The organism is Halomonas sp. 11-S5 (assembly GCF_029889825.1).
Taxonomy (GTDB): Bacteria; Pseudomonadota; Gammaproteobacteria; order Pseudomonadales; family Halomonadaceae; genus Halomonas.
The window spans coordinates 1-56,665 of record NZ_JARANW010000018.1; the positions used below are offsets into that span (position 1 = coordinate 1).

Annotated in this window: 50 protein-coding genes, 2 tRNA genes and 1 other RNA gene (1 of these 53 cut by a window edge); 33 read left to right on the forward strand and 20 right to left on the reverse strand. The window is 63.9% G+C overall.

The features are described from left to right. Positions 1–160 precede the first annotated feature (160 nt). Together OP497_RS12340 and pyk are read right to left on the reverse strand one after the other, a co-directional pair. A complete protein-coding gene (locus tag OP497_RS12340) occupies positions 161–637 on the reverse strand; it encodes a methylglyoxal synthase (protein ID WP_280548813.1) in 477 nt (158 codons plus the stop codon). Then, positions 630–2,102 (reverse strand): pyruvate kinase, encoded by a 1,473-nt coding sequence (pyk, locus tag OP497_RS12345; RefSeq protein ID WP_280548815.1) that lies wholly within the window; start codon positions 2,100–2,102, stop codon positions 630–632. The genes OP497_RS12340 and pyk overlap by 8 nt, the downstream gene beginning before the upstream one ends. Positions 2,103–2,380: 278 nt before the next feature. Here pyk and gap point away from each other — a divergent pair, with 278 nt between their 5' ends. Continuing rightward, the gene (gene gap / locus OP497_RS12350; RefSeq protein ID WP_280548817.1) at positions 2,381–3,403 is read left to right on the forward strand and encodes a type I glyceraldehyde-3-phosphate dehydrogenase; all 1,023 of its coding nucleotides are present in this window, start codon (positions 2,381–2,383) and stop codon (positions 3,401–3,403) included. Between the two features lie 113 nt (positions 3,404–3,516). After that, positions 3,517–4,263, forward strand: coding sequence for a sulfite exporter TauE/SafE family protein (locus OP497_RS12355; RefSeq protein ID WP_280548819.1), 747 nt, complete (start codon positions 3,517–3,519; stop codon positions 4,261–4,263). Between the two features lie 3 nt (positions 4,264–4,266). On the opposite strand, the gene OP497_RS12360 is transcribed toward OP497_RS12355, so the two are convergent. From OP497_RS12360 to smpB, 5 genes are all read right to left on the reverse strand, one after another. Next, positions 4,267–5,562 (reverse strand): aspartate kinase, encoded by a 1,296-nt coding sequence (locus tag OP497_RS12360; protein WP_280548821.1) that lies wholly within the window; start codon positions 5,560–5,562, stop codon positions 4,267–4,269. 13 nt (positions 5,563–5,575) lie between these two features. Further along, positions 5,576–6,733, reverse strand: coding sequence for a carboxynorspermidine decarboxylase (gene nspC / locus OP497_RS12365; RefSeq protein ID WP_280548823.1), 1,158 nt, complete (start codon positions 6,731–6,733; stop codon positions 5,576–5,578). A 6-nt stretch (positions 6,734–6,739) separates the two neighbouring features. Then, entirely contained in the window at positions 6,740–7,939 is a 1,200-nt protein-coding gene (locus OP497_RS12370) for a saccharopine dehydrogenase family protein (protein WP_280548825.1), read from the reverse strand. A gap of 314 nt (positions 7,940–8,253) precedes the next feature. Beyond that, positions 8,254–8,633, reverse strand: a transfer-messenger RNA (tmRNA) gene (gene ssrA / locus OP497_RS12375). A 40-nt stretch (positions 8,634–8,673) separates the two neighbouring features. Continuing rightward, positions 8,674–9,165, reverse strand: a complete 492-nt coding sequence (gene smpB, locus OP497_RS12380; protein WP_280548827.1) for an SsrA-binding protein SmpB — start codon at positions 9,163–9,165, stop codon at positions 8,674–8,676. 128 nt (positions 9,166–9,293) lie between these two features. Between smpB and OP497_RS12385 the strand changes: the two genes are divergently transcribed. Together OP497_RS12385 and OP497_RS12390 are read left to right on the forward strand one after the other, a co-directional pair. Further along, entirely contained in the window at positions 9,294–9,728 is a 435-nt protein-coding gene (locus OP497_RS12385; RefSeq protein WP_280548829.1) for a type II toxin-antitoxin system RatA family toxin, read from the forward strand. Then, on the forward strand, positions 9,718–10,032 hold the full coding sequence (locus OP497_RS12390; protein WP_280548831.1) for an RnfH family protein: 315 nt from the start codon (positions 9,718–9,720) through the stop codon (positions 10,030–10,032). The genes OP497_RS12385 and OP497_RS12390 overlap by 11 nt, the downstream gene beginning before the upstream one ends. A 57-nt stretch (positions 10,033–10,089) precedes the next feature. Here the strand turns inward: OP497_RS12390 and OP497_RS12395 are convergent, their stop codons facing one another. Further along, positions 10,090–10,518, reverse strand: coding sequence for an outer membrane protein assembly factor BamE (locus tag OP497_RS12395; RefSeq protein WP_280548832.1), 429 nt, complete (start codon positions 10,516–10,518; stop codon positions 10,090–10,092). Between the two features lie 72 nt (positions 10,519–10,590). On the opposite strand from OP497_RS12395, the gene fur reads away from it, so the two are divergent. Beyond that, on the forward strand, positions 10,591–11,037 hold the full coding sequence (gene fur, locus OP497_RS12400) for a ferric iron uptake transcriptional regulator (RefSeq protein WP_280548834.1): 447 nt from the start codon (positions 10,591–10,593) through the stop codon (positions 11,035–11,037). Between the two features lie 109 nt (positions 11,038–11,146). On the opposite strand, the gene recN is transcribed toward fur, so the two are convergent. Then, on the reverse strand, positions 11,147–12,820 hold the full coding sequence (recN, locus tag OP497_RS12405; RefSeq protein ID WP_280548836.1) for a DNA repair protein RecN: 1,674 nt from the start codon (positions 12,818–12,820) through the stop codon (positions 11,147–11,149). Between the two features lie 283 nt (positions 12,821–13,103). Here recN and grpE point away from each other — a divergent pair, with 283 nt between their 5' ends. The 6 genes from grpE to OP497_RS12435 all read left to right on the forward strand — a co-directional run bounded on the left by grpE (position 13,104) and on the right by OP497_RS12435 (position 21,018). After that, the gene (grpE, locus tag OP497_RS12410; RefSeq protein WP_280548838.1) at positions 13,104–13,745 is read left to right on the forward strand and encodes a nucleotide exchange factor GrpE; all 642 of its coding nucleotides are present in this window, start codon (positions 13,104–13,106) and stop codon (positions 13,743–13,745) included. A gap of 121 nt (positions 13,746–13,866) precedes the next feature. Further along, the gene (gene dnaK, locus OP497_RS12415; RefSeq protein WP_280548840.1) at positions 13,867–15,798 is read left to right on the forward strand and encodes a molecular chaperone DnaK; all 1,932 of its coding nucleotides are present in this window, start codon (positions 13,867–13,869) and stop codon (positions 15,796–15,798) included. 92 nt (positions 15,799–15,890) lie between these two features. Continuing rightward, positions 15,891–17,042, forward strand: a complete 1,152-nt coding sequence (gene dnaJ, locus OP497_RS12420) for a molecular chaperone DnaJ (RefSeq protein ID WP_280548843.1) — start codon at positions 15,891–15,893, stop codon at positions 17,040–17,042. 86 nt (positions 17,043–17,128) lie between these two features. Then, the gene (locus OP497_RS12425) at positions 17,129–17,734 is read left to right on the forward strand and encodes a hypothetical protein (protein WP_280548845.1); all 606 of its coding nucleotides are present in this window, start codon (positions 17,129–17,131) and stop codon (positions 17,732–17,734) included. A gap of 6 nt (positions 17,735–17,740) precedes the next feature. Then, positions 17,741–19,786: a DNA sulfur modification protein DndB gene (locus tag OP497_RS12430; protein WP_280548847.1), complete on the forward strand. Its 2,046-nt coding sequence runs from the start codon at positions 17,741–17,743 to the stop codon at positions 19,784–19,786. After that, positions 19,783–21,018, forward strand: a complete 1,236-nt coding sequence (locus OP497_RS12435; RefSeq protein ID WP_280548849.1) for a hypothetical protein — start codon at positions 19,783–19,785, stop codon at positions 21,016–21,018. Before OP497_RS12430 ends, OP497_RS12435 begins: the two co-directional genes overlap by 4 nt. Before the next feature lie 300 nt (positions 21,019–21,318). Here OP497_RS12435 and dndD read toward each other — a convergent pair whose 3' ends face one another. The 4 genes from dndD to corA all read right to left on the reverse strand — a co-directional run bounded on the left by dndD (position 21,319) and on the right by corA (position 27,349). Further along, complete coding sequence (dndD, locus tag OP497_RS12440; RefSeq protein ID WP_280548850.1) at positions 21,319–23,298, reverse strand: DNA sulfur modification protein DndD; 1,980 nt, start codon at positions 23,296–23,298, stop codon at positions 21,319–21,321. Then, on the reverse strand, positions 23,295–24,902 hold the full coding sequence (dndC, locus tag OP497_RS12445; protein ID WP_280548851.1) for a DNA phosphorothioation system sulfurtransferase DndC: 1,608 nt from the start codon (positions 24,900–24,902) through the stop codon (positions 23,295–23,297). Before dndC ends, dndD begins: the two co-directional genes overlap by 4 nt. Continuing rightward, entirely contained in the window at positions 24,899–26,008 is a 1,110-nt protein-coding gene (gene dndB / locus OP497_RS12450; protein WP_280548852.1) for a DNA sulfur modification protein DndB, read from the reverse strand. The genes dndC and dndB overlap by 4 nt, the downstream gene beginning before the upstream one ends. 375 nt (positions 26,009–26,383) lie before the next feature. Next, complete coding sequence (gene corA / locus OP497_RS12455; RefSeq protein ID WP_280548854.1) at positions 26,384–27,349, reverse strand: magnesium/cobalt transporter CorA; 966 nt, start codon at positions 27,347–27,349, stop codon at positions 26,384–26,386. A gap of 182 nt (positions 27,350–27,531) precedes the next feature. On the opposite strand from corA, the gene OP497_RS12460 reads away from it, so the two are divergent. From OP497_RS12460 to greA, 7 genes are all read left to right on the forward strand, one after another. Further along, entirely contained in the window at positions 27,532–27,810 is a 279-nt protein-coding gene (locus tag OP497_RS12460) for a DUF2218 domain-containing protein (protein WP_280548856.1), read from the forward strand. After that, positions 27,807–28,712: an EamA family transporter gene (locus OP497_RS12465; RefSeq protein ID WP_280548857.1), complete on the forward strand. Its 906-nt coding sequence runs from the start codon at positions 27,807–27,809 to the stop codon at positions 28,710–28,712. The genes OP497_RS12460 and OP497_RS12465 overlap by 4 nt, the downstream gene beginning before the upstream one ends. A 135-nt stretch (positions 28,713–28,847) precedes the next feature. Continuing rightward, positions 28,848–29,150 carry a HigA family addiction module antitoxin gene (locus tag OP497_RS12470; protein ID WP_280548859.1) on the forward strand — a complete coding sequence of 101 codons (303 nt, stop codon included), beginning with the start codon at positions 28,848–28,850 and terminating at the stop codon, positions 29,148–29,150. Between the two features lie 56 nt (positions 29,151–29,206). Further along, a complete protein-coding gene (gene dapB / locus OP497_RS12475) occupies positions 29,207–30,010 on the forward strand; it encodes a 4-hydroxy-tetrahydrodipicolinate reductase (protein WP_280548861.1) in 804 nt (267 codons plus the stop codon). A gap of 447 nt (positions 30,011–30,457) precedes the next feature. After that, on the forward strand, positions 30,458–31,615 hold the full coding sequence (carA, locus tag OP497_RS12480) for a glutamine-hydrolyzing carbamoyl-phosphate synthase small subunit (protein ID WP_280548863.1): 1,158 nt from the start codon (positions 30,458–30,460) through the stop codon (positions 31,613–31,615). A gap of 52 nt (positions 31,616–31,667) precedes the next feature. Continuing rightward, positions 31,668–34,898, forward strand: a complete 3,231-nt coding sequence (gene carB / locus OP497_RS12485; protein ID WP_280548865.1) for a carbamoyl-phosphate synthase large subunit — start codon at positions 31,668–31,670, stop codon at positions 34,896–34,898. Further along, a complete protein-coding gene (gene greA, locus OP497_RS12490) occupies positions 34,895–35,371 on the forward strand; it encodes a transcription elongation factor GreA (RefSeq protein ID WP_280548867.1) in 477 nt (158 codons plus the stop codon). Before carB ends, greA begins: the two co-directional genes overlap by 4 nt. Before the next feature lie 129 nt (positions 35,372–35,500). Here greA and yhbY read toward each other — a convergent pair whose 3' ends face one another. Then, on the reverse strand, positions 35,501–35,827 hold the full coding sequence (yhbY, locus tag OP497_RS12495) for a ribosome assembly RNA-binding protein YhbY (protein WP_280548869.1): 327 nt from the start codon (positions 35,825–35,827) through the stop codon (positions 35,501–35,503). Positions 35,828–36,020: 193 nt separating this feature from the next. Between yhbY and rlmE the strand changes: the two genes are divergently transcribed. The 15 genes from rlmE (at position 36,021) to pnp (ending at position 51,377) form a co-directional block, all read left to right on the forward strand. Then, on the forward strand, positions 36,021–36,686 hold the full coding sequence (rlmE, locus tag OP497_RS12500) for a 23S rRNA (uridine(2552)-2'-O)-methyltransferase RlmE (RefSeq protein ID WP_280548871.1): 666 nt from the start codon (positions 36,021–36,023) through the stop codon (positions 36,684–36,686). Between the two features lie 199 nt (positions 36,687–36,885). Then, complete coding sequence (gene ftsH, locus OP497_RS12505) at positions 36,886–38,850, forward strand: ATP-dependent zinc metalloprotease FtsH (RefSeq protein ID WP_280548873.1); 1,965 nt, start codon at positions 36,886–36,888, stop codon at positions 38,848–38,850. A 134-nt stretch (positions 38,851–38,984) separates the two neighbouring features. Then, on the forward strand, positions 38,985–39,779 hold the full coding sequence (folP, locus tag OP497_RS12510; RefSeq protein ID WP_280548942.1) for a dihydropteroate synthase: 795 nt from the start codon (positions 38,985–38,987) through the stop codon (positions 39,777–39,779). Then, on the forward strand, positions 39,772–41,121 hold the full coding sequence (gene glmM / locus OP497_RS12515; RefSeq protein ID WP_280548876.1) for a phosphoglucosamine mutase: 1,350 nt from the start codon (positions 39,772–39,774) through the stop codon (positions 41,119–41,121). Before folP ends, glmM begins: the two co-directional genes overlap by 8 nt. 81 nt (positions 41,122–41,202) lie before the next feature. After that, complete coding sequence (gene tpiA, locus OP497_RS12520; protein WP_280548878.1) at positions 41,203–41,952, forward strand: triose-phosphate isomerase; 750 nt, start codon at positions 41,203–41,205, stop codon at positions 41,950–41,952. A 4-nt stretch (positions 41,953–41,956) separates the two neighbouring features. Further along, positions 41,957–42,316, forward strand: a complete 360-nt coding sequence (secG, locus tag OP497_RS12525) for a preprotein translocase subunit SecG (RefSeq protein ID WP_280548880.1) — start codon at positions 41,957–41,959, stop codon at positions 42,314–42,316. A 23-nt stretch (positions 42,317–42,339) separates the two neighbouring features. Beyond that, positions 42,340–42,426: transfer RNA gene (locus tag OP497_RS12530), tRNA-Leu, on the forward strand. 111 nt (positions 42,427–42,537) lie between these two features. Then, positions 42,538–42,614, forward strand: a tRNA-Met gene (locus tag OP497_RS12535). A 216-nt stretch (positions 42,615–42,830) separates the two neighbouring features. Continuing rightward, positions 42,831–43,289, forward strand: a complete 459-nt coding sequence (gene rimP, locus OP497_RS12540) for a ribosome maturation factor RimP (protein ID WP_280548882.1) — start codon at positions 42,831–42,833, stop codon at positions 43,287–43,289. A 43-nt stretch (positions 43,290–43,332) separates the two neighbouring features. After that, complete coding sequence (gene nusA, locus OP497_RS12545) at positions 43,333–44,826, forward strand: transcription termination factor NusA (RefSeq protein WP_280548884.1); 1,494 nt, start codon at positions 43,333–43,335, stop codon at positions 44,824–44,826. 27 nt (positions 44,827–44,853) lie between these two features. Further along, positions 44,854–47,382: a translation initiation factor IF-2 gene (gene infB / locus OP497_RS12550; RefSeq protein WP_280548886.1), complete on the forward strand. Its 2,529-nt coding sequence runs from the start codon at positions 44,854–44,856 to the stop codon at positions 47,380–47,382. Positions 47,383–47,400: 18 nt separating this feature from the next. Next, complete coding sequence (gene rbfA / locus OP497_RS12555) at positions 47,401–47,817, forward strand: 30S ribosome-binding factor RbfA (protein ID WP_280548888.1); 417 nt, start codon at positions 47,401–47,403, stop codon at positions 47,815–47,817. Beyond that, positions 47,817–48,734 carry a tRNA pseudouridine(55) synthase TruB gene (gene truB / locus OP497_RS12560; RefSeq protein ID WP_280548890.1) on the forward strand — a complete coding sequence of 306 codons (918 nt, stop codon included), beginning with the start codon at positions 47,817–47,819 and terminating at the stop codon, positions 48,732–48,734. Before rbfA ends, truB begins: the two co-directional genes overlap by 1 nt. A 79-nt stretch (positions 48,735–48,813) precedes the next feature. Beyond that, entirely contained in the window at positions 48,814–49,083 is a 270-nt protein-coding gene (gene rpsO / locus OP497_RS12565; protein ID WP_280548892.1) for a 30S ribosomal protein S15, read from the forward strand. A 161-nt stretch (positions 49,084–49,244) separates the two neighbouring features. Then, complete coding sequence (pnp, locus tag OP497_RS12570; protein ID WP_280548894.1) at positions 49,245–51,377, forward strand: polyribonucleotide nucleotidyltransferase; 2,133 nt, start codon at positions 49,245–49,247, stop codon at positions 51,375–51,377. Positions 51,378–51,552: 175 nt separating this feature from the next. Here the strand turns inward: pnp and OP497_RS12575 are convergent, their stop codons facing one another. The 6 genes from OP497_RS12575 to pcnB form a co-directional block, all read right to left on the reverse strand. Next, positions 51,553–52,734, reverse strand: a complete 1,182-nt coding sequence (locus OP497_RS12575) for an acetyl-CoA C-acetyltransferase (protein WP_280548896.1) — start codon at positions 52,732–52,734, stop codon at positions 51,553–51,555. Positions 52,735–52,943: 209 nt separating this feature from the next. Beyond that, the gene (gene panD / locus OP497_RS12580; RefSeq protein ID WP_280548898.1) at positions 52,944–53,324 is read right to left on the reverse strand and encodes an aspartate 1-decarboxylase; all 381 of its coding nucleotides are present in this window, start codon (positions 53,322–53,324) and stop codon (positions 52,944–52,946) included. 36 nt (positions 53,325–53,360) lie between these two features. Continuing rightward, positions 53,361–54,209, reverse strand: coding sequence for a pantoate--beta-alanine ligase (gene panC, locus OP497_RS12585; RefSeq protein WP_280548901.1), 849 nt, complete (start codon positions 54,207–54,209; stop codon positions 53,361–53,363). A gap of 25 nt (positions 54,210–54,234) precedes the next feature. Then, a complete protein-coding gene (panB, locus tag OP497_RS12590; RefSeq protein WP_280548903.1) occupies positions 54,235–55,026 on the reverse strand; it encodes a 3-methyl-2-oxobutanoate hydroxymethyltransferase in 792 nt (263 codons plus the stop codon). 115 nt (positions 55,027–55,141) lie between these two features. Then, positions 55,142–55,639 carry a 2-amino-4-hydroxy-6-hydroxymethyldihydropteridine diphosphokinase gene (gene folK, locus OP497_RS12595; protein ID WP_280548905.1) on the reverse strand — a complete coding sequence of 166 codons (498 nt, stop codon included), beginning with the start codon at positions 55,637–55,639 and terminating at the stop codon, positions 55,142–55,144. Beyond that, positions 55,636–56,665, reverse strand: partial view of a polynucleotide adenylyltransferase PcnB gene (gene pcnB, locus OP497_RS12600; protein WP_280548907.1) — the 3' portion only. It continues 368 nt past the right edge of the window; only the last 1,030 of its 1,398 coding nucleotides appear in the window; the start codon falls outside the window, past its right edge; the stop codon is at positions 55,636–55,638. Before pcnB ends, folK begins: the two co-directional genes overlap by 4 nt.

Below are 56,665 nucleotides of genomic sequence, written 5' to 3' on the forward strand. Positions count from 1 at the left end.
GAAGCGCTTAGGGTCGGCGGCGAAGTAATCGCGGATGCGGTCGTTGGCGGTGGTCTCCTGCAGGCCCTTGAGGGCCTGCCAGGTGACGCTGCGGGTGAGCTGGAACATGGTCGACCTCTTGTGGGTTGGTATGGTTGTCGACGTCTTGGCAGGGGCGCGATCAGCCGGTACGCGAGGACATCCAGGCGCCGGCATCGGGGATAGTCATCTCGTACGCCTGGCCGAGCCAGGGGGAGCTGATCAGGAAGTCGGCGCTGGCGGGGTTGCAGGCCACCGGGATGTTCCACAGCGCCGCCAGGCGCAGCAGGGCCTTGACGTCGGGGTCGTGGGGCTGTGGCGCGAAGGGGTCCCAGAAGAAGATCAGCAGGTCGAGCCGCTGCTCGGCGATGCGCGCGCCGATCTGTTGGTCGCCCCCCAGCGGGCCGCTCATCAGGCCCTCCACCTCGAGGCCCAGCTGCTTGCCGATCCGGGTTGCGGTGGTGCCGGTGCCGACCAGCTGGTGCTGGGCCAGGGTGGTCTGCCAGCGCCCGGCCCATTCGAGCATCTCGTCCTTCTTGCCGTCGTGGGCGACCAGGGCGATGCATTTGCGGGCCGGCAGGGTTCGCTGCACGTTGCGTGGTGGGCGGATGTCACTCATGGCCGGCTTCCACGGCGAGGATCTTCAGGGTATTGGTGCCGCCGTGGGCGTTCATCTCGTCGCCCCGGGTGAGGATCACGTGGTCGCCGGACTCGGCGATGCCCTGCTTGACGAGCAGCGCCAGGGCCTGGCCGTTGAGTTCCTCGACTCCCATCTCGCTGGTGTCGAAGGGCAGCGAGACCACCCCGCGATAGAGCGCCATGCGCCGCTGGGCCACCGGGCTGTGGGCCAGGCCGATGATGGGCAGCCCCGAGCTGATCCTTGAGGCGATCAGCGGCGTGTAGCCGGAGGCGGTCATGCAGGCGATGGCGGCCACCCCGGAGAGGTGGTTGGCGGCGTACATGGCGGAAAGCGCGATGGTCTCGTCGACCTGGCTGAAGCCCTCGTGGATGCGGTGGCCGGACTCCTGGATGCGCCGTTCGCGCTCGGCGCCCAAACAGACCCGATCCATGGCCTCGACGGTCTCCACCGGGAAGTCGCCGGCGGCGGTCTCGGCGGAGAGCATCACCGCATCGGTGCCGTCGAGCACCGCGTTGGCCACGTCGAACACCTCGGCGCGGGTGGGCAAGGGCGAGTCGATCATCGACTCCATCATCTGGGTGGCGGTGATCACCGCGCGGTTCAGCGTGCGGGCGTGCTTGATGATGCGCTTCTGGGTGCCGATCAGCGCCGCGTCGCCGATCTCCACGCCCAGGTCGCCGCGCGCCACCATCACCGCCTCGCTGGCGCGGATGATGGCGTCCAACGTGGCGTCGTCGGCCACCGCCTCGGCGCGCTCGAGTTTGGCCACCAGGCCGATCTCCTTGCCGGCCTCGCCGAGCCGCTCACGGGCCTCCTGCATGTCGGCGGCGCTGCGCGGGAAGGAGATCGCCAGGTAGTCGACGCCGATCGCCACGGCGGTCTCCAGGTCGGCCTTGTCCTTGTCGGTAAGGGCCGGGGCCGAGAGACCGCCGCCCTGCTTGTTGATGCCCTTGTTGTTGGAGAGCGTGCCGCCCACCACCACGCTGGTGTGGATCAGGTGGTCGGCGACCCGGTTGACGTCGAGCACCAGCCGGCCGTCGTCGAGCAGCAGGCGGTCGCCGGGGCCGACGTCGTCGGCCAGGGTCTTGTAGTCGCAGCCGACGCGGCTGGCGTCGCCCTGGTCGCTGGCCAGGCCCATGTCGAGGATGAAGGACTGCCCCTCCTCGAGTTCCACGGCGCCCTCCTTGAAGCGGGCGATGCGGATCTTGGGACCCTGGAGGTCGCCCAGGGCGGCGACGCTGCGACCCAGGCGGTCGGCGATCTCGCGGACCCGTTCGAGGCGGCGACGATGGTCATCGGGGCTGCCGTGGGAGAAGTTGAGGCGCACCACGTCGACGCCGGCCTTGAGCATCGCCTCCAGGACGCCCTCCTGGTCGCTGGCCGGACCCAGGGTGGCGACGATCTTGGTGCGACGGATGGGGGTGTGCAGTGGGGTGGTCGACATGTCGGGCTCCTCCGATGGACACTGGTTATTATTGAATCACGATACCGTCTTTGAGGTAAGTTTACTACATTGTGGTCGGTGTGCGGGCTCTCCCTTCGATCTCGACACGAGGCCACTCTACGGGTGCATCCTATTGGATGCGTGTGACGAAGTGGTGTCGTCGGATGGCCAGGTGAAGAACCATATGTTGTAAAGTTACTAAAAAGTGCTTGAGCCCCGGACACGACTGGTCCACATTATGGGGGAGATGACGCTACTGGACCGAGGAGAACAACGCCATGACGCTCAAGATCGCCATCAACGGTTTCGGCCGCATCGGCCGCAACGTGCTGCGTGCCCTTTACGAGAACGGCTATCGCAATCGCGTGCAGGTGGTCGCCATCAACGACCTCGGCGACCCGTCCCTGAACGCGCACCTGCTGCGCCACGACACCGTGCACGGTCACTTCCCCTTCTCCGTCGAGCACGACGAGGAGAGCATGACCGTGGATGGCCAGCGCATCGCCATCCTCTCCGAACGGGACCCGGCGGCGCTGCCCTGGACGTCCCTGGGCGTGGACCTGGTGATGGAGTGCACCGGCCTGTTCACCAAGCGCGAGGCCGCCGCCAAGCACCTCGCGGCCGGCGCCGAGCGCGTGCTGATCTCGGCGCCGAGCCCCGACGCCGACGCCACCGTGGTGTATGGCGTCAACGAGGACGTGCTCACGCCCGAGCACAAGGTGGTCTCCAACGCCTCCTGCACCACCAACTGCCTGGCCCCGGTGGCCCAGGCGCTGCACGAGGCGGTGGGCATCGAGAACGGCCTGATGACCACGGTCCACGCCTACACCAATGACCAGAACCTCTCCGACGTCTACCACAAGGATCCCTACCGGGCGCGCAGCGCAACGCACTCGATGATCCCCACCAAGACCGGCGCCGCCGCGGCGGTGGGCCTGGTGCTGCCGGCGCTTGCGGGCAAGTTCGACGGCCTGGCCGTGCGCGTGCCGGTGATCAACGTCTCGCTGGTCGACCTGGTGTTCACCGCCGGTCGCGATACCACCAAGGAGGAGATCAACGAGATCGTGGCCAGCGCCGCCGAGGCCTCCCCGGTGCTGGCGGTCAACGCTCAGCCGCTGGTCTCCATCGACTTCAACCACGATGCCCACTCCTCGACCTTCGATGCCAACCACACCCGGGTGAACGGCCGCCTGGTCAAGGTGATGGCCTGGTACGACAACGAGTGGGGCTTCTCCAACCGCATGCTGGATACCGCCCTGGCCATGCATGCGGCCGGCGGGCGCAAGCGCGACGCCGCCTGATGCCCGGCCGTCGCTGACGGCCACTCCCGCCCCGTGCGGTATCATGACGCCGGGCCACCACCGTGGCCCGGCGTCGTCTCGTGCCGAGGATGGATCAAACCCAAGGAAGGCCCATGTCGCTCCCCGACTACTCCTGGCTGGCCTGGACCCTCATCGTGGTATCCACCTACCTCACCGGTGTCTCCAAGGGCGGGTTCGCCGGCGGCTTCGGCACCCTCTCGGTGCCGTTGATGGCGCTCGCCATCGGCCCCATCGAGGCGGCCGGCCTGCTGCTGCCGTTGCTGCTGGTGATGGATGCCTTCACGGTGAAGGCCTGGTGGGGACACCACGACCGCGCCGAGGTGCGTCGCGTGCTCCCGGGGCTGGCCATCGGGGTGGTCATCGGCACCCTGCTGATCGGTCGCCTGGACGAGGACGGCGTGCGCCTGCTGCTGGGCGTGATCTCCCTGCTGTTCGCCGCCTACATGCTGTTCAAGCCTGCCGCGGGGCGTCCCATCGCACCCCGCTGGGCGCTGCCGGCCGGTGCCGGCTGCGGCTTCACCAGCTTCCTGGCCCATGCCGGGGCGCCGCCGCTCAACCTCTACCTGGTTCCCCGGCGGCTGAGCAAGGAAGCCTTCATCGCCACCAGCGCGATCCTCTTCGCCGCGGTCAACCTGATGAAGCTGCCGCCCTACCTGTGGCTCGGCGAGATCAACCTGACCAGCGCCTGGGCCTCGCTGGTGCTGGTGCCGGTGGCCTGGGCCGGGGTGCGCAGCGGCCTGTGGCTGCAGCACCGGGTCAGCGAGCGCCTCTTCTACCGCCTGGTAATCCTGGCCATGGCCATCGTCGGCGTGCAGCTGCTGGTCCGGGCGCTGGGCTGAGCCTCAGCTCGGGATATGCCAGGTCCCCTGGCACTGGCTGCCGGGAAAGAGCCGCTGGGCGGTATCGGCGTTGCGCCGTTCGGCGAGGCTGTCGCGCCCGGCGCCCAGCGCCGCCAGCAGCGCGTCGTCGGCATGGCGCACGGTGAGCAGGGTCAGGTCGTCGCGACGCGCCACCGCATAGTCGTCGCACAGCGACGCGACCAGCGGCTCGAGGCGCTCGGGGTGGCCGTCCAGGCACAGCGAGAGGCGCATGGCGCCACTGTCGACCAGGCTGGCATGCAGCCCGGCCGCCACCAGTCGGCCGAGGATGTCGTGCTGGCGGGCCTCGTCCATGAAGGCGAAGTCCCGCGGGCGGATCTCCAGCAGCGTCTGCGCCTCGCGCAGGATCAGCGAGGGCGTCTGGGTGTCGAACCGGGTGTCGCGGCCGATGGTGCTGGGCGGTGCCTCGAGGTCCTCGAAGGAGCGCACCGTCAGCGGGATCGATTTCTGCTGCAGCGGCCCCAGGGTCTTGGGGTGGATCACCTTGGCGCCGTGCCAGGCCAGCTCAATGGCCTCGCCGTAGGAGATCTGCTCGAGCTGTACCGCGTTGTCGACGCGCCGCGGGTCGGCATTGAAGAGCCCCGGCACGTCCTTCCAGATGGTGACCTCCTCCGCCTCCAGGCAGTGGGCGAGGATCGCCGCGCTGAAGTCGGAGCCTTCGCGGCCCAGGGTGGTCGAGGCGCCCTCGGCGGTGCTGCCGATGAAGCCCTGGGTGACCCGGATCCTGCCGTCGTCTGCCACCAGGCCGCGCACCCGCTCGGCGGTGGCCTGCCAATCGACATTGGCTGCCTGGTGGCAATCGTCGGTGATCACCAGCTCGCGGGCATCGCACCACTCGGTGGCCATGCCGGCCGCGTCGAGCCAGGCACTGACGATGGTGGTGGAGAGCAGCTCGCCGAAGCCGACGGTCTGGTCATAGTGGAAGGGGCGCTCACGGCCCGCATGACGGCGATGGCGCTGGTCGAGCTCGGTGATCAGCGCCTCGACCCGTTCCGCCACGGGGCCGGCATTCGCGCCGAACAGGGCCTCGACCGTGGCCAGGTGGTCCCGGCGCAGGGACTCGAGGCGGTCGCGATAGTCGGCCGCCTTGCCATCCCGCGCCACGGCCAGCAGCGCCTCCAGGGCATTGGTGGTCTTGCCCATGGCCGAGACCACCACGACCAGCGGGCGCGCCCGGAAGCGGGCCAGTAGCTCGCCCAGTCGACGGATGGCAGCGGCGTCTTGGATCGAGGCACCGCCGAACTTGAAGACCTGGGACATTGCTGGTTCTCCTTCAACTGAGTCGTTGCCGGTAATCCTCGTAACCGAAGGTCTTCACCGTGCGCACCTCGCGGCTGGCCTCGTCGATCCGGCAGATCGACGGCAGGCGCATGCCGTTGAAGGTGGTGGTCTTCACCATGGTGTAGTGGGCCATGTCGGTGAACACCAGACGGTCGCCGATCGAGAGCGGGGCGTCGAAGCTGTACTCGCCCAGCACGTCGCCGGCCAGGCAGGTCAGCCCGCCCAGCCGGTAGGTGTGGGCCTTCTCGCCGGGCTCGCCGGCGCCGATGATCTCGGGCCGGTAGGGCATCTCCAGCACGTCGGGCATGTGCGCCGTGGCGGAGGTGTCGAGGATGGCGATGGGTCCGTCGTTCTCGACGATGTCCAGCACGCTGCACACCAGGTAGCCGGTGTTGAGCGCGATCGCCTCGCCGGGCTCCAGGTAGACCTCGAGGTGCGGATGGCGCGCCTTGAAGTCGCGGATCACCCGCACCAGCCGCTCCACGTCATAGTCCTCGCGGGTGATGTGGTGGCCGCCGCCGAAGTTCACCCATCGGCGACCGGCGAGGTGCCGGCCGAAGCGCTCCTCGAAGGCGGCCAGGGTGTGCTCCAGGGCGTCGCTGTTCTGCTCGCACAGGGTGTGGAAATGCAGGCCCTCGAGCCCCGCGAGGTCCACGCCCTCCAGGTCCACGGCCCGGGTGCCGAGCCGCGAGCCCGGGGCGCAGGGGTCGTAGAGCGCCACCTTGCCCTCGGAGTACTCGGGGTTGACCCGTAGGCCGCAGGAGACCCGCCGTGGCGCCTGGGCCACCCGCTCGCGGAAACGCTGCCACTGGGCCGGGGAGTTGAAGCTGAGGTGGTCCGCGTAGCGCAGCACCACCGCCATCTCCGCCTCGCTGAAGGCCGGCGAGTAGCAGTGCACCTCGCCGCCGAAGGTCTCGGCGCCCAGCCGCGCCTCGTCCTGGCCACTGGCCGTGGTACCCACCAGGTACTCACGGATCATCGGGAAGGTATCCCACATGGCGAAGCCCTTCAGCGCCAGCAGGATGCGCGCGCCGCTCCGCTCCTGGACCCGCCGCAGCAGTTCCAGGTTGCGGCGCAGCAGGGCATCGTCCACCACGTAGGCGGGCGACGGGCAGGCCTCGATGTCGAAGGGGTAAGCCGTCTCGGACATCGTGGATCAGGCCAGCAGGTCGGCGTCGGGGTCGAGCTCGACCATCTGCCAGGGCAGGCCCATGTCGCCGATGCGCGCCATGAAGGGGTCCGGGTCGAGCTGCTCGACGTTGAACACGCCGTCGCCCTTCCACAGGCCCTCGAGCATCAGCATGGCGCCCGTCACCGCGGGGACGCCGGTGGTGTAGGAGATCGCCTGGGACTGCACCTCAGCGTAGCACGCTTGGTGGTCGCAGATGTTGTAGAGGTGCACCTTGCGACGCTTGCCGTCCTTGATGCCGTCGAGGATCACGCCGATGTTGGTCTTGCCCTTGGTGCGCGGGCCGAGCGAGGCCGGGTCCGGCAGCACCGCCTTGAGGAACTGCAGCGGGGCGATCTCGCGGCCCTCGAACTCGATCGGCTCGATGCGGGTCATGCCGACGTTCTCGAGCACCTTGAGGTGGGTGATGTACGTCTCGGAGAAGGTCATCCAGAAGCGAATTCGTTTGAGGCCGCGGATATTCTGCGATAGGGACTCCATTTCCTCGTGGTAGAGCAGGTAGAGATCCTTCTCGCCGATCCCGTCGAAGTCGAAGCTGCGCTTCTCGGCCAGCGGCGCGGTCTCCTTCCACTCGCCCTCTTCCCAGTAGCGGCCGTTGGCGGTGATCTCGCGGATGTTGATCTCGGGATTGAAGTTGGTGGCGAACGGATAGCCGTGGTCGCCGCCGTTGGCATCCAGGATGTCGATGCGATGGATCTCGTCGAACAGGTGCTTCTGACCATAGGCGCAGTAGATGTTGGTCATGCCCGGGTCGAAGCCGCAGCCCAGGGTAGCCATGTTGCCCGCCTTGGCGTAGCGCTCCTGGAAGGCCCACTGCTCTTTGTACTCGAACTTGGCCTCGTCCGGGTGCTCGTAGTTGGCGGTGTCCAGGTAGGGCACGCCGGTGCGCAGGCAGGCCTCCATGATGGTCAGGTCCTGATAGGGCAGGGCGACGTGGATCAGCACGTCGGGCTGGAAGGACTCGATCAGCGCGACCAGCGCCTCGACGTCGTCGGCATCCACCTCGGCGGTCTGGATGGGGCGCTCCAGCTGGGACGCGATGGCGCGGCACTTCGCCTGGTTGCGGCTCGCCAGGCAGATCTCGCTGAAGACCTCGGGATGCTGGGCGCACTTGTGGGTGACGACACCGCCGACGCCGCCGGCGCCGATAATCAGGACTTTGCTCATGGGGGTTCGAATCCAGATCGGGAAAATATCAACAATGGTAGGGTCTTATCGGTAATTGGAGCACCTTGGCGCGTCCGGACCCGATGCCACCCCGGTCTCACTCTCGCCTGGCCGGTCGCATGGGCCGGCGAGTGGGCGCTGATAATGGCGCCCCCTGAGGCTGGTCGCAAGAGGTTTTCGCGTCAAGGCTAATACGAAAGTCGGGGTGGGGCAGCCCGTTTCACGAGCCGAGCGCAGGTCGACGGGCGAGCGAGGCGGAGACGGCAGGCCGGAAACGAAAAAAGCGCCCGTAGGCGCTTGATTCGTCGACTGTTTGGTGGAGGCGGCGGGAATTGAACCCGCGTCCGCCGGCACTCACCCATTGGCTCTACATGCTTAGTTTCGTCTTTTGATTTAACGCGACTGGCTCCGACGAGCAGGATCCAGCAACGCGATTCCTCTGAGTTTTAACGACCGGCGAGAGGACACCACCGATCGCGATCCCATCAGTCGTCGCTCGTATCCCCTCCGTGATGAATGGGCACATCACTTCGGGGCCGGGCTAGAAGCTAGCGGCGTTTAAGCTGCCAGCGCGCCCTGAGCGTAGTTGTCGTCGTTTGCGACTATTCAATCGTGATGTTGTATTTACGAGATACATCACGCTCTCGGCATGCACCTCAGGGATTGTCACCGGCGTCGAAACCGTGTCGCCCCCGTAATGCGCATCCTAACAGGATGTGCAGGGCTGTGACACCTCAGGCCTTGGTTTGTTCCCGCATGATGCGGCCCTTCTGGCGCTGCCAGTCGCGGTCCTTCTCGGTGGCCCGCTTGTCGTGCAGCTTCTTGCCGGTCACCAGGGCCAGCTCGCACTTCACCCGGTTGTGCTTCCAGTAGAGCTTGAGCGGCACGCAGGTGTGGCCCTTCTCCTGGGTGCGCGAGAAGATCTTGGCGATCTCCTTGCGATGCAGCAGCAGCTTGCGGGTGCGCGTGGGATCCGCCACCTCGTGGGTGCTGGCGGTGTTGAGCGGCATGATGTGGCTGCCCAACAGCCAGGCCTCGCCGTTCTTGACCAGGATGTAGGTGTCGGTGAGCTGCGCCTTGCCGGCCCGCAGGCTCTTCACTTCCCAGCCGGCCAGCACCAGGCCGGCCTCGAAGGCCTCGTCGATGTGGTATTCGAAGCGTGCCTTCTTGTTCTGGGCGATGACGTTGCTGCTGGGCCCCTTGCTCTTGCCTTTCTTGTTGGCCATGAAACCTCGTGTCCTGTATCTGCCGGTGGCGCTGCCCCTTCGATGTGGGGGGAAGCGTGGTACCATTCAAGGCCTGAAATAACCGCTCATGATACGCCCTGGGCACTGTGAAGTCAGCGGAGAGCTCAATGCCAACGGTCAATCGGTCCGCCATGGTGCGGCACACCCCCAAGGACATGTTCGACCTGGTCAACGACTTCGAGCGCTATCCGGAGTTCCTGCCCGGGTGCCGACGCGCACGCCTGCTGGAGCGCGATGACTCGCACCTGATCGGCGAGATGACCCTGGGGCGGGCCGGGATCGAGCAGAGCTTTACCACCCGCAACGATCTGATCGAGCCCGAGCGCATCGAGATGTCGCTGGTCAGCGGCCCCTTCAAGCGCCTGCGGGGTCGCTGGCTGTTCCTGCCGATGGGTGAGCGGGCCTGCAAGATCAGCCTTGAGCTGGAGTTCGAGTTCGCCAACCGCCTGCTGGCGATGGCCTTCGGTAAGCTCTTCCAGCAGGTGGCCGGCCAGCTGGTGGACTCCTTCACCCGCCGGGCGGACAACCTCTATGGCCGCTAGCGCGCCCGCCACGCTCGATGTCGAGGTGGCCTTCGCACTGCCCGACCAGCAGCGCATCATCCCGCTCGTGGTGCCCGAGGGCACCACGGCGCACCAGGCGGTGGCGATGGCGGGGCTGGAGGCGGCGTTTCCCGAACTGCCCCCGGCCACCTTCCGGCAGGCCACCCTGGGCATCTTCGGCAAGCGGCTGCGCGACCCGGACGCGGTGCGGCTGCGCGCTGGGGATCGGGTCGAGGTCTATCGTCCGCTGCAGATCGATCCCAAGGCGGCGCGCAGCGAGCGGGCTGCCCGCGGCAAACACTGACGCCCCGGCCGGCGAGGGCCGGCACGGGGCGTCAACGAAGACCGCAGTGCGCTGATGTCAGGGGCGGTCCGGGGTGACGTTGTCGATGGGGGCTTCGCGGGCGGCCGAGGTGCCCTCGCTGTCGGGCCCGATGCCGCGATCATCGCTCAGCGGCGGGGCCTTCGAGAAGTTGCCCTCCCGCTCGACCTCCGCGACTCGCCCGCCGGCGAAGGTCAGGGTGACGCGGCGCTGCTCCACGCCGCCGTAGGCCTCGTCGAGGCGATAGACATAGTCCCACTGGCTGGCATCGAAGGGGGCCTCGAGCAGGGGGCTGCCCATCAGGTCGACCACTTGCTGTCGGCTCATGCCCGGCCGCAGCTGCTCGACCATGGCCTCGGTCACTAGGTTGCCCTGGGGCAGATCGCGCTTGTACACACCGAAGTAGCTGCAACCGCTGATCAGCAGCAGGGCGACGGAAAGGGTGACGATTCTGGTCAGCTTTTGCATTTGCGCCTGTTCTTCACTATCGTGGATTCGGTCGATCATAACCGACCCTACCCGATACTGCGAAGAGCGACCATGGCCGACCAGAACCATGAATTGCGCAAGGCCGGTCTCAAGGTGACCCTGCCGCGCGTCAAGATCCTGCAGATCCTCGAGACTGCCTCCGAACAGCACCACCTGAGTGCCGAGGATGTCTACAAGACCCTGCTGGAAGCAGGCGAGGACGTGGGCCTGGCCACCGTCTATCGCGTGCTGACCCAGTTCGAGTCCGCCGGCCTGGTGATCCGCCACAACTTCGATGGCGGTCATGCGGTTTTCGAGCTCTCCCAGGAGGAGCACCACGACCACATGGTGTGCCTGGAGAGTGGCGAGATCATTGAATTCTTCGACGAGACCATCGAGCGTCGTCAGCAGGAGATCGCCGAGGAACACGGCTTCGAGCTGGTCGACCATGCCCTGGTGCTCTATGTGAGGCCCCGCGGCTCCCGCGCGACTCGCCAGGAAGGCATCCAGAAGAAGTGATCTCGCCCCGCTGAATCCGCCAGGCAGACGACCGCGGCCCCGATCCCAGGATCGGGGCCGCACTGCGTTGGGGCAATCTAATCTTGAGTACGAGCCGCGTTCGGCGGGCTCAGTGGTGGGCGCGCTGGCTGGCGTCGAGCATCTCCCGGGCATGGGCCAGGGTGCGGTCGGAGAGGTTCACCCCGCCCAGCATGCGCGCCAGCTCGCCGACCCGGCCGGCCTCGTCGAGCAGCGCCATGCGGGTCAGGGTGGAGGCCTCGCCGGCCTGCTTCTCGATGTGCAGGTGATGGTGCGCCTGGGCGGCCACCTGGGGCAGGTGGGTCACGGTCATCACCTGGCCGTTCTCGCCCAGCCGGCGCAGCAGCTGGCCGACGATCTCGGCGGTGGCGCCGGAGATGCCTACGTCCACCTCGTCGAACACCAGGCTGGCGATGGTCGAGTGCTGGGCCGCCACCACCTGGATCGCCAGGCTGATGCGCGAGAGCTCGCCGCCGGAGGCGACCTTGGCCAGCGGCCGGGCCGGCTGACCGGGGTTGGCGCTGATCAGCATGCGGGCGACCTCGAGCCCCTCGGCGGCCGGGGTCTCGCGGGTCTCCAGCTCGACCTCGAAGGTGGCCTTGTCCATGGCCAGGAAGGCCAGCTGCTCCTGCACGGCCTCTCCGAAGCGGCGGGCGGCCTGGTGGCGGGCTCGGGAGATTGCGGTGGCCTGCTCCTGCCAGTGGTTTTTCAGGGTATCGGCCTCGGCGGCCAGCGCCTCCAGGTCGCCGTCGCCGCCTTCCAGGCCTTCGAGCTCGTCGGCCAGCCGCCGGTGCAGGGCGAGGAGCTCCTCGGGCAGCACATGGTGCTTGCGGGCGATGCGATGCACTTCGCCGAGTCGCGCCTCGACCCAGGCCAGCCGCTCCGGGTCCAGCTCGACGCCGCCGGCGAAGTGGCCGAGCTCGCGGCTGGCCTCCTCGACCTGGATGCGCGCATCGCCGAGCATGCTGAGGGTGTCGGCCAGGCTGCCGCGGCCGCTGCCCGGCAGCGCCGAGAGATGCTGGATCGCCTGGTTGAGCAGCGACAGGGCGCCGCCCTCGTCGCCGTCGCAGCATTCGGCGGCGAACTGGGCCTCGCGTAGCCGCTCCTCGGCGTGGGCCAGCTCCTCCTGCTCCTTCTCGAGCCCCTTGAGCTCATTCTCGGCCAGGGCCAGCTGGTCGAGCTCCTCGACCTGGTAGCGCAGCAGCTGGCGGCGGGCGCGGATCTCGTCGCCGTCCTCGGTCAGGCGCTCGAGGCGGCGGCGGGTCGCCTGCCAGTCGCGGAAGGCCTGGCGCATCCCGGCCACCTGCTCACGGTGGCCGGCGAAGTCGTCGAGCAGGCGCAGGTGGGTCTCCTCCTTCAGCAGCGCCTGGTGGGCATGCTGACCATGGATCTCGATGAGGTGCTCGCCCAGGGCGCGTAGGTCGGCCACCGTGGCCGGCTGGCCGTTGATCCAGGCCTTGGAGCGCCCGGCCCGGGTGACCACCCGGCGCAGCAGGCAGTCGTCGCTGGGCAGTTCGCGGGCCTCGAGCCAGGCGCGGGCCGCGGGCAGCGCCTGGAGGTCGAAACGGGCGCTGAGGTCGGCGCGTTCGCGGCCTGGGCGCACGCTGGCGCTGTCGGCGCGCTCGCCCAGGCAGAGCCCCAGGGCACCCAGCAGGATGGACTTGCCGGCCCCCGTCTCGCCGGTGATGGCGGTCATGCCGCCGGAAAGCTCCAGCTCGAGGTGGTCGACGATAGCGAAGTCGCGAATGGCAAGCTCTGTCAGCATGGTGCCTCCCGGGGCCTGTCTGGGAATACTAAGTCAGTAACTGCCTGGGTCTGTAACGGCCTGGGTCTGTAACTGCCCAGCCTGTATCTACTGGTTATCCATACACGTATTGTGTGTTTATACAGTAGCCAAGGTTCGCCCACAATGCACGTTCGGCGTCGTCGCCCGATGACGCCTTGAGTTCGCCACGGCCAGCCCCATATACCCCGCAGACACGCACTCAAGTCATCATTCATGCCTTGCCAGCGGCTCCTGGCCGCTGATCGCCATTCAGGAGACCCACATGGCCAAAGACCCCCAGACCCCGCTGGACGACGAACTCGCTCGCGAGCTCGCTCGTGAGGAGCAGGACGCCGAGCCGCAAGCCGAGCCCGAGACCGTGGAGGGTGAGCTGGAGGGCGCCATCGAGGGCGCCGAGCAGGCCGCCACCGAAGCCCAGGCCGCGGACAATCCCGAGGCCGAGGTGCTGGCGGCCCGGGTCGAGGAGCTCGAGCAGAGCGTCGCCGACGCCAAGGAGCAGCAGCTGCGTGCCGCCGCCGAGGCGCAGAACGTGCGTCGCCGGGCCGAGCAGGAGGCCGAGAAGGCACGCAAGTTCGCCCTCGAGAAGTTCGTCAAGGAGCTGCTGCCGGTGGTCGACAGCCTGGAAAAGGCGCTGGACGCCATGCAGGACGGCGCCAGCGAGACGCATCGCGAGGGCGTCTCCATGACCCTCAAGATGCAGCACGACGCGCTGGCCAAGTTCGGCGTCGAGGTGGTGGAGCCCCACGGCGAGCCCTTCGACCCGCAATACCACGAGGCCATGGCCATGGTGCCCAACCCCGAGATGGAGCCCAACACCGTCATGGAGGTGATGCAGAAGGGCTACCTGCTCAACGGACGCCTGGTGCGCCCGGCCATGGTGGTGGTCAGCCAGGCCGCCGGCTGAGGCCGGGCCATACAAAAGCGGTCCTCGGGTCTTGAAAAGGTCTCGAGGGCCCCCAGATAGACGGCAACCCCGCGGTGAAAGCCGCAGACGACGAATTCAACTGTAATTTCGAGGATTTCCTATGGGACGCATCATCGGTATTGATCTGGGGACCACCAACTCTTGTGTCGCCGTGCTCGACGGTGACCAGGCCAAGGTGATCGAGAACGCCGAAGGCGCACGTACCACGCCCTCCATCATCGCCTACACGGAAGACGGCGAGATCCTGGTGGGCCAGGCGGCCAAGCGCCAGGCGGTGACCAACCCGCATAACACCGTCTACGCCATCAAGCGCCTGATCGGCCGTCGCTTCAAGGACGATGTCGTCCAGAAGGACATCAAGATGGTGCCCTACACCATCGCCGAGGCCGACAACGGTGACGCCTGGGTGGAAGTGAAGGGCAAGAAGCTTGCTCCGCCGCAGGTCAGCGCCGAAGTGCTGAAGAAGATGAAGAAGACCGCGGAAGACTACCTGGGTGAAGAAGTCACCGAGGCGGTCATCACCGTGCCGGCCTACTTCAATGACAGCCAGCGCCAGGCCACCAAGGATGCCGGCCGTATCGCCGGTCTCGAGGTCAAGCGCATCATCAACGAGCCGACCGCGGCGGCGCTGGCCTATGGCATGGACAAGGCGCGCGGTGACAAGACCATCGCGGTCTATGACCTGGGCGGCGGTACCTTCGACATCTCCATCATCGAGGTGGCGGACGTCGACGGCGAGACCCAGTTCGAGGTGCTGGCCACCAACGGCGACACCTTCCTGGGCGGCGAGGACTTCGACCTGGCACTGATCAACTACCTGGTCGACCAGTTCAAGTCCGATAGCGGCATCGACCTCTCCGGCGACAACCTGGCCATGCAGCGCCTCAAGGAAGCCGCCGAGAAGGCCAAGATCGAGCTCTCCAGCGCCCAGCAGACCGATGTCAACCTGCCGTACATCACGGCCGACAACACCGGGCCCAAGCACCTCAATGTCAAGGTGACCCGCGCCAAACTGGAGTCGCTGGTCGAGGCCTTGATCAAGCGTTCCATGGAGCCGTGCAAGACCGCGCTCAAGGATGCTGGCCTGTCCGCCTCCGAGATCGACGACGTCATCCTGGTCGGCGGCCAGACCCGCATGCCCATGGTGCAGAAGTCCGTGGCCGACTTCTTCGGCAAGGACGCCCGCAAGGACGTCAACCCCGACGAGGCCGTGGCCGTGGGTGCTGCCATCCAGGGCGGCGTGCTGGGCGGCGACGTCAAGGACGTGCTGCTGCTCGACGTCACCCCGCTGACGCTGGGTATCGAGACCCTTGGCGGCGTGATGACCCCGCTGATCGAGAAGAACACCACCATCCCGACCAAGAAGACCCAGACCTTCTCGACCGCGGATGACAACCAGACCGCCGTGACCATTCACGTGCAGCAGGGCGAGCGCAAGCAGTCCAGCGGCAACAAGTCGCTGGGTCGCTTCGACCTCAGCGACATTCCGCCGGCGCCGCGCGGCGTGCCGCAGATCGAGGTCGCCTTCGACCTGGACGCCAACGGCATCCTGCACGTCTCCGCCAAGGACAAGGCCACCGGTAAGGAGCAGTCGATCGTCATCAAGGCCTCCAGCGGTCTCTCCGAGGAAGAGGTCGAGCAGATGATGCAGGACGCCGAGGCTCACGCCGACGAGGACAAGAAGTTCGAGGAGCTGGTGCAGCTGCGCAATCAGGCCGACGGCATGGTCCACGCCGCCCGCAAGACCCTCGAGGAGGCCGGCGACAAGGCCAGCGACGAGGAGAAGCAGGCCATCGAGAGCGCCGCCAGCGAGCTCGAGGAGGCGATCAAGGGTGACGACAAGGACGACATCCAGGCCAAGCTGGACAAGCTGACCGAGGCGTCCGGCAACCTTGCCCAGAAGATGTACGCCGAGCAGAGCGATGCTGCCCAGCAGGCTGATGAAGCCGGCGACGAGGCTGGCGCCAAGAAGGAAGATGACGTGGTCGACGCCGAGTACGAAGAAGTCAACGACGACCAGAAAAAGCAGTAAACCACGACATCTGAACCACGGATGACGCCAGCGCGGGGGCCAGACTCCCGCGTTGGTGTTTCCGCTGAGTCCCTACGGAGGCGGACAGACTCATGTCCAAGCGTGATTACTACGAAGTACTGGGCGTCGAGCGCGGGGCCGACCAGAAGGACATCAAGAAGGCCTACCGACGCCACGCCCAGAAATTCCATCCGGACCGCAATCCGGATGATGACACCGCGGCGGAGAAGTTCCGCGAGGTTTCGGAGGCCTACGAGGTCCTGAGCGACAGCGAGAAGCGCGCCGCCTATGACCAGTTCGGCCATGCCGGTGTCGACGAGCAGGCCGGTGGCTTCGGCGGAGGCGGCTTCGGCGGTGCCGGGGCCGGCGGCTTCAGCGATATCTTCGGCGACGTGTTCGGCGACATCTTCGGCGGCGGGGGCGGCCGGCGCCATCCCAACGCCCCGGCCCGCGGCAGCGACCTGCGCTACAACCTCGAGCTCGACCTCGAGGACGCCGTGGCCGGCACCAGCGTGGATATCCGCGTGCCGCGCCACATCGAATGCGAGCGCTGCGACGGCGACGGTGCCGAGCCGGGCTCCAGCAAGGAGACCTGCCCGACCTGTAACGGCATGGGCCAGGTGCGCATGCAGCAGGGCTTCTTCGCCGTGCAGCAGACCTGCCCGACCTGCCACGGCAGCGGCCAGCACATCAAGGTGCCGTGCCACAAGTGCAACGGCGAGGGACGGGTGCGCGAGACCCGCACCCTCTCGGTGAAGATTCCGGCTGGGGTGGATATCGGCGACCGCATCCGCCTCAACGGCGAGGGCGAGGCCGGCATCAACGGCGGCCCGCCCGGGGATCTCTACGTCCAGGTGGCGATCAAGCCGCACCACATCTTCCAGCGCGACGGCCGCCACCTGCAGTGTGAGGTGCCGATCAACTTCGTTGACGCCGCACTCGGCGGTGAGCTGGAGGTGCCGACCCTGGACGGCCGGGTCAAGCTGAAGATTCCGCCCGAGACCCAGACCGGCAAGCTGTTCCGCCTGCGCGGCAAGGGCGTCAAGCCGGTGCGTGGCGGCCCGCCGGGCGACCTGCTGTGCAAGGTCGTGGTCGAGACCCCGGTCAAGCTCAACGAGGAGCAGAAGGACCTGCTGCGCACCTTCCAGGACAGCCTGGGCGGCAGCAACGGCCATCACCACTCGCCGAAGAAGTCGAGCTTCTTCGACGGGGTGAAGAAGTTCTTCGAGGACATGAAGCCGTAAGTCCGATCTAGTAACTATGAATGACTCGCGCCCTCCTATATCCTAAGATGTAGGAGGGCGTTTTTAATGTTCACTAGGAAGCGGTCATGCAGCGTTACCCAACAGAGAGAGCAGCTGAGATTCCAGATAAACCTGGCCTCTACTCTTTCTCATACAACCCGTTCCAAAAAAAACGCTTAGGAATATATAAGGACCAAGAAATTGGCGATGAACGCCTAAGTGCTGCTCTTAAAGTGGTTAAAAAGAAATTGTCGGCTTATAATAACTTGGCTTCAAAAGCCTTTTTGAGCCTTGATGTAGCGGAATACAATGCAGGAGGTAGGAAAGAAAATTCTTTTCGTGGCGAAGTCGTGAATTTTGACTATTTAGACCAGGTTATTGGGGAAGAGTCTGGAAGTGAAGCTTATCGATTTTTGAGTTTTCTTGAGTCTGCATCGCAGCTTTTTAGGCCGCTATACTGTGGAATGACTTTCAATCAGAGTCTGAAAACAAGGTATTTCCAGCATAAAAGAGACTATGATAAAACTGATTACGGTACATTTGGTTCTCGGTTGAGAGAGAGTGGTTTTCTTTGGCCAGATATTATATTCACGACAATAGAGATCCCACATGCTAATGTGTCTGAGGATGAGTTAAGGAAAATGGAAAAACTACTCATCGTGAATTCAAATCCAATCTTAAATAATAGGTAAGCTTTCATGTCAGAAATATTACTTGGTATACAAGAAGAGAAAGAGTTTGATATTGATCTTGTGGGTAATTTTGGGAGGTTTGTTTCTTCGGGCTCCTATCCTGTTGATTTTTTCATGACATCAATGCCTATTGCTAGAGCTATAAGTGACCTTAAGTTTGCGCGTGATGTCCAAATGAAAGATATTGATTTCGACTTGATGATGCAAAGGGATATTGATGAGAAAAGAGTTGAAGATGAAATAGTTCAGTATCTCCAGCCTGAAGAAGAAGCGGCTAAGACAAAACCGCTATTTTTTCCTCCATTACTGGCAGCTATTGTGCCTCTGTCCGATGGTGTTATTGATTCATTTTATGGAGAGCGTGAAAATATTGAGGAGCCTAGTAAAGGTTTGATCGGGACAAAGTGGAAAAATAACTTCCAGATTTCCGGAAGAGAGTCACATAGTTCAGATGCTTTGCAAATCACGAAGGAAGATAACTCTAGGAAAATAGTTGCTAATCAAGCGATTCTTTCAATGCGGTCTACAAGGATGAGCCCTAAAGGAGTTTCGCTTATTGTCATCGATGGACAACATAGATTGATGGCTCTAAAAAGAATTTATGAACGCAACCTTGACAAGGTTAGAGATATTATTGTTCCGATATGTATAATGTACCCACCAAGCTCATTCAAAGGATGCGATGAGGCAACAACTCCAAGTGTGCCAAGGGTCTTTAGGTCTTTGTTTGTCGATGTAAACTCTACTATGAAGACAGTAGGCGCACACTTTAATATCTTACTTTCTGATAAGTCAGCAAGTGATTTAGCATGCCGTGTGTTTTGTGACACAATTGTTAAGGAGCCTTATAGCGAGGTTTATCTTTCAGCGGTAGAATGGAACACTAAAGATATTAGGCTTTCAAATAATGTTAATAGGGAATATTCTATAACTAGCATCGGGATAATAAAAAAAGCTCTAGATGATGGTTTTAAGTCAGACTACTTGGCTCAGTATATGCTGGAAATTACTGATGCTGACGCAGAGCTTTTTCCAGAAGGTGCTGACCCGTACGAGTATCCGGCGAAAATAAAATGGGATGAATTCTCATACGCTCAGTCTAATATCTTAAAGGAAAGGGTTGGGAGGCATATAGTACCATTTTTAATAGATCTTTTCTTTAATAAAAAACCTTATAGTGAGCTTTGGGGTATTGTAAGCAAGTCTATTTATGGCTTGGAAAAGAAAGGGCTCGGAAAAGACGTTGAAGCTGCTATTTCAAACTCGGTTTTCCAAAATATAGTTAGTTATAGGCCCATTGACGAAAATAATGGCAGAGTTAAACTTAAAATAAAGGAAGTTGAGAGCGAGATTAGAGAACAAAGAAGAGAAGCGCAACTAGAAGTGCTTCGATATGCACTTTTCCAGCGTGCTTTAATTAATGTTGCAAGCTGGTTTTTCAAACTTGGTTATCAGCTAGAGCTATCGCCAAAAAGTGCTGCCTCTGGGTTTTTCAAACTTATAGAAATTGTTTTTTCTGAAAAAAGAGAGCAGTTTAACCCAGTGAATAGCTTTATGCAGCATACAGTGTATAACGATTTTAGAATTCGTTTTAGAGAGGATACGAAGCTCTCATTTCAGCAGCTTCTCTTTTCAAATCTAGCTTTGGAAAGTGTGCGAAAAAAAGTTGTAGTTGCTGGGTTTCAGTCATGTGATGATGTTGCTAGTGTAGAGAATACTCTTTTTGAGAAAGGTGCAGATTCTGCGGGGGAGTTTATATCTAAATATAGGAGAGAGCGCGAAAAGGTTTTTAAAAAGTCATATGCTGTTGATCCATCCCTGTCAGATGATCAAATCGAATTGTTGCAGATGAAAGAAAGTGAGCAGAAAAAGGACGAGAAGAAAGTAAAAGAAGGCAAGATTGACCAGGCTAAAGCTAGTAAAGATTTTGATGCTTTGGTTACTGAATACGTTGACGAGTTTACAATGAAGGCAAAGGCGGACTATAGGGATCTGCTTGGCATTCATTCAGATATACTTGAGCATTCATCTGATTCTGAAGTTGAAGAATGAAAGTGGAGTCGCCTTTCAATATTGTCGAGGTGGTGTCTGAGGGCGAGGTGACACTCGCCCAAATAATGCTTGACGATTTCCTGAGCAGTCATAGTGCTGCTGGTTCTGTCTTGTTTACTGACGTGAACCCTGATCAGCTTTGCTTCCACGGCGATGATAAGTTCAGTGGATTGGTTAGTTTTATAAGGCCAGTTTCCTCCTTGGAGGATCGTTGTGTAATATATAGTGTTTATAGGTTTCTTTATTCGGCAGAAGATATTGGAGGCCTCTATATATATAATGATGGTTGGGAATATTTTGACCTTGAGCTCTTAACTCCTAAACAGGCTCTGTCTTTACTCAACATTTTATCAACAGATTTTCTTTCTTGGAGGGTCCCTGTTGAGAGGCTTTTCAGAGATGTTTCTAGTATTGGTGGTTCATCATTTCTTGCCCTAAATGGGGAGGTGGGATTTAAAGTTAGAGAAAGTTATCTCTCTCTAATATATGATATTGAAAGCATGCAGCGGTTAATTTGGTGCCCTGCAAGACTTGAAAAAAAAGATGATTATAAAAATTTAGGAGCTTCTTTGGTTAAGTTTGCTAGGCCTATATATGACGAAAAAAAAAGCAGGCTGAAATCCTTAGGACTTAGCAAGCTAAAGGATGTTGTAGATGTTTTCTTTGATGGAGCGACCATTGGGAGTTCTAGAAAGATTAACTATTCTTCTGATGTTTGGCCCTATATTGTGACAGTTATGTCGTGCTGGTTTTACAGGGCGTCACTTGTTTATAAGAGAAGTGGTCTTATTTCTGAGGCGATAATGTCTTTATCTAGAAGTTTAGAGTTTTGCTTTGTTTCTAAAGGTATGCGCGATGGGGTGATAAGTTTAACCCAAGGAGCTGGGAGAGTTGTGGTTAATGGGAAAGAGGTTACCGGAATAGGAGGTTTAGTCACAGAGATGTTATATTATAGTTCCATAGAGGGTGGGCAAAGGAGTGTGGAGGAGGTCTGGCCTATTCTTGCTATTAGAAATAATAGTAAATTAGCCCACGGGGTCTTAGACATTGATGAGGCTCTTTACGACGATTCGCTTCAAGCATATTCTCGGGTGGTAAAGAAAGTCTACGATAAAGATTTGTTTTACATATACAAGGAGGTGAATGACGAGATTGGAAGAAGCCCTCTTGTTGAAATTACAACAGAGAGCTTGAAAAAAGAGTTGCTACATTATTTTACCATCACGAAGTAACTTCTAATCCATGCTCGACGTGCAGACTCCATGCGCAGGACAAATCGGCTCCTTGGCTATTTTTATATAAGTTTCTTAGTATGGTTAATGTTGCTGTTTCTGTTTCTCCAAGCCAAGTCGCCTTGTCAAGCATCATGTGTCCACTGTCTGTAAGAGACAGGTTTTTGAAGACTTTTCCGGTCTCAATTGATCTAAAAAATAATTCCCTGGCGGCAATGTTAGGTGGTGTTCCTGAGCGCAACTTATCCCTTTTAAGCTTTTCTTCAGTTTGACGAGTCAATGAGAATCTATTTGGTAGCATCAAAAGTAACCTTTTTCGACTGTGCTTTGTCCTGTAAGGCTTTCAAAACCTAGGCGATATGCTTTAGAAATCGAGTCTTGGAAAAGTTTAGGGCTGTTTTTAGTTTCTATTTCCGTGTCTGTCGAAAGGAGGACTACTTGATGGCTGGCATAAGGAAAATAGTACTCAATGACTCTTGAACGATGCTTAGAGTCCAGGCGTCCAAGAGGCGTGTCGATGATGATAGGTAGGCGTCGGCCTGAGGACTTTCCTAAAGCTTCAAGCATGGCAGTAGCGTAAATTTGTTTTTCCCCGGCTGATAGCTGTTCACGATCTATTGTTTTTCCATCAGCGTACATCAGCTCAACACCAAAGGTATTAGGATCGATTTTTGGAGAAAGCTGATCATGGTTCTTACGCGACAGCTGCTTGAATGATTCACTAAAATGATGTTCAAGCTCATTAATCTTGCTGTTTTTTGCGCGATCAGAGTAGCTCATTAGCATTTCTCTGACTGACTGAGCCATTTCGATAGCGTGGACATTATCAGATTGATGCTGATGTTCAGTTTCAAGCTTGCGCAGTTTTCGAATACAGTCCATGGTTGAGCGAAGTTCACGCTTGGCATTTTCACGTTGTTCTTCAATTCGACTGTTTAAGCGGCCTTGCTTGAGCTGTGCCTCGTGCAGCTGTTCATAGAGTGGCTTGATGCGTTGCTCGTCCGGTGCTCGCTCCAGGTTTGCCGCGCACTCACTGATCTCGTGTCGCAGACCTTCTAGCTTCTTTTCTAGCTCATCGACTTCCTCCTTTTGCTTTGGTGCCTCTACCGTGATCTGATGGCGTAACTGCTCTATCTCGCTATCAGATAAGTCATGCACCATCTCTATCTTCTTGGGCGGCTTCAGGCTCTTTCCAAATGCTTTTTCGATAGCATTCTCTAGTAGCGCCTCCTGGCCTTGCAGAGCACTTTCCAACTCTTTTCGCAGTGCCTTCGATTGGCGTTTGGCTGCCTGATGGGTTACCCGCTGCTTACGATAGTGGCTCTCGGCATCGAGCTGAGATAGCAAGGCACCTAGCGCTGTCGGAGCCAGCGCTAATGGATAGAGGGAGCCTTTCAATGTACGTATCCGCCCCCTGATAGCCTCCTGATCAGCCAGCAGGCGTTCCATCCGCTCCTTTTCGTCCGCCTGATTTTCGTACCAGGCACCGCCGTGCGCTTCTATCTTCTGTTCCAGTTGGGCAATATCCGCTCTCAGGTTGTGAAGCTGGTCCTCCAGGGCCTCCTTTCCCTCGAGCTCATGCTGGTAACGCGAATAGTAGCGCTCATAGTCAGCCTCTAATGTTTCGGCTTCCTGGCGAATCGCTTCCGGTAACCTGCCTTTCGAGTGGTTGCGAATATAGACACCCAGGTCAGCCCGCAACCTGTTGACAAGGTCCAGGCCCAGAAGCCGCTGGATCGCGTCGGCAAGCGCCGCATTGCCTTTTGACTCCGCCAGCTCGGCGATCTTTTCTCCATCGAAGAAGAAAAGGTCAGCGATGCCCAGGGGAATCAGGTCATTCAGAAAACTTTGAGCCTGGTCATGTGAGAGGTGAGAGAGAACCTCGTCATCACGTGTAATCTGCAGATTTTCCGTAACAGCACCATTCGTATCGCGGAACCAGCTGCGAACCACATCGTATTCATGCTGGCGGCCGCCTCGACTATCGCTAAAATTAAGCCGTACATAGGCGCTATTTGAGGTACGCTCCGAATCAATGGGCTTGTGAATGCAGTCCCTTAAATAGCGGTGATACTCATCGCTCGGCACCTTGGCACCCAGGATGCGACGGCCATAGAGGGTCAGTCTCACGGCCGTGAGGATCGACGTCTTGCCGGCACCATTCAGGCCACCAAACAGGATAATGGGTTTTGCCCCACTTGGCCCCTCCGGCCTAAGGTCGATCTCGTGATCGCCTCGATAAACCCTGAAATTGCCCATCTTCAGCGTGTTCAGGATCATTTGCTTAGCTCCTCGTACTGAATTTCTAGCCCAGCCAGCAGCTCGTCATAGACGCTTTTTGCGTTTCGGGTCTTTCCCTGGTAGCCAATATCTTCCTGGAAGATATCTTGCATCTTTCCCTTGGCCGCCTGCATTCCCTCGAGTGCCATGCTGGCATCCTGTTTCTTGGTATGAAGCGTATCGAGATCACCCCAGTCCTGGTTCAAGAGGGAGTCGATCCGCTTGAAGACGCCATGCCGCTTGCTCAAGCCATCAAGCGACTGTTCAAGCTGCAGGAGTTTGACGGCCAGGTCGATAGGTGTGCCGTGCTCCAGGCAGGCGCTGTTCAGGGCAGCAGCGTCCTGTTGACTCAAGACCCCCGCGGAGTCCTGCATCCACTCTAGCTTGTGGCCATATATGCTGGCATAGATGGCAGGGAGCGCATCCAGGGCATCTGGTTCATTGGGGTCACTCAACCACTCCAGACGAATGTGCTTCAACTCGTCCTCCTGGATGAGAACGATCGGGTTTCCGCCGTCGTTGAGATTCTTCTGGATTTCCAGAAGCTTTTTCACCCAGGCTTGCCGATAAGCCATCCAGTAAGGGCCTGGGATATGCTTTTTTTCGATGTTGCTGTCATCGGTGATATGCCCACGAGCATAATGCACCTTCCCGGTTCGCCGCTTGTGGTTACGGTACTTTGTCTTGTTATGTGGCAGCGTTGTCCGATAGAGCAGGTCACGAAAGGCCTTCAGGCGTTTCATCCATAGCTCACCCGACTCGATCAAACCCTCCATTGCCCGGTCCTTGGTAACGACGGTGCAGGTCCAGCAGCCAAATCGTGAATTACCGCAAGAGGGGGTCTTGGTGTCGATGACGACCGGACATTCCCCGGCATTCGAGTCCTTGTAGAGGTCGAATAACTGGTGGTGCGTGCCTCCCCATGGTGTGGGAGCTCCCAGCAGGTACATCCACACCTCATCGAAAGTCCAGTCCTCGATGGGCATATAGGTGTAGGCGCCCGGCAGCGATGAGTGCTTGGAAAGAAGAGAACCATCGACCTTGTGCTTGGCGATCACCTGGGCCCGTGAAGCGCTCTCCTGGCTCCTGGCCCCAAGCACGACAACGACCTCACCGTGGCGCGTCACCTTGTCCAGGATGAAGCTGCTCACGGGGTCAATCTTCATGCGCTCGGTACACCAGCGAAAACTCTGTGTCGGGGCAGGATAGCCCTTGCCGAGGAGGTTCACCCAAAATGTCTCGTTGGGTTTTGGCACCACCTGGTGACCGGAGAACGGCAATCCCTGCTCTTCGGCATTTTTGTTAATGCGTTCAAGAGTCGAGGACACCATGTCAACGACGATGGGCGTTTCTACGAGGGTATCCGAGCTGACGACATAGACGTGCTTGTGTCGCTGCGCTGCGGGAAGCTTTTCGATTGCCGTGTAGATCAGCGACAGTACGGCTGTTGAGTCCTTGCCACCGCTAAAGCCGATGACCCAGGGGCGCTCATCATCAAGGTAGAGCGACTGGACCTCGGAAAGCAGGTCCGGCAGTGGTCTGCCAGCGACACTTTGTTCCGCTAGCATCTCGTCTTGCGTTGCAAAAAGGGTGGCTTCGCTCATTGTGAGAACATGTCCTCGAGTTGGCGCTGGTCTTCGCTCAGAGAAATCCCCAGGCGCTGCTTGAGATAGCAAGCCAGTAGTTCTACAGATGTGTGTGACTTGGAGATCCGGCCATCGCGCAGGCAACGGCCCTCCCATTCGGGATTGGAGCGCTGCCAGTCGATCTCCATGAGAGGGGTCAGCCGTCCGATGTACCAATCGATGTCGCGCTCGGCTGCTTCGCGGCGCAGCGAACTGCAGCTCACTGCCAGGGCCTGGAGAAAGACACCGTGGGCATGAATAGTTCCCTGGCGAAGCTGCATGGGCAGGCTGGGGTTGCGAAGCGATTCCAACCAATCCGGCATGACCTTGCAGGCGGCCGCCCAAAAGGTGATGCATTCCACATGGTCATCGATGCTTGCGTCGTCGCGCTTGCGCTTCTCCAGGAAGCGCCAGCTGGCGTTCTTGATCGCGCTCAGGGTGAACAGCTTCCTGGATTTCAGCGGTAACGAGCTCTTCTCAACTTCGGTAAGCTCCTGAAAGCAGGGTACCTCCTGCATGATGCAGCGGGCCAGGGTGGAGGCGGCATCGCGCTTATCGAAATAGGTGTTGAGCGAGGTGCTGGGGCGTATCGCATGCCGGTTCAAGTCGGCAAACATCTGCTGGCTGCGCTTCAGGCCTTCATCGATAAACAGCAGGACGGGAATGCTGTCATGGCCCAGCTCCCGCTTTCTGGTGACCGCGCGCTCAATGGCGGCGCGCCGGTGCTGCCCGTCATTGATCAGCAAGCGCGCCTCACGGGGGATGCGCAGCATGCCCACCAGTGGAACGAGTTCTTCGCCTGTCGGGACGAATTCGGCCTCCTGGTCGAGAGACGCCGTGATGGCCGGCAGGATGTAGCTATCAGGGTTCTGTGTCAGGTAGTCCGCGATCTCGGGGATGCGGCCAGGGTTGATGGCGCGCTGGGCGCGCTCCTCAGGCGGGAGCCCTGTATCGTCGTAGTGAAACAGCCTGGGGATCAGGCGCAGCGGGCACATGATCGTGTAGCATGCGCGTCCACCCTGCATCCCTCGCAGCGCGGGAAAGTCATGGGTGCTGTGGGCTGCCTGTTGCATCGCTTGGGCCATTGGTACGTGATCTTAGACGTAAGGGTACGTTTATTTTAACGTACTGTGCGCCTTAATGCAGTAGTGCATTGTTGCATTAATGCCTCTGTTAGAGCCCCACCGAATCCGCACGGTTGCTGGTTATTTGTACAGTTTAGTTGCTGCCTGCCTTTGGATGCCACCGGTTTCTATACTGCAGCCCGCTGAGCCCGCTGAGCCCGCTGAGCCCGCTGAGCCCGCTGAGCCCGCTGAACCCGCTGAGCCCCTTCCGCCTGGCGTAAGCGCCAGTGGAGCATTTGCGGAGAGGGCGTATAGCAAGCTGTGGGCTGTTAGAAAACGAGGAGCCCTGGCACCAGCAGCGAGGAGCTGTATGTGTTGGCTTCAGTTGGGTGCTGGCTACAGCCACCCGGCGCGGCGGAAGCGCCAGTAGAGCGTGCCGCAGGCACTGCCCATCACCAACAGCGCCAGGGGGTAGCCCAGGCGCCAGTCCAGCTCGGGCATGTGGGCGAAGTTCATGCCCCAGATGCCGGCAAGGATGGTGGCCACTGCGAAGATGGCGGCCCAGGCCGCCAGCCGCTTGTGGACCTCGCCCTCGTCGATCGCCACCATCGAGAGGTTTACCTGGATCGCGGTGATGGTCATCTCGCGGATGGTATCTACCGCTGACTCGATGCGATGCAGATGGTCGTAGACGTCGCGGAAATACTCCCGGGTCTTGCGGCACAGCGCCGGGACCCGGCCGCCGAACAGGTGGCTCGCGGCCTCGCCCAAGGGCATGGCCGCATGCTTGAGCCGCATGGTCTGGCGCTTGAGCTGGTAGAGGCGCTCCAGGCTTTGGCGGGCCGTTCCCCTGACGAAGATCTGGTCCTCGATGCTCTCGAGCTCGGCCTGCAGGGCCTCGACCACCGGGAAGTAGCGGTCGACGATGGTGTCCATCAGGGCATAAATCACGAAGGCGGGGCCGTGTCGGAGTAGCTTCGGTTCGTGCTCGCAGCGCTGGCGGACCTCGCTGAAGCCCCGGCCCGGGTGTAGGCGCACCGACAGCACGTACCCCGGGCCGGCGAACACCGCCACCTGGCCGGTCTCCAGCTGGTCGTCGCGCATGGTGACCATGTGCATGATCACGAACAGCGCTTCGTCGTACTCTTCGAACTTGGGGCGCTGGTGCCCGTTCAGGGCGTCCTCCACGGCCAGTTCGTGCAGGCCGAAGACCGCCTGGAAGCGGGCCATCTCCTTCTCGTCGGGCTCATGCAGTGCCACCCATACGAAACGGTCAGGTTGCCCCAGGTAGTCGCCGATCTCGTCGCTCTGGATGTCGCGCAGGCGATGTCCCTTTTCGTAGGCCACGCAGTTGATGATCATTGCCGAGCTCTCCCGATGAGTGGTGGTGCCCTGTGCCACAGCATAGTGCCTGGAGGTGAGCACCTGTCACCCTCGCCAGCGTGAGGGCAAATGTCATGAGGCGGAGCATCGGGGGAGGGGGTGGCGTTCACGGGGGCGTCGTCATAGTCTGGGCATTCACCCAACGAGACGCGGAGGCTGCCATGCCGATTTCACGAGCCGAGATTCCCGCCGAGGATGCCAAGGGGCTGGTCGAGCGCCTGTGCCGGGACTGGGCCGATGCCCGGCCGATCGACCGCGAGGAGACCCAGGCGCGGGTGAGCTTCGACGAGGGCCTCTGCCTGCTCCAGGCCGAGCCGGAACGGTTGATCGTGGCCGTCGAGACGCTGGATGACGAGACCCTGGACCGGCTCGAGGGCAGGGTGAATGCCGCGCTCGAGGGACTCGCGGGCGTGACCCTGGAGATCGTCTGGGAAAATTGAGCGGCGGCGTCTCGCCCCGCGCCGCCCACCTCGGCATGCTGCTGTGGGCGGTGCTGGTGGGGCTGTCGTTTCCCGCGGTGGGCGCGATGAGCGAGCTGCCGCCGTTCTCGCTCACCGCGCTGCGTTTCGTCATCGCCTGCTGTGGCCTGTGGTGGTTGGCTCGGCGCTCGCCGGATTTTCTGCCTGCCTGGCGGCGGCTACCGCTCTATGCCCTGATGGGGCTCTGCCTGGCCGGCTTCTTCGGCGCCATGTTCTGGGCGGCGCACCATGCCACGGCGCTCTCCATGGCCACCCTCTTCGTCACGGTGCCGCTGCTGGCCTTCCTGCTGGGGCTGGGCTTCGGCGTGGAACGGCTGGCCTGGCGCCTGCCGGCGATCCTGGCGCTGGGGGCGGCGGGGGCGCTGGGCCTGGCGTTTGCGGAGTCGCTGGCGAAGGGCGGGCGCCTGCAGTTCGGCATCGGCGAGGCGGTGTTCTTCCTGGGCTGCCTCTCCACGGCACTCTATCCGGTGCTCAGCAAGTGGGGGCTGGCGACCGGGCGCCTGCCGGGGTCGGCGGCGGTGCGCACCTTCTGGAGCCTGGGCCTGGGCGCGGTGCTGATCGGGCTGCTAGGGCTCGCCATCGAGCCGGTGGGCCGCCTGGCGACCATGACCGGCCCTGACCTGCTGCTGCTGGTCTACCTGGGGCTCTTCTCCAGTGCCCTGACCTTCTGGCTCCTGCAGCGCGCCACCTCGGCGCTCACGCCCGGGGCGGTCACCGCCTACAGCTACCTGGTGCCCTTCGTCTCCATGCTGCTGCTGTTCGTCCGGGAGCCCGAGCGGGTCGGCTGGGTCTGGCTGCCGGGCAGCGCCCTGGTACTGCTGGCGATCGCGCTGCTGCTGCGCAGCGGGCGCGCCGGCGGCTAGCCGGTCTCATCCTTCCCCATGGGCTCGCCGGGAAAGGCCAGGCGGCTCGAGGCCTTGTGGGTGATCTCGATGCGCTCGCCTTCGGTGTCGAAATCGTGGATTATCACTGACCTCTGTCGAGCAGGAGTTGCCATCATGATCAAGAACGGCATGCGGCCTATCCATCCTGGCGAGGTGCTGCGGGAGGACTATCTCGATCCGCTGGGGATGAGCGTCAACGCCCTGGCGCGTGAGCTGCGCGTGCCCGCGACCCGTCTACATGAGATCGTCAAGGAGCGTCGCGCGATCTCGGCGGATACGGCTCTGAGGCTGGCGCGTTATTTCGGCGGTGATGCGCAGTCGTGGCTGAACCTCCAGGCAGCCTATGACCTCAAGCGAGTCGAGCTCGACCATGGCGAGGAAATCGAGCGCAGCGTATCGCCACGAGATGCCGCTTGAGGCTCTGATATACTCTCGCCCATTCTCGAATCGCTACCGCTTCTACAGGAGTCCACATGACCCGTATTGCCATCGTCGGTGTCGCCGGCCGCATGGGTAGCACCCTGGTCAACGCCGTGCAGCAGGATGCCGGGGCCACACTGGCCGGCGGCATCGTCGAGCCGGGCAGCTCGCTCGTGGGGGCCGACATCGGCGAGCTGGCGGGCGTCGGCAAGCTGGGTGTGGCCGCCGTGGATTCGCTCGAGGCCATCGCCGACGACGTCGACGTGCTGATCGACTTCACCGCGCCGCAGGTGACCCTGGCGAATCTGGCCTTCTGCGCCGAGCACGGCAAGCGCATCGTCATCGGCACCACCGGCCTTGACGACGAGGAGCTCGCCGCCCTGGACGCCTTCCGCGACCGGGTGCCGATGGTCTTCGCGCCGAACATGAGCGTGGGGGTGAACCTGACGCTGAAGCTGCTCGAGACGGCGGCGAAGGCACTGGGCGACGAGGGCTACGACATCGAGGTGATCGAGGCCCATCACCGCCACAAGGTGGATGCCCCCTCCGGCACGGCGCTGAAGATGGGCGAGGTGGTGGCCGAGAGCCTGGGCCGTAGCCTCAAGGAGCACGGCGTCTTCGCCCGCGAGGGCCAGTGCGGGCCGCGCAGTGACAAGGAGATCGGCTTTGCCACCGTGCGTGCCGGTGACATCGTCGGCGAGCACACCGTGATGTTCGCCACCGAGGGCGAGCGCATCGAGATCACCCACAAGGCCTCGAGCCGCATGACCTTCGCCAAGGGCGCGGTGCGTGCTGCGCGCTGGGTGGCCGGCCAGGGCAACGGCCGCTACTCGATGCAGGACGTACTCGGGCTTTGATTCCGGAGATTGTGCCGATGGCGGGAGCTCGGGGCTGCTCCGTCGACAAGCCTGCGGGGAGGCGCTGTAAATACCTCCCTGTACGCTACCGACGCCTTCCCTGGCGTAGGACCTCCCCTGCGGCTTGTCCCCGGCGCCCCTCGCTATCGAGCTCTGCGGCGGAAGCGCCCACGATCTTCCGGGGGCTAGCCGCGAGGCGCCATTTCCTGTAATATCCCCAAGATTTTGGCCGGGCGCGCGGGCAAATAGCCCTCTCGAGCGCTTGTTGCTTCGGCCCCCAGTGTGCTGATGTTCTGAGCGAATCAGTTCCGAGCGAATGACAACAAGCGGGATGAAACCGGTCTTACATCGGGTTTCGTCCCGCTTTTTTGCGGGGCGGCCATCCGGGGCTCGAAGGCCCGGCCATGGCCCCGCAGTATTCCTAGATAAGCATGGGAGGACGTTGCATTGAACAGACCCGCGATACTGGCCCTGGAAGACGGAAGTGTATTCCACGGCACGGCCATCGGTGCCGATGGACAGACCAGCGGTGAGGTGGTGTTCAATACGGCCATGACCGGCTACCAGGAAATCCTGACCGATCCCTCCTACACCCGACAGATCGTCACCCTCACCTATCCGCATATCGGCAACACCGGCGTCAATGCCGAGGACGTGGAATCCGGCGCCATCGCCGCCGCCGGCCTGGTGATCCGTGACCTCCCCCTGCTGGCCAGCAGCTTTCGCTGCGAACAGACGCTCTCCGACTACCTCAAGGGCCAGAACGTGCTGGGCATCGCCGACATCGATACCCGCCGCCTGACCCGCATCCTGCGCGACAAGGGCGCCCAGAATGGCGCGATCCTGGCCGGTGCCGATGCCGAGGGTGACGACGCCGTCGAACGCGCCCTGGCCTCGGCCCGTGCCTTCCCGGGCCTCAAGGGCATGGACCTGGCCAAGGTGGTCTCCTGCCAGACCCCCTATGAGTGGAGCGAGGGCGAGTGGGCCTTGGGTGCGGGCTATGCCGATGCGTCCGGCCTGGATGGAAAGGCAGAACGTCCTTTCCATGTCGTTGCCTACGACTACGGGATCAAGCGCAACATCCTGCGCATGCTCGCCTCACGCGGCTGCCGCCTGACCGTGGTGCCGGCCCAGACGCCGGCGGCAGAGGTGCTGGCCCTGAACCCGGACGGCGTCTTCCTGGCCAACGGGCCTGGCGACCCCGAGCCCTGCGACTATGCCATCACGGCGATCCGGGAGATCCTCGAGACCGAGCTCCCCGTGTTCGGTATCTGCCTGGGCCACCAGCTGCTGGCGCTGGCCTCTGGTGCCAAGACGGTGAAGATGAAGTTTGGTCACCACGGCGCCAACCACCCGGTGCAGGACCTCGACAGCGGCCGGGTGATGATCACCAGCCAGAACCACGGCTTCGCCGCCGACGAGGGGAGCCTGCCGGCCAACCTGCGAGCCACCCACCGCTCGCTGTTCGACGGCTCCCTGCAGGGCGTCGAGCGCACCGACCGCCCGGCCTTCAGCTTTCAGGGCCATCCCGAGGCCAGCCCGGGGCCGCGCGACGTGTCGCCGCTGTTCGACCGTTTCGTCGAGATGATGAAGTCCCGCCGCTAGGCCGGCCCCTCGAATCGTCGCCCTTCGTCACCCTTATTCTGTGGGAAGCACCATGCCCAAGCGTACCGACATCCAGAGCATCCTGATCATTGGCGCCGGCCCCATCGTCATCGGCCAGGCGTGCGAATTCGACTACTCCGGCGCCCAGGCCTGCAAGGCGCTGCGTGAGGAGGGCTACCGGGTCATCCTGGTCAACTCCAACCCGGCCACCATCATGACCGACCCGGTGATGGCCGACGCCACCTACATCGAGCCGATCACGTGGCAGACGGTGGAGAAGATCATCGAGGCCGAGCGTCCCGATGCCGTGCTGCCGACCATGGGCGGCCAGACGGCGCTCAACTGTGCGCTGGACCTGGACAAGCACGGCGTGCTGGCGAAGTACGGCGTGGAGATGATCGGTGCCAACGCCGATGCCATCAACATGGCCGAGGATCGCGACCTCTTCGACCAGGCCATGAAGCGCATCGGCCTGGAGTGCCCCAAGGCCGAGGTGGCCCACAGCATGGAGGAGGCCTGGCGCATCCAGGCGCAGTTCGGCTTCCCGGTGATCATCCGCCCTTCCTACACCATGGGCGGCTCCGGCGGCGGCGTAGCCTATAACAAGGAGGAGTTCGAAGAGATCTGCACCCGCGGCTTCGAACTCTCCAACAACCATGAGCTGCTGATCGACGAGTCGCTGCTGGGCTGGAAGGAGTACGAGATGGAGGTCGTTCGCGACAAGAACGACAACTGCATCATCGTCTGTGCCATCGAGAACTTCGACCCCATGGGCGTGCACACCGGCGACTCCATCACCGTGGCCCCGGCTCAGACGCTGACCGACAAGGAATACCAGATCATGCGCGACGCCTCGCTGGCGGTGCTGCGCGAGATCGGCGTCGAGACCGGTGGATCCAACGTGCAGTTCGGCGTCGATCCCAACACCGGGCGCGTGGTGGTCATCGAGATGAATCCGCGGGTGTCGCGTTCCTCGGCGCTGGCCTCCAAGGCCACCGGTTTCCCGATCGCCAAGATCGCCGCCAAGCTGGCGGTGGGCTATACCCTCGACGAGCTGCAGAACGACATCACCGGCGGGCGCACTCCGGCCTCCTTCGAGCCGTCCATCGACTATGTGGTCACCAAGATCCCGCGCTTCACCTTCGAGAAGTTCCCCCAGGCCAACGACCGCCTGACCACCCAGATGAAGTCGGTCGGGGAGGTGATGGCCATTGGCCGCACCTTCCAGGAGTCGCTGCACAAGGCGCTGCGTGGCCTGGAAACCGGCAACGACGGCCTGGACCCCAAGGTGACCCGCTTCGACGCCGATGGGCTGGCGCATATCAAGGGCGAGCTGCAGGCCGCCGGTGCCGAGCGCATCTTCTTCATCGCCGACGCCATGCGCGCCGGGATGAGCGTCGACGAGATCTTCGCGCTGACCAACATCGATCGCTGGTACCTGGTGCAGATCGAAGATCTGGTGAAGGCCGAGCAGGCGGTGGCGAAGCGCTCGCTCTCCGAGCTCACTCCCCGCGAGCTGTACGCCCTCAAGCGCAAGGGCTTCTCCGACGCGCGCCTGGCGAGCCTGCTGGGGGTCGCCGAGAAGGAGTTTCGCAAGACCCGCCAGCAGGCCGGCATCCGCCCGGTCTACAAGCGGGTGGATACGTGCGCGGCCGAGTTCGCCTCGGACACCGCCTACATGTACTCCACCTACGAGGAGGAGTGCGAGGCGGAGGTCTCCGACCGCCAGAAGATCATGGTGCTGGGTGGCGGGCCCAATCGTATCGGCCAGGGCATCGAGTTCGACTACTGCTGCGTCCATGCGGCCTTCGCCATGCACGACGACGGCTATGAGACCATCATGGTTAACTGCAACCCGGAGACCGTCTCCACCGACTACGACACGTCGGACCGCCTCTACTTCGAGCCGGTGACCCTGGAGGACGTGCTGGAGATCGCCGACAAGGAGCAGCCGGTCGGCGTGATCGTGCAGTTCGGCGGCCAGACCCCGCTGAAGCTCGCCCGCGAGCTCGAGGCCGCCGGCGTGCCGATCATCGGCACCACCCCGGATGCCATCGACCGCGCCGAGGACCGCGAGCGCTTCCAGCAGATGATCGACAAGCTGGGGCTCAAGCAGCCGCCCAACGCCACCGCGCGCAGTTTCGAGGAGGCCTTCGCCAAGGCCGAGGTGATCGGCTACCCGCTGGTGGTGCGCCCCAGCTACGTGCTGGGCGGGCGCGCCATGGAGATCGTCTACGACGCCTCGGAGCTCGAGAACTACATGACCCATGCGGTCAAGGTCTCCAACGACTCCCCGGTGCTGCTCGACCACTTCCTCAACGCCGCCATCGAGATCGACATCGATGCGGTCAGCGACGGGAGCGAGGTGGTGATCGGCGGCATCATGCAGCACATCGAGCAGGCCGGCGTGCACTCCGGCGACTCCGCCTGCTCGCTGCCGCCCTACTCGCTGCCCGCCGAGGTGCAGGACGCGATGCGCGACCAGGTCAAGCAGATGGCCGTGGAACTCGGCGTCAAGGGCCTGATGAACGTGCAACTGGCCTGGCAGGACGGCGAGATCTACGTCATCGAGGTCAACCCGCGCGCCTCGCGCACCGTGCCCTTCGTCTCCAAGTGCATCGGCACGTCGCTTGCCCAGGTCGCCGCGCGCTGCATGGCCGGCACCACCCTGGCCGAGCAGGGCTTCACCCGCGAGATCGTGCCGCACTTCTTCAGCGTCAAGGAGGCGGTCTTCCCGTTCAACAAGTTCCCCGGGGTCGACCCGATCCTCTCGCCGGAGATGAAGTCCACCGGCGAGGTGATGGGCAGTGGCGACACCTTCGCCGAGGCCTTCTACAAGGCGCAGCTCGGCGCCGGCGAGGCGATCCCGCCCCTCGAGGGCGACCGCAAGGCGTTCCTCTCGGTGCGTGACCCGGACAAGGCGGGAGTTATCGAGGTGGCGCGTTCTCTGGTAACCTTGGGGTTCACTCTGTGCGCGACCCGTGGCACGGCGGAGGCCCTCGAGGCCGCCGACCTGCCGGTGGAGATCGTCAACAAGGTCTATGAGGGCCGTCCGCATATCGTCGATCTGCTCAAGAACGACGAGGTCGCCTATATCGTCAACACCACCGAGGGCCGCCAGGCCATCAACGACTCCTCGGTGATCCGCCGCACCGCACTCGCCCGCAAGGTCCCCTATGCCACTACCCTGGCAGGGGCCAATGCCGTTTGCATGGCGCTCGAGTACGGCAATGCCATTACCGTGCGGCGGCTACAGGAACTGCATGCAGGAGCTACACAATGAACAAGGTCCCGATGACCGTCGCCGGTGAGAAGCGGCTTCGCAAGGAGCTCGAGGAGCTCAAGGGCGAGGCGCGGCCCAGGGTGATTGCCGCCATCGCCGAGGCTCGCGAGCACGGCGACCTGAAGGAGAATGCCGAGTACCATGCGGCCCGCGAGCAACAGGGCTTCATCGAGGGGCGTATCCAGGAGATCGAGGGCAAGCTCGGGAGCGCCCAGGTGATCGATGTCACCAAGCTACCGCAGACCGGCAAGGTGATCTTCGGCGTGACCGTGGGGCTGATCAACCTGGAGACCGACGACGAGGTGACCTATCGCATCGTTGGCGAAGACGAGGCCAACATCAAGGAAGGCCGCATCTCGGTCACCTCGCCCATCGCCCGTGCCCTGATCGGCAAGGAGGAGGGCGACGTGGTGGTGGTGCGCACCCCTGGCGGCGAGGTCGAGTACGAGATCTCGAGCGTCGAGCATCTGTAACCCTAGCTGTAAGCTTGAAGCCGTAAGCTGTAAGTCAGAACCCAAACACCCCCCAAGGTAGCGCCCTGAGCGGGGTGTTTTCTTACAGCTTAAAGCTTATGGCTTACAGCTCGCGCGAAGCGCGGTGGCTCAGCGCCGCCCGTGGTGGTTCTCGAAGCGCGTGATGTTGGAGAGCTTCGGGTTGACCCGGGGGTTGTGGCGGTAGAGCAGGGCCATCTTGCCGATCTTCTGGACCAGCTCGGCACCGCTCGCCGCGACCAGCTCGTCGAGCATGGCGGTGCGGTCATCACGGTCGGGCAGGGCGAGCTTGACCTTGACCAGCTCATGGTCGGAGAGGGCGCGGTCGAGCTCGGCCAGCACGCCTTCGGAGGCCCCGTTCTCGGAGATGGTGACCACGGGGTCGAGGTGGTGGCCGATGCTGCGGAATGCTTTCTTTTGTGCCTGTGACAAGCTCATGGTATCTTGCTTCTTCCCGGTTGGCGCGCAGCGCACATGGTACGGCGAAACGCCGCGCGGCGAAAGCTCGCCGCCGTGTCCCCGCATGTTTCCTCCGGCCGGGCCCGCAGGTCAGCACCCCGTCGTACCTCCATCAGGTCTTCCCGGAATCCGCTCGACTGCCTGTCATTCATGGTCATTCACAGGTGATGCCGTGGCACGTTCCAACGCTTCTCGCTCCAAGGGCGCCGCCGGCAAGGCGCCGCCCAGCAAGACCAGCAAGGACTGGTTGAAGGAGCACTTCGACGACCGCTTCGTGCAGCAGCGCTGGCAGGACGGCTATCGCAGTCGCGCCAGTTACAAGCTGCTGGCGCTGGATGAGAAGGACCGCCTGCTGCGGCGCGGGATGACGGTGATCGACCTGGGCGCCGCGCCCGGCGGCTGGAGCCAAGTGGCCGCCGAGAAGGTCGGCTCCGAGGGGGTGGTGATCGCCTCCGACATCCTCGAGATGGATGCCCTGGCGGATGTCGACTTCATCCAGGGCGACTTCACCGAGGAGAGCGTGCTCGAGGCGATCCTTGGCCGGCTCGGCGATCGGCCGGTGGACCTGGTGATGTCCGACATGGCCCCCAACATGAGCGGCATGGCGGCTATCGACCAGCCCCAGGCGATGGCCCTTGTCGAGCTGGCGCTGGACCTGGCGCGCCAGACGCTCTCGCCCGGCGGCACCTTCCTGGCCAAGGTGTTCCAGGGCGAGGGGTTCGACGCATTTCTCAAGGAGCTGCGCGGCAGCTTCACGCGGGTGGTGACCCGCAAGCCGGAGGCCTCCCGGGCGCGTTCTCGCGAGGTCTACCTGCTGGCAGAAGGGTTTCGCGGCTGAGGCATGCCCACGGCCGCACAACAGCGCTGCCACGATAGGCAGCGCCTAACGGGCCGATGGCCGGACACGGCGTCGCGACTGTGTCACAGTGGCGGTTGTTTCCCGCTCCGGCCGGAGGCTGGCTGAACATGTGCCGCTCATGTAGTGTCGAAAGACTAGGCATTTTCGGCCGACAGATTCTTGCAATGAGGGTAGTCCCTTGAACGATATGGCGAAGAACCTGATTCTGTGGTTGGTCATCGCGGCAGTGTTGCTGACGGTGTTCAACAACTTCAGCGTCGACACCTCACCGCAGGCGATGAACTATTCCCAGTTCGTCCAGCAGGTGCAGAACGAGAAGATCCGCAACGTGACCATCGATGGCTACACCATCACCGGTGAGCGTACCGACGGTTCCCAGTTCCGGACCATCCGCCCGTCGGCGGAGGATCCCAAGCTGATGGACGACCTGCTCTCCAACAACGTCACCGTGGTGGGCAAGGAGCCCGAGCAGCAGAGCCTGTGGATGCGCCTGCTGATTGCCAGCTTCCCGATCTTGCTGATCCTGGCGATCTTCATGTTCTTCATGCGCCAGATGCAGGGCGGTGGTGCCGGCAAGGGCGGCCCGATGAGCTTCGGCAAGTCCAAGGCCAAGCTGCTCTCCCAGGACCAGATCAAGACCACCTTCTCCGATGTCGCCGGCTGCGACGAGGCCAAGGAGGAGGTCGAGGAGCTGGTCGACTTCCTGCGTGACCCGACCAAGTTCCAGCGCCTGGGCGGCACCATTCCCCGCGGCGTGCTGATGGTGGGTCCGCCGGGGACCGGCAAGACGCTGCTCGCCAAGTCCATCGCCGGCGAGGCCAAGGTGCCATTCTTCTCGATTTCCGGCTCCGACTTCGTCGAGATGTTCGTGGGTGTCGGCGCGTCCCGCGTGCGTGACATGTTCGAGCAGGCCAAGAAGCAGGCGCCCTGCATCATCTTCATCGACGAGATCGACGCCGTGGGCCGCTCGCGTGGCGCCGGCATGGGTGGCGGCAACGACGAGCGCGAGCAGACCCTCAACCAGCTGCTGGTCGAGATGGACGGCTTCGAGCCCAACGAGGGCATCATCGTCATCGCCGCCACCAACCGTCCCGACGTGCTCGACCCGGCGCTGCTGCGCCCGGGCCGCTTCGACCGCCAGGTGGTGGTGCCGCTGCCGGACATCCGCGGTCGCGAGCACATCCTCAACGTGCACCTGCGCAAGGTGCCGCTGGCCGACGACGTCAAGCCGTCGCTGATCGCCCGCGGCACCCCGGGCTTCTCCGGCGCCGACCTGGCCAACCTGGTCAACGAGGCCGCGCTGTTCGCCGCACGCCGCAACAAGCGCCTGGTGAGCATGGAAGAGCTCGACATGGCCAAGGACAAGATCATGATGGGCGCCGAGCGCAAGTCCATGGTCATGACCGACAAGGAGAAGCTCAATACCGCCTACCACGAGTCGGGCCATGCCATCATCGGCCTGGTGATGCCGGAGCACGACCCGGTCTACAAGGTGACCATCATCCCCCGCGGCCGGGCGCTGGGCGTGACCATGTTCCTGCCGGAGGAGGATCGCTACAGCCTCTCTCGCCAGCAGATCATCAGCCAGATCTGCTCGCTGTTCGGTGGCCGCATCGCCGAGGAGATGACGCTGGGGCCGAACGGCGTCACCACCGGTGCCTCCAACGATATCAAGCGGGCCACCGAGCTGGCGCACAACATGGTCGCCAAGTGGGGCCTCTCCGAGGAGATGGGGCCGATCATGTACGACGAGGACGAGTCCCACCAGTTCCTCGGCGGGCCCGGCCAGGGCGCCAAGCTCAAGTCCGGCGAGACCACCTCCAGGCTGGACAAGGAGGTGCGCAAGATCATCGACGGTTGCTACGAGCAGGCGAAGAAGATCCTCGAGGAGAACCGCGACAAGCTCGATGCCATGGCCGAGGCGCTGATGAAGTACGAGACCATCGACTCCTATCAGCTCAAGGACATCATGGACGGACGTGATCCGAACCCCCCCGAGGGCTGGGACGATCCAGGCAGCGGGGCGCCCTCCGGCGGCGAGCCGCGCGCCGACTCCACCCCGGAGTCGAGCGATGATGCCGAGGACGATGAGACGCCCAGGCGTCGGCCCTCCGATCCGCTCGGTGGCCCGGCCGGCAGCTGAGGCCGTCCGCCAGCGACCACAGGCGCCCTGCGGGGCGCCTTTGCCGTTCGACCAGCAGGAAGATAATGGATACCCGTACACCGATGTATCTGCCGTGTGGCCGGCACCGGCTCGACCTCTCCTTTCCCCACATCATGGGGATCCTCAACGTCACCCCCGACTCCTTCTCCGACGGCGGCCGCCATGCGGTGCCGGATGACGCCCTGCGTCATGCCGAACGGATGCTGGCCGAGGGGGCCTCAATCATCGACGTGGGCGGCGAGTCCACGCGTCCCGGTGCCGAGCCGGTCTCGGTCCAGCAGGAGCTGGATCGGGTGGTGCCGGTGGTGGAGGCCCTGGTGTGCGAGTTCGATGCCCTGGTCTCGGTGGACACCAGCACGCCCGAGGTGATGCAGGCGACGGGGCAGGCTGGCGCCGGCATGATCAACGATGTGCGCAACCTGCGCCGCGAGGGCGCCCTCTCGGCGGCGGTCGCCAGCGGGTTGCCGGTATGCCTGATGCACATGCTCGGCGAGCCCGGCGACATGCAGGACGACCCGCGCTACGATCGGCCGGTAGAGGAGGCCGTGGCCGCCTTCCTGGCCCAGCGAGTAGCGGCCTGCGAGGCCGCCGGGTTGCGTCGCGAGCGTATGCTGCTCGACCCGGGCTTCGGCTTCGCCAAGTCGGTGGAACATAACTTGCGGCTGCTCAAGCACATGGACCGCCTGGGGGAGCTCGGGCTGCCGCTGCTGGTGGGCATGTCGCGCAAGAGCATGATCGGCAAGGTGTTGGGGCGGCCGGTGGAGGAGCGCCTCTCCGGCGGCCTGGCGCTCTCCGCCCTGGCGGTGGAGCGTGGCGCCCGTATCCTGCGCGTCCACGACGTGGGGCCCCACGTGGACGCGGTGAACATGACCTGGGCCGTACTCGAGGAAGGCAGTCCGCATGACTAGACGCTATTTCGGCACCGACGGCATCCGCGGCACCGTGGGGGAGCCCCCCATCACGGCCGATTTCATGCTCAAGCTGGGCTGGGCCACTGGCCGGGTGCTGACCCGGGACAAGGGGCGTCCCCGGGTGATGATCGGCAAGGACACGCGGATCTCGGGCTACATGTTCGAGTCGGCCCTGGAGGCGGGCCTCTCCGCCGCCGGTGTCGACGTGATGCTGCTGGGGCCCATGCCGACCCCGGCGATTGCCTACCTGACGCGTACCTTCCGCGCCGACGCGGGCATCGTCATCTCGGCCTCCCACAACCCCTTCCAGGACAACGGCATCAAGTTCTTCTCCGCCGCCGGCACCAAGCTGGCCGACGAAGTCGAGGCGCGCATCGAGGCCATGCTCGAGGAGGCGCTGACCACCGTGGCGCCGGACCGCCTGGGCAAGGCGATGCGGGTCGATGATGCCCCCGGTCGCTACATCGAGTTCTGCAAGTCGACCATCCCCGATCGGGTCAGCCTGCACGGGCTGAAGATGGTCCTCGACTGCGCCCACGGCGCCACCTACCATATCGCGCCCAGCGTGTTCCGCGAGCTGGGCGCCCAGGTCAGCCTGATCGGGGCCACCCCGGACGGCCTGAACATCAACCAGGAGGTGGGCTCGACCCACCCCGCCGCGCTGAGGGCGGCGGTGATCCAGCAAGGGGCCGACCTCGGGGTAGCCTTCGACGGCGACGGCGACCGGGTGCTGCTGGTGGATGCCGACGGCCGCGAGATCGACGGCGACGACATCCTCTACCTGATCGCCAGGGATCGCCATGCCCGGGGCGAGCTGGGTGGTGGCGTGGTGGGTACCCTGATGTCCAACTTCGGCCTGGCGGCCGCCATGGGCGAGCTCGACATCCCCTTCGAGCGTGCCCGGGTCGGGGACCGCTACGTCATGGAGCGGCTGGCCGCCAACGGCTGGCAGCTCGGCGGCGAGTCCTCCGGCCATATCGTCTGCGGCCATGTGCAGACCACCGGCGACGGCATCGTCTCGGCGCTGCAGGTGCTGGCGATCATGGTCCGCGAGCAGCAGTCGCTGGGTCGCCTGCTCGCCGGCCTGCAGAAGGCGCCCCAGGCGCTGGTCAACGTGCGCCTGACGCCGGGCAGCGATGCCAAGGCCCTGCTGGGGCGGGCCTCCCTCAAGCAGGCGGTGGGCAGCCTGGAGACGGAACTGGGCGACCAGGGGCGCGTGCTGCTGCGGGCCTCGGGCACCGAGCCGCTGATCCGCGTGATGGTCGAGGGCCGCCCCCACCTGGACGTCGACGCCCTGGCGCGTCGCCTGGCCGGCGACGTCGAAGCGTTGCTCGGCTGAGCGGGGCAGGCGGCCCGGGGCCGGTTGTCTTGAATGGGCGCCTCCTATACCATTTCGCACCACCTTGAAAGAGGAACCCCCATGCGCATGCCGCTGATCGCCGGAAACTGGAAGATGAACGGCTCCCTGGCCCTGGTCGAGGCGTTCGGCCGGGCCTTCGCCGATGGCGCCCTGCCCGTCAACGTCGAGGTGGCACTGATGGTGCCCTTCCCTTTTCTGGAAGCGGCGGGCCGGGCGCTGGGCGAGACGTCGGTGACGGTCGGCGCCCAGACGCTTAGCGACCGCCCCTCGGGGGCCTTCACCGGCGAGGTCAGTGCGGCGATGCTGCGCGAGTGCGGGGCCCGGCTGGTGCTGGTCGGCCACTCGGAGCGACGCACCCTGTTCGGCGAGGACGATGCCGCGGTCCTGGCGCGCGTCAAGGCGGCCCTGGCCGAGCGGCTCACGCCGGTGCTGTGCGTCGGCGAGACCCTCGAGGAGCGCGAGGCCGAGCGTACCGAGGCGGTGGTGCTGGGCCAGGTCGAGGCGGTGTTCGACGCCCTCGACGAGTCCGAGCGCGCTCGCCTGGAGGTCGCCTATGAGCCCGTCTGGGCCATCGGCACCGGGCGCACCGCGAGCCCCGAGCAGGCCCAGGTGGTGCATGCGGCCATCCGCGGCTGCCTGGCGCGCTACGACCAGGCGCTGGCCGGCGGCATGCGTCTGCTGTACGGCGGCAGCATGAAGGCGGATAATGCCGCCGAGCTGCTCGCCCAGCCCGATATCGACGGCGGCCTGGTGGGCGGTGCTTCGCTCAAGGTCGACGATTTCCTAGCCATTTGTCAGTCAGCAGGTTGAATCCATGCAAGTTGCCATTCTCATGACCCATGTGGCGATCGCCATCGCCCTGGTCGTCCTGATCCTGCTGCAGCAGGGCAAGGGCGCCGAAGCCGGTGCCGCCTTCGGTGGCGGTGCCTCCCAGACCGTGTTCGGCTCGCAGGGCAGCGGCAGCTTCCTGGCGAAGTTTACCGGGCTGCTGGCGGTGGCCTTCTTCGCCACCTCCCTGACCCTGGCCTGGTTCGCCTCCCAGGCCGGCGAGGCGCCCGAGGCCGGCATTCCCGATGCCGAGATGATCGAGCAGCAGAATGCCGTGCCGACCCTTGACGATACTGGCCGCAATGTGGATAATACGGCGCCAGTGCTGGAGGAAAGCGGCGGCTGATGTCGTCATCCAGTCTCCCCGATGCCGAAGTGGTGGAATTGGTAGACACGCTATCTTGAGGGGGTAGTGGCCTTATGGTCGTGCGGGTTCAAGTCCCGCCTTCGGCACCAACGACGAAGTGGTCGAGGCAATTTTCGGGACTTCGAAGCAGGATTGGCAGTATGCGGTGTTGCCGCTTGACGAAGCCGTCATGCGGGCTTACAATCACCGGCCTAGATTGATGCGGGGTGGAGCAGTCTGGTAGCTCGTCGGGCTCATAACCCGAAGGTCATCGGTTCAAATCCGGTCCCCGCTACCATCTTCTTGGCAGGCATGCAGATGTTGAGGGGCATGCCAGAGAGCCGAAGTGGTATACAGGTTTCTTGTGAAAGCCCCTTCCTGTGAAGGGGCTTTTTGTTAGCAGCTTGCCAGCCGGAGACGGCGGCGCTGTTCCGGGCAACGCCAATCAGCCACCTGACTCTTCTCTTCACTCCCGGCCAGGTGCCTGATGCAACGGCTGTAGGAGCTTTCTTCCGTGGCAATCAAGGATGCTGCGCTGCATGCGCTGATCGAACCGGTGGTCTCCGCCATGGGGTTCGAGCTATGGGGCATCGATCATCTGTCCCAGGGCAAACATTCTCGTCTGGTGATCTACATCGATCACCAGGACGGGGTGAGCGTGGACGATTGCGCCGATGTCAGCCGCCAGGTCAGTGCGGTGCTCGATGTCGAGGACCCTGTGCCCGGCGAGTATCGGCTGGAAGTCTCCTCGCCGGGCATGGACCGGCCGCTGTTCACCCTCGAGCAGTTCGCGCGCTACGCCGGTCATGTGGTGGCCGTGAAGCTGCGCCTGCCCTTCGACGGGCGGCGCAAGTTCCAGGGGCTGCTGGCCGGGGTCGAGAGTGACGAGGTGCTGCTGCAGATCGACGGCGAGGAATATTGCTTTCCCATCGAGGGCATCGATCAGGCGCGGGTCGTCCCGCAGTTCACGTGATGAGCTCGGTGCATAAGGACAGGTTCACTGGCGAGGCTAAGGCATGAGTAAAGAAATTCTGGCGGTCGTCGACGCGATCTCCAACGAAAAGGGGGTCCCCCGCGAGGTGATCTTCGAGGCCGTCGAGGCGGCCCTGGCCAGTGCATCGCGCAAGCGCTTCGAGGACGTGGAAGCCAGCGTGCGCGTGCACATCGACCGCGATACCGGCGACTACGAGACGTTCCGTCGCTGGGAGGTGGTCGAGGACGATGACTTCGACGGGCCCGATGCCCAGATCAAGCTCTCCTTCGCCGAACGCCGTGACCCGCCGCTGGGGCTGGGTGACGTGGTCGAGGAACGCATCGAGAACGCCTCCTTCGGCCGGATCGCCGCCCAGACCGCCAAGCAGGTCATCGTGCAGAAGGTGCGCGAGGCCGAGCGGGCCGAGGTGGTGCGCCAGTATGCCGAGCGCGAGGGTGAACTGGTCGCCGGCATCGTCAAGAAGACGACACGCGACGGCCTGATCATCGATCTCGGCGAGAATGCCGAAGCCTTCCTGCCACGCAGCGAGATGATCCCCGGCGAGCGCTACCGCATGAACGAGCGGGTCCGCGCGCTGCTGGTCAAGGTCGATCCCGAGGCGCGCGGCGCCCAGCTGATCCTGTCGCGTACCTGCCCGGAGCTGATCATCGAGCTGTTCAGCATCGAGGTGCCGGAGATCGCCGAGCAGCTCATCGAGATCAAGGGCGCGGCACGCGACCCGGGCTCGCGGGCCAAGATCGCGGTCAAGACCAACGACCGGCGCATCGATCCCGTGGGGGCCTGCGTGGGCATGCGCGGTTCCCGGGTGCAGGCGGTGTCCTCGGAGCTGCAGAACGAGCGCGTCGACATCGTGTTGTGGGACGACAATCCGGCCCAGCTGGTGATCAACGCCATGGCGCCGGCAGATGTCGCCTCGATCCTCGTCGACGAGGAGTCCCATGCCATGGATGTGGCCGTCGCCGAGGACAACCTGGCCCAGGCCATCGGCCGCAGTGGCCAGAACGTGCGCCTGGCCTCGGAGCTCACCGGATGGCGTCTCAACGTCATGACCGAGGATGAGGCCGAGGATAAGCGCGATCAGGAGATCGATAGCCTGGTCGAGCATTTCATCCAGCACCTGGACATCGACGAGGACGTGGCGCGCCTGCTGGTGGAGGAGGGCTTCACCTCCCTGGAGGAGGTCGCCTACGTGCCGGTCGAGGAGATGCTGGAGATCGAGGAGTTCGACGAGGAGACCATCGAGGAGCTGCGCGCTCGTGCCAAGGATGAACTACTGAACCTGGCCATCGCCTCCGAGGAGGAGCTCGATGGCGCCCAGCCGGCCGACGACCTGCTGGAGATGGACGGTATGGAGCGCCACCTGGCCTTCATCCTGGCCAGCCAGGGCATTGTCACCATGGAGGACCTGGCCGAGCAGTCCGTCGATGACCTGCTGGACATCGAGGGGATAGACGAGGAGCGCGCCGCGGCACTGATCATGACTGCCCGTGCGCCATGGTTCGAGAACGAACAGTAAACGGGTCACGGGCTGAGGAGGGTCGTAATGTCAGAAATGACCGTTAAGGATTTTGCAGCGAAGGTGGGGCGCGATGTGCCTCGCCTGCTGGAGCAGATGAAGGAAGCCGGGCTTGGTCAGAAGGCCGAGAGTGACGCCGTGTCCGAGGAGGACAAGCGTCAGCTACTCGACTATCTCACCAAGAGCCATGGCGGCAGCGGCGCGGGGGCGAAGAACCGCATCACCCTGACGCGCAAGACGCGCAGCCGCATCAAGACCGGTGAGCGCGGCAAGAGCATCGAGGTGCAGGTGCGCAAGAAGCGCACCTACGTCAAGCGTGCCGAGGAAGAGACCACGCCGGAGCCGGTGGAAGACGCCGGGCCGCGCCAGCTGGTGGGCGACATGGCCGATTCCCAGCAGGCCCAGGCCGCCAAGGATGCTCGCGAGGCCGAGGAAGCCAAGGCGCGTGCCGCCGAGGAGTCCGCCCGCGAGGCCGCGGCCAAGCTCGAGGCCGAGAAGGCTGCCGTCGAACCCGAGATTCCGGTGCCGGAGCTCGACACCACCCCGCCCGCGGAGGAGCCCCCGGCCCCGCCCAAGGAGGGACGTCCCGAGTCGCGCCGCGCCGCCGTCAAGAAGGCCACCACCAAGGCCGGCACCGGCAAGAAGGGCCGTGGCGAGCGTGACGAAGAGGATCGTGGTGATCGCGAGGAGCGTCGCCGTGGCGGCAAGAAGGCCAAGCGCGCCGAGCGTCGTGGCGGCCGCCGCGGTGGCCCCAGCCAGGGCGGTGGCGGCAAGCACGGCTTCCAGAAGCCGACCCAGCCGATCGTCCGCGAGGTCTCCATCCCCGAGTCGATCAGCGTCGCCGACCTGGCCGACAAGATGTCGATCAAGGCGAACGAGGTCATCAAGGCCATGTTCAACATGGGTGCGGCGGTGACCATCAACCAGACCATCGACCAGGACACCGCGGCCATCGTGGTCGAGGAGATGGGCCACAAGCCCAAGCTGGTCAAGGACGATGCGCTGGAGACCGAGGTCCTCGAGGGCATCTCCTACGAGGGCGAGGAGATCACCCGCTCGCCGGTGGTCACGGTCATGGGTCACGTCGACCACGGCAAGACCTCGCTGCTCGACTACATCCGCAAGGCCAAGGTGGCCACCGGTGAAGCCGGCGGCATCACCCAGCACATCGGTGCCTACCATGTGGAGGATGATCACGGTGGCGTGACCTTCCTGGATACCCCGGGCCACGCGGCGTTCACCGCCATGCGTGCCCGCGGTGCCAAGGCCACCGACGTGGTCGTGCTGGTGGTGGCCGCCGATGATGGCGTCATGCCCCAGACCATCGAGGCGATCGAGCACTCGCGCGCTGCCGAGGTGCCGATGGTGGTCGCGGTCAACAAGATCGACAAGCCGGGTATCGACCTGGACCGGATCAAGAACGAGCTCTCCCAGCATGGTGTCATCTCCGAACAGTGGGGTGGCGACACCCAGTTCGTGTATGTCTCCGCGCACACCGGCGAGGGCATCGAGGAGCTGCTGGAATCCATCCAGCTGGTCTCCGAGGTGCTCGAGCTCAAGGCCGTCCCCGAGGCGCCCGGCAAGGGCGTGGTGGTCGAGTCGCGCCTGGACAAGGGGCGCGGTCCGGTGGCCACGGTGCTGGTCCAGAACGGTACCCTGAAGAAGGGCGACATCGTGCTGGCCGGCCTGCACTACGGCCGTGTCCGCGCGCTGACCAACGAGCTGGGCAAGCAGGTCGACGAGGCCGGTCCGTCCAGCCCGGTGGAGATCCAGGGCCTGGGCGGCACGCCCGAGGCGGGTGACGACTTCATGGTGCTGGCCGACGAGAAGAAGGCCCGCGAGGTCGCCAACTTCCGTCAGGGCAAGTACCGCGAGGTGCGCCTGGCGCGTCAGCAGAAGGCCAAGCTGGAGAACATGTTCAGCCAGATGGGCAAGGACGTTGCCGCCAAGCTCAACATCGTGCTCAAGGCCGACGTCCAGGGTTCCCTGGAAGCCATCAAGGGCGCCCTGGAAGAGCTCTCTACCGACGAGGTGGAAGTGGCCGTGGTCTCTTCTGGCGTGGGTGGCATCACCGGTACCGACGCCAACCTGGCGCTGGCCAGTGACGCCATCGTGGTCGGCTTCAACGTGCGTGCCGATGCCGCTGCCCGCGAGATCATCGAGCGTGAAGGCCTGGACCTGCGCTACTACAGCGTCATCTACCAGCTGATCGACGAGGTCAAGCAGGCCATGAGCGGCATGCTGGCACCGGAGTGGAAGGAAGAGATCGTCGGCGTGGCCGAGGTTCGTGATGTCTTCCGTGCACCCAAGATCGGTGCCGTGGCCGGCTGCATGGTGGTCGAGGGCACCGTTCACCGCAACAAGAAGATCCGTGTGCTGCGTGACAACGTGGTCATCTACGAAGGCGAGCTCGAGTCGCTGCGCCGCTTCAAGGACGACGTCCAGGAAGTGCGCAACGGCATGGAGTGCGGCATCGGCGTGAAGAACTACAACGATGTCCAGGTCGGCGACAAGATCGAGGTCTTCGATCAGGTCAAGGTCGAGCGGACCCTCTAAGGCCCCTAGGAGTCGACCATGCGGGAATTCAAGCGTACCGACCGGGTTGCCGACCAGCTCCAGAAGGAGCTGGCGGTGCTCATCCAGCGCGAGGTCAAGGATCCACGGCTGGGCATGGTTACCGTCAGCGGCGTCGAGGTCAGCCGTGACCTTGGCTATGCCGACGTCCACGTGACTCTGCTGGGCGAGCAGACCCCGGAGCGCATCAAGGAGAACCTGGCGGTGCTCAAGCGGGCCGCCGGTTTCCTGCGCAGCCAGATCGCCCGGCGGATCAAGCTGCGCCATGTGCCGGAACTGCGCTTCCACTACGACGAGAGCGTGGTGCGCGGCCAACGGCTGTCGTCGCTGATCGACGAGGCTGTCGCCAGCGACCGCGACCTGCATGACGAGGCGTCGGAGGACGACGCCTCCGAGGGCGGGAGCGAGCGCGACTGATGGCACGGCGACGTCGCGGACTGCCGGTGAACGGTGTGCTGCTGCTGGACAAGCCTGCAGGGGCGTCCAGCAACCATGTCCTGCAGCGGGCGAGGCGCCTGTTCCAGGCCCAGAAGGCAGGCCATACGGGAACCCTGGATCCCATGGCCACCGGCTTGCTGCCGATGTGTTTCGGTGAGGCGACCAAGTTCTCCGCCCACCTGCTGGAGGCCGATAAGGTCTACCGCACCCGGGTGGAGCTCGGCGTGATCACCGACACCGGTGATGCCGAGGGCGAGGTGGTCGAGCGCCGCGAGGTGCCCCGCCTGACCGAGGCCGATGTGGCGGGCGTGGTCGCGCGCTTCCGCGGTGAGATCGATCAGGTGCCGCCGATGTACTCGGCACTCAAGCGCCAGGGGCGCAAGCTCTACGAGCTGGCCCGCGAGGGCAAGTCGATCGAGCGTGCAGCCAGGCGCGTGACGGTGTATGATGCGCGCTTTCTTGCCCATGCCGACACCGCCTTCGAACTCGAAGTGCGCGTCAGCAAGGGCACTTATATCCGTACCCTGGCCGAGGACATCGGCCAGGCCCTGGGCTGCGGAGCGCACATCAGCATGCTGCGCCGCCTGGCGACGGGCCCCTTCACGAGCGAGGGCATGCTGACCCTCGGCGCGCTGGAGGCCTTGCCCGGCCAGGCCGAGCGCGAGGCGGTGCTACTGCCCGTCGACGTGCTGGTCGACCACCTGCCGCGGCTCGAGGTCGATGCCGCGGTGGCCAGCCGACTGACCCATGGCCAGTCGGCTCGGGTCGAGGCCGGCGAGCTGGCTGGGGGCGAGACGGCAAGACTCTACTGCGACGGGGCCTTCCTAGGTCTCGGCGTGGTGGCGGGGCCACAGGAGGTGGCGCCGAAACGGCTGCTGAGCAGCGCAGCCGATTGAAGGAAAAGACGCCCGAGACTGCAAATATGCGTGGTCTCACACACTTATCATTCAGGCATATTGATTACTGGAGAGACAGATGGCACTGACAGCCGAGCAGAAGTCCACAATCGTCAGCGAGTACGGCCGTGTCGAGAACGACACCGGTTCCCCCGAAGTGCAGGTGGCCCTGCTGAGCGCCAACATCGATGGCCTGCAGGATCACTTCAAGACCAACAAGCAGGATCACCACTCCCGTCGTGGCCTGATTCGCATGGTCAACCAGCGCCGCAAGCTGCTGGACTACCTGAAGCGCAAGGATTTCGAGCGCTATCAGTCGCTTATCCAGAGTCTGGGCCTGCGTCGCTAAGCGACGTATCCCACGCGGTAACGAAACGGGCAGCCTTCGGGCTGCCCGTTTCGCGTCAAGGGGCGGAAATCTCGCTAACCGGTGGCCGCTGCGGGCGTCAACCCCTAAAATGGTCGCCGAGTCAAAACGAACCAAACATCGAAAAGTTGAAGGAAGTCGCCGTGAATCCGGTCAAGAAAACGTTTCAGTACGGTCGCAGCACCGTCACCCTGGAAACCGGGCGCATCGCCCGCCAGGCCACCGGTGCCGTGATGGTCACCATGGACGACACTGTGGTGCTGTGCACCGTGGTGGCCAAGAAAGAGGCCAATCCCGCTCAGCCCTTCTTCCCGCTGGGGGTGTTCTATCAGGAGAAGACCTACGCGGTCGGCAAGATTCCCGGCGGCTTCTTCAAGCGCGAGGGGCGTCCCACCGAGAAGGAGACCCTCACCTCGCGGCTGATCGATCGCCCGATCCGTCCGCTCTTCCCCAAGGGCTTCATGAACGAGGTGCAGGTGGTCTGCTCGGTGCTCTCCACCGACCGCAACCATGACCCGGACATCGCCGCGATGCTCGGCACCTCCGCCGCCCTGGCCATCTCCGGCGTGCCCTTCAGCGGGCCGATCGGCGGCGCGCGCGTGGGCTTCACCGAGGACAATGGCTACTTCCTCAACCCCACCGTCGAGGAGCTGACCGGCTCCGAGCTCAACATGGTGGTCGCCGGAACCGAGAAGGCGGTGCTGATGGTCGAGTCTGAGGCCAACGAGCTGCTCGAGGACGAGATGCTCGGCGCCGTGCTCTATGCCCATCAGGAGATGCAGGTGGCCATCCAGGCCATCAATGAGCTGACCGCCGAGGCCGGCAAGCCGAAGTGGGACTGGCAGCCCCCCGCCGAGAACGCCGCCCTCAAGGGTGCCATGGTCGATGCCTTCGAACAGAAGGTCGGCGAGGCCTATCGCATCACCGACAAGATGGCCCGCCAGGATGCCCTCGCCGCCCTCAAGGAGCAGGCGGTCGGGCAGTTCGCCGGCGAGGAAGAGGGCAAGCACGACACCAACGAGGTCAAGGGCGCCTTCGCCGGCCTGGAGAAGCGCGTGGTGCGTTCGCGGGTGGTCAAGGGCGAGCCGCGCATCGACGGGCGCGACCACAAGACCGTGCGTCCGCTGGATATTGAGGTCGGCACCCTGCCCAAGACCCATGGCTCGGCGATCTTCACCCGCGGCGAGACCCAGGCGATCGTCATCGCTACGCTGGGCACCCTGCGCGACGCCCAGCTGATCGAGTCGCTGGAGGGCGAGCGCAAGGACCGCTTCCTGCTGCACTACAACTTCCCCCCCTACAGCGTGGGCGAGACTGGCTTCATGGGCGGTCCCAAGCGCCGCGAGATCGGCCACGGCCGCCTGGCACGCCGCGGTGTGCAGGCGATGCTGCCCGATGACGCCGACTTCCCCTACACCATTCGCGTGGTTTCCGAGATCACCGAGTCCAACGGCTCGAGCTCCATGGCCTCCGTGTGCGGCGCGTCGCTGGCGCTGATGGACGCTGGCGTGCCGATGAAGGCCCCGGTGGCCGGCATCGCCATGGGCCTGGTCAAGGATGAGGACGGCTTCGCGGTGCTGACCGACATCCTGGGTGACGAGGACCACCTCGGCGATATGGACTTCAAGGTGGCCGGCTCCGCCGCCGGCGTCACCGCGTTGCAGATGGACATCAAGATCGAGGGCATCAACGAGGAGATCATGGAGGTGGCCCTGCAGCAGGCCTATGACGCCCGCCAGCAGATCCTCGAGCAGATGAGCGCGGTGATCGCCCAGAGCCGTGCCGAGGTCTCCGAGAACGCGCCTTCCATGGCGACCATCAAGATCGACCCGGAGAAGATCCGCGACGTCATCGGCAAGGGCGGCGCCACCATCCGCAAGATCTGCGAGGAAACCGGCGCCTCCATCGACCTGGACGACGACGGCACCGTGCGCATCTACGCCGAGGACAAGTCGGCGGCCAAGGCGGCCATCGACACTGTGCTGGCGATCACTGCCGAGCCCGAAATCGGCAAGCTCTACCGCGGCAAGGTGGTGCGCATCGCCGACTTCGGCGCCTTCGTCAACATCATGCCGGGCACCGACGGCCTGGTGCACATCTCCCAGATCGTGCCGGAGCGGGTCAACGACGTGCGCGACTTCCTCAACGAGGGTGACGAGCCCATCGTCAAGGTGCTCGACATCGACAACCGCAACCGGGTGAAGCTCACCATCAAGGAGATGACCCCGGAAGAGAAGGCGGCGTTCGAAGCCGCTGAGGCGGAGCCTCAGCTTTGAGCTGTAAGCCTTAAGCCGTAAGAAAAACCCTCCATGGTCCAGCCGTGGAGGGTTTTCCAATTGAGGGTGGCAAACCAAGGAGAAGCCCTTGTGGAACTCGTCCACACGGGCTTCTCAATAGTGCTTACAGCTTACAGCTTACAGCTTACAGCTTACAGCTCGCGCGCAGCGCGGCTTAGCGCTCGATGGCCAGCGCCACGCCCTGGCCGCCGCCGATGCACAGGGTGGCCAGGCCCTTCTTGGCATCGCGGGCGATCATCTCGTGGACCAGGGTCACCAGGATGCGGCAGCCGGAGGCGCCGATGGGATGGCCGATGGCGATGGCGCCACCGTTGACGTTGATCTTGCTGACATCCCAACCCAGCTCCTTGTTGACGGCGAGGGCCTGGGCGGCGAAGGCCTCGTTGGCCTCGACCAGGTCCAGATCGTCCAGGCTCCAGCCGGCCTTCTCGAGGCAGCGCCGAGTCGCCGGGGCCGGGCCGATGCCCATGATCGAGGGGTCGACGCCGGCATTGCTGTAGGCCTTGATGCGGGCCAGCGGCTCGAGGCCCAGCGCCTTGGCCTTGTCGGCGGAGCAGAGCATCACCACGGCGGCCCCGTCGTTGATGGAGGAAGCGTTGCCGGCGGTGACGGTGCCGTCCTTCTTGAAGGCCGGACGCATGGTGCCGAGCTTCTCGGCGCTCACGTCACGCGGGCCCTCGTCGGTGTCGAAGACCAGCGGGTCGCCCTTGCGCTGGGGGATCTCCACCGGGACGATCTGGCCCTTGAACTTGCCCTCCTTGATGGCCGCGCTGGCCTTCTGCTGGGAGCCGGCGGCGAACTCGTCCATCGCCTCGCGGGTGATGCCGTACTTCTCCGCCAGGTTCTCGGCCGTGATGCCCATATGGTAGTTGTTGAAGGCATCCCACAGGCCGTCGTGGACCATGGTGTCGATGGCCTTCCAGTCACCCATGCGCTGGCCGGTACGCGAGTTGGGCAGTACGTGGGGCGAGGCGGACATGTTCTCCTGGCCGCCGGCGAGGATCAGCTCGGCATCGCCGCAGCGGATCGCCTGGGTGGCCAGGTGCAGGGCCTTGAGGCCCGATCCGCAGACCTTGTTGATGGTCATGGCCGGCACGGCATCCGGCAGGCCGGCCTTGATGGAGGCCTGGCGGGCGGGGTTCTGGCCGACCCCGGCGGTGAGCACCTGGCCGAGCAGTACCTCGTCGACCTGGTCCCCGGCGACGCCGGTGGTGGACAGGATGTCCTTGATGACATGGGCACCCAGGTCGCTGGCGGGAATGCCGGCCAGGGAGCCGCCGAAGGTGCCGACGGCGGTGCGGCGAGCGGCAACGATTACCACGTCTTGGTCTTGCATGGGCTGAGCCTCCTGAGCGTGTTATACGGCATCGCGGTCGTGTCGGAAAACGGCCGGCGTTGGGCCGGTTTTCCACCAAGGCCGGAGACCCAGCATAGGGGAGGCTTGTGCGTCGCGGCAATGTTTCCATGGCCGAATGCGCGGGGAGGCGCCGGGGGGAGGGCAAGGCGGGCAGTGCGGCACCCCGCGGGGTGCCTGGCAGGCGGGTGTCAGGCCAGCTGTACGGGGATGGCGTTGCTGGTGTGGCTGATGACATTGCCTTCCTGGAGGTAGACCAGGGCCGGCGCGTGCGCCTCGAGCTCCGCGTCGCTGTAGTGGGCATAACTGCAGATGATCACGCGCTGCCCTTCACTCGCCAGGTGAGCCGCGGCACCGTTCACCGAGATGATCCTCGAGCCCTCTTCCGCGCGGATGGCGTAGGTGGTGAAGCGTTGCCCATTCTCGACGTTGTAGAGCTGGATCTGCTCGTTCTCGCGGATACCGGACAAGTCGAGCAACTCGCCGTCGATGGCGCAGGAGCCCTCGTAGTTGAGCACGGCATGGGTGACACGGGCCATGTGCAGCTTGGCCTTGAGCATGATGGTCTGCATGAAGCGAAGGTTCCTCTGTGTGACGGCGCCAGGCCCTCAGCGTGGCAGGGTCAGGCTCAGGTTATCGATCAGTCGGGTCGGGCCCAGGCGCGCCGCGGCGAGTAGCACGGCGTCGCGGGTGTTCGCGGTGACCGGCTCCAGGTCGGCGGTGCGAAGCTCCAGATAGTCCGGCGCGAAGCCGGCCTCCCTCAGCCGGGCGAGGCCGTCGGCCAGGGTGTCGTCGCTGTCGGCGCCGGCCTCCAGGGCATCGCGTAGCGTGCACAGGGTGCGGTAGAGCGCCGGGGCAGTGGCGCGCTGGGCGGCATCCAGGTAGCCGTTGCGCGAGGAGAGGGCCAGGCCGTCTGCGGCGCGCACGATGGGTACGCCGACGATCTCCACGGGGACGTGAAGGTCGGCCACCAGGCGGCGGATCACCGCCAGCTGCTGGTAGTCCTTCTCGCCGAAGCAGGCCACATCGGGCTGCACCAGGTGGAAGAGCATGGTGACGATGGTAGCGACGCCATCGAAGTGCCCGGGCCGGTCGCCACCGCAGAGCCCCTCGCTGACCTCGGGCACGCAGACCCGGGTCTGGGCCGCCAGGCTACGCGGGTAGACGGCCGTCGTCGCGGGGGCGAACAGCAGGTCGCAGCCGGCCGCCTCGAGCTGTGCCTGGTCCTCGGCGAGGGTGCGCGGGTAGGCGTCCAGGTCCTCGCCGGCACCGAACTGCAGCGGGTTGACGAAGATGGTCGCCACCACCACGTCGCCTCGGCGACGCGCCTGTGCCACCAGGGCCAGGTGGCCGTCGTGCAGGTTGCCCATGGTCGGCACCAGGGCGACGCGCTGGCCGCGGCGCCGGCACTCGTTCAGGGCCTCGCGCAGGGGCGGAATCTCTCGCAGGGTACGCATCGCGGCGAGCTCCTCGAAACGCGGCTTAGAAACAGTGTGCTTGGGCGGGGAAGCGACGGGCCTTGACGTCCTCGTGGTAGCGGCGGAAGGCACCCGGGATATCGTCGGCATCCACCATGAAGTTCTTGACGAAGCGCGGCGTGCGGCCGTGGGTCACCCCCAGCACGTCGTGCATCACCAGGATCTGGCCGTCGGTGTCGGGGCCGGCGCCGATGCCGATCACCGGCACCTCCAGCGCCGCGCTCACCGCCCGGCCCAGGCTTGCCGGCACGCACTCCAGCAGGATCACCGAGGCGCCGGCCTCGGCCAGCGCGCGGGCATCCTCGAGGATCCGGGTCGCCTGCTCGGCCTCGCGGCCCTGCACCTTGTAGCCGCCCAGCCGATAGACCGACTGGGGCGTCAGGCCGAGGTGGGCGCAGACCGGCACGCCACGCCGGGTCAGCTCGCGGATGCCGTCGGCCATCCAGGCCTCGCCCTCGACCTTGACCAGCTCGGCCCCGGCGCGCATCAGCTCGCCGGCATCCTGGAGCAGGCGCTCGGTGCTCGAGTTGCTCATGAAGGGCAGGTCGACCATCAGCAGGCTCGCGCCCTTGCCGCGGGCCACGCAGCGGGTGTGGTAGCAGACCTCGTCGAGGGTCACCGGCAGGGTGCTGGCGTGGCCCTGCAGGACCATGCCCAGGGAGTCGCCCACCAGCAGCACCTCGATGCCCGCCTCTCCGGCCGCCCGGGCGAAGGAGGCGTCGTAGGCGGTCAGGCAGCTGAACGGCTCACCGGCGCGCTTGAAGGCCTGCAGCGTGCTCAGGGTGACGGTTTTCATGGCGTGCTCTCATCGTCGGGTCGTGGGAGGCCTCTGGCGGGCCTGCCTCGGTGTAACCTGAGATTGTTACCCGAATCATGCCGAGGTGTCGATAGGTAACAGTGCGGAGTGTTCTTCAGTCCTGCGGTAACATCGGCCGCAGGTTTCGGGTGTCGAGCCCGGCGGCCCGGTGCGCCAGGGGCTGACCGTCGAATACCAGGCTCGGGGCCAGCTCGGCCAGCGGGACCAGCACGAAGGCGCGCCGGGCCATCTCCGGGTGGGGCAGCGTCAGCCGTGGCAGCGTGACCCGCTGGTCATCGAAGAGTAGCAGGTCCAGGTCCAGGGTCCGGGGGCCCCAGCGCCGGCGGCGTACGCGGCCATGGCGCTGTTCCAGGGCCTGCAGCTGGTCGAGCAGGGCGAGCGGCGAGAGCCGCGTCGCCAGGAGTGCCACGGCATTGATGTAGTCGGGCTGGTCGGCGGGTCCCAGCGGCGCGCTGGCATAGAGCCGCGAGGCGGCGATGCGACGGGTCAGGGGGAGGCGGTCGAGCTCGCCAAGGGCGCGCTCGACATGCTCCCGCGGGCCGTCGAGGTTGCTGCCCAGGCCGATCCAGGCATGCTGCCGCGGCGGGCTCATGTGTCGCTCGCGGGGCCCCGCGGCTTTCGGCGGCGACGCCGGCGCTTGCGCGGCTGGCCGCTACCCGCCGGGTCGGCGCCGACCTTGCCCAGCAGGCGCCGCTGCTCGTGCTCGTCGGCCTGCTGGAAGGCGGTCCACCAGTCACCCAGGCCGGGTGTGATCTCGCCGGCGCCTTCGCGCAGCAGCAGGAAGTCGTAGGCGGCCCGGAAGCGCGGGTGCTCGCGGGTCTGGAAGACGCGCTTGCCGCGGCGCAGCGGCAGCCGCTGCTGCAGGTCCCAGATGTCGCGCATCGGCAGGCTGAAGCGCTTGGGGATGGAGATGTGCTGGAGCTGGCGCGAGACCACCTGCTGGGACGCCGCCTGGAGTGCGGGGATGGGCGGCATGCCGTCGGCCTCGAGGATCGCTTGGCGCTGCTGGACGGGGGCCCAGAGCAGGGCGGCGAACAGGAAGGCCGGCGTCACCGGGCGGTCCTCGGCGATGCGCCGATCGGTGCTCTCCAGCGCCAGCTCGACCAGGCGCTCGGCCCAAGGCAGCTCCTCCATGGCCTCGTCGGCCTCGGGGAAGAGCATCGCGAACAGCCCGTAGTGGCGCAGCAGGTGGAAGGTGGCGACGCCCTGGCCGGCCATGAACAGCTTGAGGATCTCGTCGAACAGCCGTGCCGGGGGAATCTGCAGCAGCAGCGGCGCGGCGTCGTGGATCGGCGCCTCGGTGGCCGGGTCGAGGTGGAAGTCGAGCTTGGCGGCGAAGCGCACCGCCCTGAGCATCCTCACCGGGTCCTCGCGATAGCGGGTGGCCGGGTCGCCGATCAGCCGCAGGGTGCGGGCCTCGATGTCGTGCACGCCGTCGGCGAAGTCGTGGATCGAGAAGTCGGCGATGCTGTAATAGAGGGCATTGACGGTGAAGTCGCGGCGCAGGGCGTCTTCCGCGATGTTGCCCCAGACATTGTCGCGCAGTAGCAGGCCATCGTCCGACTGCTGGGAGATATGGTCGGCATGGTCTTCGCCCGGCTTGCCCCGGAAGGTGGTG

Excerpts from the sequence above, each read along its gene's own strand:
- OP497_RS12340 (WP_280548813.1), bottom strand. The coding sequence starts at position 637 with ATGAGTGACATCCGCCCACCACGCAACGTGCAGCGAACCCTGCCGGCC.
- pyk (WP_280548815.1), bottom strand. The coding sequence starts at position 2,102 with ATGTCGACCACCCCACTGCACACCCCCATCCGTCGCACCAAGATCGTC.
- gap (WP_280548817.1), top strand. The coding sequence starts at position 2,381 with ATGACGCTCAAGATCGCCATCAACGGTTTCGGCCGCATCGGCCGCAAC.
- OP497_RS12355 (WP_280548819.1), top strand. The coding sequence starts at position 3,517 with ATGTCGCTCCCCGACTACTCCTGGCTGGCCTGGACCCTCATCGTGGTA.
- OP497_RS12360 (WP_280548821.1), bottom strand. The coding sequence starts at position 5,562 with ATGTCCCAGGTCTTCAAGTTCGGCGGTGCCTCGATCCAAGACGCCGCT.
- nspC (WP_280548823.1), bottom strand. The coding sequence starts at position 6,733 with ATGTCCGAGACGGCTTACCCCTTCGACATCGAGGCCTGCCCGTCGCCC.
- OP497_RS12370 (WP_280548825.1), bottom strand. The coding sequence starts at position 7,939 with ATGAGCAAAGTCCTGATTATCGGCGCCGGCGGCGTCGGCGGTGTCGTC.
- smpB (WP_280548827.1), bottom strand. The coding sequence starts at position 9,165 with ATGGCCAACAAGAAAGGCAAGAGCAAGGGGCCCAGCAGCAACGTCATC.
- OP497_RS12385 (WP_280548829.1), top strand. The coding sequence starts at position 9,294 with ATGCCAACGGTCAATCGGTCCGCCATGGTGCGGCACACCCCCAAGGAC.
- OP497_RS12390 (WP_280548831.1), top strand. The coding sequence starts at position 9,718 with ATGGCCGCTAGCGCGCCCGCCACGCTCGATGTCGAGGTGGCCTTCGCA.
- OP497_RS12395 (WP_280548832.1), bottom strand. The coding sequence starts at position 10,518 with ATGCAAAAGCTGACCAGAATCGTCACCCTTTCCGTCGCCCTGCTGCTG.
- fur (WP_280548834.1), top strand. The coding sequence starts at position 10,591 with ATGGCCGACCAGAACCATGAATTGCGCAAGGCCGGTCTCAAGGTGACC.
- recN (WP_280548836.1), bottom strand. The coding sequence starts at position 12,820 with ATGCTGACAGAGCTTGCCATTCGCGACTTCGCTATCGTCGACCACCTC.
- grpE (WP_280548838.1), top strand. The coding sequence starts at position 13,104 with ATGGCCAAAGACCCCCAGACCCCGCTGGACGACGAACTCGCTCGCGAG.
- dnaK (WP_280548840.1), top strand. The coding sequence starts at position 13,867 with ATGGGACGCATCATCGGTATTGATCTGGGGACCACCAACTCTTGTGTC.
- dnaJ (WP_280548843.1), top strand. The coding sequence starts at position 15,891 with ATGTCCAAGCGTGATTACTACGAAGTACTGGGCGTCGAGCGCGGGGCC.
- OP497_RS12425 (WP_280548845.1), top strand. The coding sequence starts at position 17,129 with ATGCAGCGTTACCCAACAGAGAGAGCAGCTGAGATTCCAGATAAACCT.
- OP497_RS12430 (WP_280548847.1), top strand. The coding sequence starts at position 17,741 with ATGTCAGAAATATTACTTGGTATACAAGAAGAGAAAGAGTTTGATATT.
- OP497_RS12435 (WP_280548849.1), top strand. The coding sequence starts at position 19,783 with ATGAAAGTGGAGTCGCCTTTCAATATTGTCGAGGTGGTGTCTGAGGGC.
- dndD (WP_280548850.1), bottom strand. The coding sequence starts at position 23,298 with ATGATCCTGAACACGCTGAAGATGGGCAATTTCAGGGTTTATCGAGGC.
- dndC (WP_280548851.1), bottom strand. The coding sequence starts at position 24,902 with ATGAGCGAAGCCACCCTTTTTGCAACGCAAGACGAGATGCTAGCGGAA.
- dndB (WP_280548852.1), bottom strand. The coding sequence starts at position 26,008 with ATGGCCCAAGCGATGCAACAGGCAGCCCACAGCACCCATGACTTTCCC.
- corA (WP_280548854.1), bottom strand. The coding sequence starts at position 27,349 with ATGATCATCAACTGCGTGGCCTACGAAAAGGGACATCGCCTGCGCGAC.
- OP497_RS12460 (WP_280548856.1), top strand. The coding sequence starts at position 27,532 with ATGCCGATTTCACGAGCCGAGATTCCCGCCGAGGATGCCAAGGGGCTG.
- OP497_RS12470 (WP_280548859.1), top strand. The coding sequence starts at position 28,848 with ATGATCAAGAACGGCATGCGGCCTATCCATCCTGGCGAGGTGCTGCGG.
- dapB (WP_280548861.1), top strand. The coding sequence starts at position 29,207 with ATGACCCGTATTGCCATCGTCGGTGTCGCCGGCCGCATGGGTAGCACC.
- carB (WP_280548865.1), top strand. The coding sequence starts at position 31,668 with ATGCCCAAGCGTACCGACATCCAGAGCATCCTGATCATTGGCGCCGGC.
- greA (WP_280548867.1), top strand. The coding sequence starts at position 34,895 with ATGAACAAGGTCCCGATGACCGTCGCCGGTGAGAAGCGGCTTCGCAAG.
- yhbY (WP_280548869.1), bottom strand. The coding sequence starts at position 35,827 with ATGAGCTTGTCACAGGCACAAAAGAAAGCATTCCGCAGCATCGGCCAC.
- folP (WP_280548942.1), top strand. The coding sequence starts at position 38,985 with ATGGGGATCCTCAACGTCACCCCCGACTCCTTCTCCGACGGCGGCCGC.
- glmM (WP_280548876.1), top strand. The coding sequence starts at position 39,772 with ATGACTAGACGCTATTTCGGCACCGACGGCATCCGCGGCACCGTGGGG.
- tpiA (WP_280548878.1), top strand. The coding sequence starts at position 41,203 with ATGCGCATGCCGCTGATCGCCGGAAACTGGAAGATGAACGGCTCCCTG.
- secG (WP_280548880.1), top strand. The coding sequence starts at position 41,957 with ATGCAAGTTGCCATTCTCATGACCCATGTGGCGATCGCCATCGCCCTG.
- nusA (WP_280548884.1), top strand. The coding sequence starts at position 43,333 with ATGAGTAAAGAAATTCTGGCGGTCGTCGACGCGATCTCCAACGAAAAG.
- infB (WP_280548886.1), top strand. The coding sequence starts at position 44,854 with ATGTCAGAAATGACCGTTAAGGATTTTGCAGCGAAGGTGGGGCGCGAT.
- rbfA (WP_280548888.1), top strand. The coding sequence starts at position 47,401 with ATGCGGGAATTCAAGCGTACCGACCGGGTTGCCGACCAGCTCCAGAAG.
- truB (WP_280548890.1), top strand. The coding sequence starts at position 47,817 with ATGGCACGGCGACGTCGCGGACTGCCGGTGAACGGTGTGCTGCTGCTG.
- rpsO (WP_280548892.1), top strand. The coding sequence starts at position 48,814 with ATGGCACTGACAGCCGAGCAGAAGTCCACAATCGTCAGCGAGTACGGC.
- OP497_RS12575 (WP_280548896.1), bottom strand. The coding sequence starts at position 52,734 with ATGCAAGACCAAGACGTGGTAATCGTTGCCGCTCGCCGCACCGCCGTC.
- panD (WP_280548898.1), bottom strand. The coding sequence starts at position 53,324 with ATGCAGACCATCATGCTCAAGGCCAAGCTGCACATGGCCCGTGTCACC.
- panC (WP_280548901.1), bottom strand. The coding sequence starts at position 54,209 with ATGCGTACCCTGCGAGAGATTCCGCCCCTGCGCGAGGCCCTGAACGAG.
- panB (WP_280548903.1), bottom strand. The coding sequence starts at position 55,026 with ATGAAAACCGTCACCCTGAGCACGCTGCAGGCCTTCAAGCGCGCCGGT.
- folK (WP_280548905.1), bottom strand. The coding sequence starts at position 55,639 with ATGAGCCCGCCGCGGCAGCATGCCTGGATCGGCCTGGGCAGCAACCTC.